The organism is Thermus kawarayensis JCM 12314, assembly GCF_055393575.1.
Window position 1 is genome coordinate 1,932,698 of sequence record NZ_AP043756.1, and the last position, 54,166, is coordinate 1,986,863.

53 protein-coding genes and 2 pseudogenes (2 of these 55 cut by a window edge) are annotated in these 54,166 nt (G+C 68.6%); 24 read left to right on the plus strand and 31 right to left on the minus strand.

Going from position 1 to position 54,166, the window contains the following annotated elements; translation table 11 throughout:
- From ACZ5RK_RS10565 to panB, 3 genes are all read right to left on the minus strand, one after another.
- Positions 1-432 carry the 5' portion of a metal ABC transporter permease gene (locus ACZ5RK_RS10565; protein WP_464909133.1) on the minus strand. 375 nt of this gene lie to the left of the window's left edge, so the window shows 432 of its 807 coding nt (coding positions 1-432); its start codon is at positions 430-432; the stop codon falls past the left edge of the window.
- A complete protein-coding gene (locus ACZ5RK_RS10570) occupies positions 425-1,165 on the minus strand; it encodes a metal ABC transporter ATP-binding protein (RefSeq protein WP_054647543.1) in 741 nt (246 codons plus the stop codon). Before ACZ5RK_RS10570 ends, ACZ5RK_RS10565 begins: the two co-directional genes overlap by 8 nt.
- Before the next feature lie 87 nt (positions 1,166-1,252).
- The gene (gene panB / locus ACZ5RK_RS10575; protein ID WP_464909134.1) at positions 1,253-2,038 is read right to left on the minus strand and encodes a 3-methyl-2-oxobutanoate hydroxymethyltransferase; all 786 of its coding nucleotides are present in this window, start codon (positions 2,036-2,038) and stop codon (positions 1,253-1,255) included.
- 30 nt (positions 2,039-2,068) lie between these two features.
- On the opposite strand from panB, the gene ruvB reads away from it, so the two are divergent.
- Both ruvB and ACZ5RK_RS10585 read left to right on the plus strand, forming a co-directional pair.
- Entirely contained in the window at positions 2,069-3,040 is a 972-nt protein-coding gene (gene ruvB, locus ACZ5RK_RS10580; protein ID WP_464910087.1) for a Holliday junction branch migration DNA helicase RuvB, read from the plus strand.
- The gene (locus ACZ5RK_RS10585; RefSeq protein WP_464909135.1) at positions 3,037-4,074 is read left to right on the plus strand and encodes a DUF4388 domain-containing protein; all 1,038 of its coding nucleotides are present in this window, start codon (positions 3,037-3,039) and stop codon (positions 4,072-4,074) included. Before ruvB ends, ACZ5RK_RS10585 begins: the two co-directional genes overlap by 4 nt.
- Here ACZ5RK_RS10585 and ACZ5RK_RS10590 read toward each other — a convergent pair.
- Positions 4,067-5,419, minus strand: a complete 1,353-nt coding sequence (locus tag ACZ5RK_RS10590; protein WP_464909136.1) for a tetratricopeptide repeat protein — start codon at positions 5,417-5,419, stop codon at positions 4,067-4,069. The genes ACZ5RK_RS10585 and ACZ5RK_RS10590 overlap by 8 nt on opposite strands.
- A 73-nt stretch (positions 5,420-5,492) precedes the next feature.
- Here ACZ5RK_RS10590 and ftsH point away from each other — a divergent pair, with 73 nt between their 5' ends.
- On the plus strand, positions 5,493-7,340 hold the full coding sequence (gene ftsH / locus ACZ5RK_RS10595; RefSeq protein ID WP_464910088.1) for an ATP-dependent zinc metalloprotease FtsH: 1,848 nt from the start codon (positions 5,493-5,495) through the stop codon (positions 7,338-7,340).
- A gap of 3 nt (positions 7,341-7,343) precedes the next feature.
- Here the strand turns inward: ftsH and ACZ5RK_RS10600 are convergent.
- The 16 genes and pseudogenes from ACZ5RK_RS10600 to ACZ5RK_RS10675 form a co-directional block, all read right to left on the minus strand.
- Positions 7,344-8,875 (minus strand): annotated as a pseudogene (locus ACZ5RK_RS10600) (FAD-dependent oxidoreductase).
- A complete protein-coding gene (glpK, locus tag ACZ5RK_RS10605) occupies positions 8,875-10,362 on the minus strand; it encodes a glycerol kinase GlpK (RefSeq protein ID WP_464909137.1) in 1,488 nt (495 codons plus the stop codon). The pseudogene ACZ5RK_RS10600 and the gene glpK overlap by 1 nt, the downstream one beginning before the upstream one ends.
- Positions 10,359-11,405, minus strand: a complete 1,047-nt coding sequence (galT, locus tag ACZ5RK_RS10610) for a galactose-1-phosphate uridylyltransferase (protein ID WP_464909138.1) — start codon at positions 11,403-11,405, stop codon at positions 10,359-10,361. Before galT ends, glpK begins: the two co-directional genes overlap by 4 nt.
- Positions 11,389-12,741, minus strand: coding sequence for a glycoside hydrolase family 36 protein (locus tag ACZ5RK_RS10615; protein WP_464909139.1), 1,353 nt, complete (start codon positions 12,739-12,741; stop codon positions 11,389-11,391). Before ACZ5RK_RS10615 ends, galT begins: the two co-directional genes overlap by 17 nt.
- A gap of 149 nt (positions 12,742-12,890) precedes the next feature.
- Positions 12,891-14,153 carry an MFS transporter gene (locus ACZ5RK_RS10620; protein WP_464910089.1) on the minus strand — a complete coding sequence of 421 codons (1,263 nt, stop codon included), beginning with the start codon at positions 14,151-14,153 and terminating at the stop codon, positions 12,891-12,893.
- The gene (locus tag ACZ5RK_RS10625) at positions 14,153-16,201 is read right to left on the minus strand and encodes a glycoside hydrolase family 2 TIM barrel-domain containing protein (RefSeq protein ID WP_464909140.1); all 2,049 of its coding nucleotides are present in this window, start codon (positions 16,199-16,201) and stop codon (positions 14,153-14,155) included. The genes ACZ5RK_RS10620 and ACZ5RK_RS10625 overlap by 1 nt, the downstream gene beginning before the upstream one ends.
- Positions 16,198-18,645 (minus strand): glycoside hydrolase family 31 protein, encoded by a 2,448-nt coding sequence (locus ACZ5RK_RS10630; protein WP_464909141.1) that lies wholly within the window; start codon positions 18,643-18,645, stop codon positions 16,198-16,200. The genes ACZ5RK_RS10625 and ACZ5RK_RS10630 overlap by 4 nt, the downstream gene beginning before the upstream one ends.
- 24 nt (positions 18,646-18,669) lie before the next feature.
- Positions 18,670-20,397, minus strand: a complete 1,728-nt coding sequence (locus ACZ5RK_RS10635) for a glycoside hydrolase family 2 protein (RefSeq protein WP_464909142.1) — start codon at positions 20,395-20,397, stop codon at positions 18,670-18,672.
- A 6-nt stretch (positions 20,398-20,403) separates the two neighbouring features.
- The gene (locus ACZ5RK_RS10640) at positions 20,404-21,657 is read right to left on the minus strand and encodes an MFS transporter (RefSeq protein ID WP_464909143.1); all 1,254 of its coding nucleotides are present in this window, start codon (positions 21,655-21,657) and stop codon (positions 20,404-20,406) included.
- Positions 21,654-22,457, minus strand: a complete 804-nt coding sequence (locus ACZ5RK_RS10645) for a carbohydrate deacetylase (protein ID WP_464909144.1) — start codon at positions 22,455-22,457, stop codon at positions 21,654-21,656. The genes ACZ5RK_RS10640 and ACZ5RK_RS10645 overlap by 4 nt, the downstream gene beginning before the upstream one ends.
- 42 nt (positions 22,458-22,499) lie before the next feature.
- Positions 22,500-23,468, minus strand: coding sequence for a D-alanine--D-alanine ligase (gene ddl, locus ACZ5RK_RS10650; RefSeq protein WP_464909145.1), 969 nt, complete (start codon positions 23,466-23,468; stop codon positions 22,500-22,502).
- 9 nt (positions 23,469-23,477) lie between these two features.
- A complete protein-coding gene (pth, locus tag ACZ5RK_RS10655; protein WP_464909146.1) occupies positions 23,478-24,044 on the minus strand; it encodes an aminoacyl-tRNA hydrolase in 567 nt (188 codons plus the stop codon).
- Positions 24,045-24,101: 57 nt separating this feature from the next.
- The gene (locus ACZ5RK_RS10660) at positions 24,102-24,719 is read right to left on the minus strand and encodes a 50S ribosomal protein L25 (protein WP_464909147.1); all 618 of its coding nucleotides are present in this window, start codon (positions 24,717-24,719) and stop codon (positions 24,102-24,104) included.
- Between the two features lie 65 nt (positions 24,720-24,784).
- Positions 24,785-25,708 (minus strand): ribose-phosphate diphosphokinase, encoded by a 924-nt coding sequence (locus ACZ5RK_RS10665; protein ID WP_054647150.1) that lies wholly within the window; start codon positions 25,706-25,708, stop codon positions 24,785-24,787.
- Positions 25,709-25,726: 18 nt separating this feature from the next.
- A complete protein-coding gene (gene mtnN, locus ACZ5RK_RS10670) occupies positions 25,727-26,389 on the minus strand; it encodes a 5'-methylthioadenosine/S-adenosylhomocysteine nucleosidase (RefSeq protein WP_464909148.1) in 663 nt (220 codons plus the stop codon).
- Positions 26,386-26,853 carry an S-ribosylhomocysteine lyase gene (locus tag ACZ5RK_RS10675; RefSeq protein ID WP_054647897.1) on the minus strand — a complete coding sequence of 156 codons (468 nt, stop codon included), beginning with the start codon at positions 26,851-26,853 and terminating at the stop codon, positions 26,386-26,388. Before ACZ5RK_RS10675 ends, mtnN begins: the two co-directional genes overlap by 4 nt.
- A gap of 34 nt (positions 26,854-26,887) precedes the next feature.
- Between ACZ5RK_RS10675 and guaA the strand changes: the two genes are divergently transcribed.
- Genes guaA through ACZ5RK_RS10695 form a run of 4 tightly spaced genes read left to right on the plus strand, consistent with a single transcriptional unit; the run spans position 26,888 to position 29,648 of the window.
- On the plus strand, positions 26,888-28,399 hold the full coding sequence (gene guaA, locus ACZ5RK_RS10680) for a glutamine-hydrolyzing GMP synthase (protein WP_464909149.1): 1,512 nt from the start codon (positions 26,888-26,890) through the stop codon (positions 28,397-28,399).
- Positions 28,399-28,965, plus strand: coding sequence for a Uma2 family endonuclease (locus ACZ5RK_RS10685; protein WP_054647362.1), 567 nt, complete (start codon positions 28,399-28,401; stop codon positions 28,963-28,965). The genes guaA and ACZ5RK_RS10685 overlap by 1 nt, the downstream gene beginning before the upstream one ends.
- A 21-nt stretch (positions 28,966-28,986) precedes the next feature.
- Positions 28,987-29,274, plus strand: coding sequence for a glutamine synthetase/cystathionine beta-lyase binding protein (locus ACZ5RK_RS10690; RefSeq protein WP_054647361.1), 288 nt, complete (start codon positions 28,987-28,989; stop codon positions 29,272-29,274).
- A complete protein-coding gene (locus ACZ5RK_RS10695) occupies positions 29,274-29,648 on the plus strand; it encodes a VOC family protein (RefSeq protein ID WP_054647360.1) in 375 nt (124 codons plus the stop codon). Before ACZ5RK_RS10690 ends, ACZ5RK_RS10695 begins: the two co-directional genes overlap by 1 nt.
- Before the next feature lie 133 nt (positions 29,649-29,781).
- Here ACZ5RK_RS10695 and ACZ5RK_RS10700 read toward each other — a convergent pair whose 3' ends face one another.
- Positions 29,782-30,501, minus strand: coding sequence for a hypothetical protein (locus tag ACZ5RK_RS10700; RefSeq protein ID WP_464909150.1), 720 nt, complete (start codon positions 30,499-30,501; stop codon positions 29,782-29,784).
- Between the two features lie 9 nt (positions 30,502-30,510).
- Complete coding sequence (locus ACZ5RK_RS10705; protein ID WP_464909151.1) at positions 30,511-32,589, minus strand: ATP-dependent helicase; 2,079 nt, start codon at positions 32,587-32,589, stop codon at positions 30,511-30,513.
- A 34-nt stretch (positions 32,590-32,623) separates the two neighbouring features.
- On the opposite strand from ACZ5RK_RS10705, the gene ACZ5RK_RS10710 reads away from it, so the two are divergent.
- The 5 genes from ACZ5RK_RS10710 (at position 32,624) to ACZ5RK_RS10730 (ending at position 36,960) form a co-directional block, all read left to right on the plus strand.
- Complete coding sequence (locus ACZ5RK_RS10710; protein WP_464909152.1) at positions 32,624-33,520, plus strand: phosphohexomutase domain-containing protein; 897 nt, start codon at positions 32,624-32,626, stop codon at positions 33,518-33,520.
- Entirely contained in the window at positions 33,517-34,470 is a 954-nt protein-coding gene (locus ACZ5RK_RS10715) for an MBL fold metallo-hydrolase (protein ID WP_464909153.1), read from the plus strand. Before ACZ5RK_RS10710 ends, ACZ5RK_RS10715 begins: the two co-directional genes overlap by 4 nt.
- Before the next feature lie 65 nt (positions 34,471-34,535).
- Entirely contained in the window at positions 34,536-36,182 is a 1,647-nt protein-coding gene (locus tag ACZ5RK_RS10720) for a long-chain-fatty-acid--CoA ligase (protein WP_464909154.1), read from the plus strand.
- A gap of 9 nt (positions 36,183-36,191) precedes the next feature.
- The gene (locus ACZ5RK_RS10725; RefSeq protein WP_054647066.1) at positions 36,192-36,398 is read left to right on the plus strand and encodes a dodecin; all 207 of its coding nucleotides are present in this window, start codon (positions 36,192-36,194) and stop codon (positions 36,396-36,398) included.
- A gap of 112 nt (positions 36,399-36,510) precedes the next feature.
- Positions 36,511-36,960, plus strand: a complete 450-nt coding sequence (locus tag ACZ5RK_RS10730) for a DUF2267 domain-containing protein (RefSeq protein ID WP_464909155.1) — start codon at positions 36,511-36,513, stop codon at positions 36,958-36,960.
- An 84-nt stretch (positions 36,961-37,044) separates the two neighbouring features.
- Here ACZ5RK_RS10730 and ACZ5RK_RS10735 read toward each other — a convergent pair whose 3' ends face one another.
- The 4 genes from ACZ5RK_RS10735 to ACZ5RK_RS10750 form a co-directional block, all read right to left on the minus strand.
- Entirely contained in the window at positions 37,045-37,920 is an 876-nt protein-coding gene (locus tag ACZ5RK_RS10735; RefSeq protein WP_054647067.1) for an HD domain-containing protein, read from the minus strand.
- 77 nt (positions 37,921-37,997) lie between these two features.
- Positions 37,998-38,813 (minus strand): enoyl-CoA hydratase/isomerase family protein, encoded by an 816-nt coding sequence (locus ACZ5RK_RS10740; RefSeq protein ID WP_464909156.1) that lies wholly within the window; start codon positions 38,811-38,813, stop codon positions 37,998-38,000.
- Between the two features lies 1 nt (position 38,814).
- Positions 38,815-39,522, minus strand: coding sequence for a phosphorylase family protein (locus ACZ5RK_RS10745; protein ID WP_464909157.1), 708 nt, complete (start codon positions 39,520-39,522; stop codon positions 38,815-38,817).
- Between the two features lie 5 nt (positions 39,523-39,527).
- Positions 39,528-40,166: an ABC transporter ATP-binding protein gene (locus ACZ5RK_RS10750; protein WP_464909158.1), complete on the minus strand. Its 639-nt coding sequence runs from the start codon at positions 40,164-40,166 to the stop codon at positions 39,528-39,530.
- A gap of 48 nt (positions 40,167-40,214) precedes the next feature.
- Here ACZ5RK_RS10750 and ACZ5RK_RS10755 point away from each other — a divergent pair, with 48 nt between their 5' ends.
- Both ACZ5RK_RS10755 and ACZ5RK_RS10760 read left to right on the plus strand, forming a co-directional pair.
- Positions 40,215-40,865, plus strand: a complete 651-nt coding sequence (locus ACZ5RK_RS10755; protein WP_464909159.1) for a Crp/Fnr family transcriptional regulator — start codon at positions 40,215-40,217, stop codon at positions 40,863-40,865.
- Between the two features lie 9 nt (positions 40,866-40,874).
- On the plus strand, positions 40,875-41,603 hold the full coding sequence (locus ACZ5RK_RS10760; RefSeq protein ID WP_464909160.1) for a 2-phosphosulfolactate phosphatase: 729 nt from the start codon (positions 40,875-40,877) through the stop codon (positions 41,601-41,603).
- On the opposite strand, the gene ACZ5RK_RS10765 is transcribed toward ACZ5RK_RS10760, so the two are convergent.
- Genes ACZ5RK_RS10765 through ACZ5RK_RS10775 form a run of 3 tightly spaced genes read right to left on the minus strand, consistent with a single transcriptional unit; the run spans position 41,600 to position 44,411 of the window.
- Positions 41,600-42,916 (minus strand): dipeptidase, encoded by a 1,317-nt coding sequence (locus tag ACZ5RK_RS10765; RefSeq protein WP_464909161.1) that lies wholly within the window; start codon positions 42,914-42,916, stop codon positions 41,600-41,602. The two genes, ACZ5RK_RS10760 and ACZ5RK_RS10765, sit on opposite strands and share 4 nt — an antisense overlap.
- Positions 42,913-43,611 carry a heat shock protein transcriptional repressor HspR, fused homodimer type gene (gene hspR / locus ACZ5RK_RS10770; RefSeq protein WP_054647068.1) on the minus strand — a complete coding sequence of 233 codons (699 nt, stop codon included), beginning with the start codon at positions 43,609-43,611 and terminating at the stop codon, positions 42,913-42,915. Before hspR ends, ACZ5RK_RS10765 begins: the two co-directional genes overlap by 4 nt.
- 38 nt (positions 43,612-43,649) lie before the next feature.
- Complete coding sequence (locus ACZ5RK_RS10775; RefSeq protein ID WP_464909162.1) at positions 43,650-44,411, minus strand: IclR family transcriptional regulator; 762 nt, start codon at positions 44,409-44,411, stop codon at positions 43,650-43,652.
- Between the two features lie 97 nt (positions 44,412-44,508).
- Between ACZ5RK_RS10775 and aceB the strand changes: the two are divergent.
- The 10 genes and pseudogenes from aceB (at position 44,509) to hemW (ending at position 53,473) form a co-directional block, all read left to right on the plus strand.
- Positions 44,509-46,072 (plus strand): annotated as a pseudogene (aceB, locus tag ACZ5RK_RS10780) (malate synthase A).
- 109 nt (positions 46,073-46,181) lie between these two features.
- Entirely contained in the window at positions 46,182-47,561 is a 1,380-nt protein-coding gene (locus tag ACZ5RK_RS10785; protein WP_464909163.1) for an FAD-linked oxidase C-terminal domain-containing protein, read from the plus strand.
- A complete protein-coding gene (locus ACZ5RK_RS10790) occupies positions 47,551-48,591 on the plus strand; it encodes an FAD-binding protein (protein ID WP_464909164.1) in 1,041 nt (346 codons plus the stop codon). Before ACZ5RK_RS10785 ends, ACZ5RK_RS10790 begins: the two co-directional genes overlap by 11 nt.
- Before the next feature lie 4 nt (positions 48,592-48,595).
- The gene (locus tag ACZ5RK_RS10795) at positions 48,596-49,852 is read left to right on the plus strand and encodes a (Fe-S)-binding protein (protein WP_464909165.1); all 1,257 of its coding nucleotides are present in this window, start codon (positions 48,596-48,598) and stop codon (positions 49,850-49,852) included.
- Between the two features lie 32 nt (positions 49,853-49,884).
- Entirely contained in the window at positions 49,885-50,136 is a 252-nt protein-coding gene (locus ACZ5RK_RS10800; protein WP_054647795.1) for a type II toxin-antitoxin system VapB family antitoxin, read from the plus strand.
- Positions 50,136-50,462: a PIN domain-containing protein gene (locus tag ACZ5RK_RS10805; RefSeq protein ID WP_464909166.1), complete on the plus strand. Its 327-nt coding sequence runs from the start codon at positions 50,136-50,138 to the stop codon at positions 50,460-50,462. Before ACZ5RK_RS10800 ends, ACZ5RK_RS10805 begins: the two co-directional genes overlap by 1 nt.
- Entirely contained in the window at positions 50,447-51,667 is a 1,221-nt protein-coding gene (locus tag ACZ5RK_RS10810) for a glycerate kinase type-2 family protein (protein WP_464909167.1), read from the plus strand. The genes ACZ5RK_RS10805 and ACZ5RK_RS10810 overlap by 16 nt, the downstream gene beginning before the upstream one ends.
- A 4-nt stretch (positions 51,668-51,671) precedes the next feature.
- Positions 51,672-51,989, plus strand: coding sequence for a nucleotidyltransferase domain-containing protein (locus tag ACZ5RK_RS10815; protein WP_054647532.1), 318 nt, complete (start codon positions 51,672-51,674; stop codon positions 51,987-51,989).
- A complete protein-coding gene (locus ACZ5RK_RS10820) occupies positions 51,979-52,377 on the plus strand; it encodes a HEPN domain-containing protein (RefSeq protein WP_464909168.1) in 399 nt (132 codons plus the stop codon). The genes ACZ5RK_RS10815 and ACZ5RK_RS10820 overlap by 11 nt, the downstream gene beginning before the upstream one ends.
- Positions 52,370-53,473 (plus strand): radical SAM family heme chaperone HemW, encoded by a 1,104-nt coding sequence (gene hemW, locus ACZ5RK_RS10825; RefSeq protein WP_464909169.1) that lies wholly within the window; start codon positions 52,370-52,372, stop codon positions 53,471-53,473. The genes ACZ5RK_RS10820 and hemW overlap by 8 nt, the downstream gene beginning before the upstream one ends.
- Here hemW and ACZ5RK_RS10830 read toward each other — a convergent pair.
- Positions 53,470-53,859 (minus strand): NADH-quinone oxidoreductase subunit 15, encoded by a 390-nt coding sequence (locus ACZ5RK_RS10830; protein WP_054647533.1) that lies wholly within the window; start codon positions 53,857-53,859, stop codon positions 53,470-53,472. The two genes, hemW and ACZ5RK_RS10830, sit on opposite strands and share 4 nt — an antisense overlap.
- Before the next feature lie 32 nt (positions 53,860-53,891).
- Positions 53,892-54,166 carry the final stretch of a radical SAM protein gene (locus ACZ5RK_RS10835; RefSeq protein WP_464909170.1) on the minus strand. Its footprint extends 799 nt past the window's final position, so the window shows 275 of its 1,074 coding nt (coding positions 800-1,074); its start codon lies beyond the right edge, outside the window; it ends in the stop codon at positions 53,892-53,894.

Genomic DNA, 54,166 nt, shown 5'->3' on the forward strand with positions numbered 1-54,166 from the left:
GAAAAGGGCCAGGAGGACCATGAAGCCCACCGCCAGGAGGTCGGCGGGCCCCACGGCCAGAAGGGAGCCGAAGAGGTAGCCCATGGCGTCCCCCACGTACCCCTTGGCCTTGGCCAGGAAGATCGCCCCCAGGGCCACGGAGAGGGCGAAGAGGACCCCGATGGCCGTGTCCTCGGAAAGCTCGGTGCGCTCCTTGACCCAGGTGATGGCCAGGGCCACCAGGAAGGTGAAGGGAAGGGCGAACCCCAGGGGCTCCCCGCGGAGGAAGAGCCCCAGGGCCACCCCGGCGAAGGCGGCGTGGGCCAGGCCGTCCCCCAGGAAGGAGAGGCGCCTTTGCACCACGAAGGGGGAGGCAAAGCCCGAGAGGAGGGCCACCAAGAGGCCCGCCAGGAGGGCCCGCTGGAAGAAGGGATAGCTTAGGGCCTCAAGCACGGCCACCCTCCACGAACAGGCCGTGGGCGTGGCCCACGTGGCCGAAGGCCTGGCGCAGGCACTCCTCGGAAAGGGCCCTCTCGGGGGGGCCAAAGCCCACCACCCGGCGGTTCAGGACCAGGACGTGGCTGGCGTGGTGGGCCGCCTCCCAGTCGTGGGTGATCATGAGGACCGTGGCCCCCGACTCCTTCTGGTAGGCCTCGAGGTAGCGGTACAGGTCCTCCTCCCCCACCCGGTCCACCCCGGTGGCGGGCTCGTCCAGGAGGAGAAGCCGGGGCCTGCGGATCAGGGCCCGGGCCAGGTAGACCCGCTGGAGCTGCCCCCCGGAAAGCCGCCCCAGGGGGCGGTGGGCGAGCCCCGAAGCCCCCACCCGCTCCAGGGCCGCCAGGACCCTTTCCTTCTCCCCGGGGCCCAGGCGGAAGGGCCAACGCCGCCTAAGCCCCGTGGCCACCAGCTCCCAGGCCAAGGCGGGAAAGGAGCGGTCAAAGGTCTTGATCTGGGGCACGTAGCCGAACCAAAAGGGGTCGGCCTGGGCCGCGGGAAGACCGTAGACCAGGACCTCCCCCCGGTGGGGCACGAGACCCAGCACCGCCTTCAAGAGGGTGCTCTTCCCCGCCCCGTTGGGCCCCACGATGGCCACGAAGGCCCCTTCAGGCACGGAGATCTGGACCCCCTCCAAGGCCCAGAACTCCCCGAAACGCACGGAAAGGTGGCGGATCTCCAGGGCGGTCATGTCAAAAATGATGACGCATTCTCACTAAACTGTCAAGGCGGCCGGCCCGGAAAAGCCTGCCTAGGGGCCCTCACCGCGGTGGGGTACTCAGAAACTGTGCTCCTCCCCCGGGAAAGCCCCCTGCCGCACCTCCTCGGCGTAGCGGGCCAGGGCCTCCTGGATGAGCCTTCCCCCCTCCAGGTAGCGCTTCACGAAGCGGGGCTTGAACTCCCCGTAAAGCCCCACCACGTCGTGGAAGACCAGGACCTGAGCGTCGGTGTGGGGGCCCGCCCCGATCCCCACGGTGTGGACGGAAAGCCTTTCCGTGATCTCCCTGGCCAAGGCGGCGGGGACCATCTCCAAGACCACCCCGTAGGCCCCGGCGGCCTCCAGGGCCAGGGCCCCCTTGAGGATCCGCTCCGCCTCCTCGGGGCGCTTCCCCTGGAGCCGGTAGCCCCCGAGCTGGCTTGCCGTCTGGGGGGTGAGGCCCACGTGCCCCAGGACCGGCACCCCCGCCCGCACCAGGCCCCGGACGATTTCCGCCACCTCCTCGCCCCCTTCCAGCTTCACCGCGTCCGCTCCCCCTTCTTTAAGGAGCCGCTCGCAAGCCGCAAGCGCCCGGTCCAGGGTGGCGTAGGAGAGGTAGGGGAGGTCGGCCACCAAGAAGGTGTCGGGGGCCCCCCGCCGCGCCGCCTTGGTGTGGTGGAGCATCTCCTCCAGGGTCACGGGCACCGTGGAGGGGTAGCCCAGAACCACCATCCCCAGGGAGTCCCCCACCAAAATGGCGTCCACCCCGGCGGCCTCGGCCAGGCGGGCCGTGGGGTAGTCGTAGGCGGTGAGGTAGACGAGCCGCTTTCCCTTGGCCTCCCGGAAGTCCTTGACCGTCTTCCGCACGGGAAAAGGCTATCATGAAAAGGCGTGGACGTGCCCTCGGACCTCGCCTTAAGGCCTAGGAGCCTGGACGAGTACATCGGCCAGGAGCGCCTGAAGAACAAGCTCAGGGTCTACCTCGAGGCCGCCAAAGCCCGGGGTGAGCCCCTGGAGCACCTCCTCCTCTTCGGCCCCCCCGGCCTCGGCAAGACCACCCTGGCCCACGTCATCGCCCATGAGCTGGGGGTGAACCTCCGGGTCACCTCCGGGCCCGCCTTGGAGAAGCCCGGGGACCTGGCGGCCATCCTGGCCAACTCCCTGGAGGAGGGGGACATCCTCTTCATTGACGAGATCCACCGCCTGAGCCGCCAGGCGGAGGAGCACCTCTACCCGGCCATGGAGGACTTCGTCATGGACATCGTCATCGGCCAGGGGCCGGCGGCGAGGACCATCCGGCTTGAGCTTCCCCGCTTCACCCTCATCGGGGCCACCACCCGGCCCGGCCTCATCACCGCACCCCTTAGGAGCCGCTTCGGCATCGTGGAGCATCTGGACTACTACTCCTTGGAGGAGCTGGCCGAGGGCATAAGGCGGGACGCCGGGCTCCTGGGGGTGGGCATCACCGAGGAGGCCGCCCGGGAGATCGCCGGAAGAAGCCGGGGCACCATGCGCATCGCCAAGCGGCTTTTCCGCCGGGTGCGGGACTTCGCCCAGGTGGCGGGGGAAGGGGTGATTACCCGGGAGAGGGCGCTGGAGGCCCTTTCGGCCCTGGGCCTGGACGAGCTGGGCCTGGAGCGCCGGGACCGGGAGATCCTGGAGGTCCTCATCCTCCGCTTCGGCGGGGGGCCGGTGGGCCTCCAGACCCTGGCCACCGCCCTCTCCGAGGACCCGGGGACCCTGGAGGAGGTCCACGAACCCTACCTCATCCGGCAAGGGCTTCTGAAGCGCACCCCCAGGGGCCGGGTGGCCACGGAGCTGGCCTACCGCCACCTGGGCCTTCCCCTTCCCTTGGAACCTCTCCTATGATCCGGGCCAGCCTGGAGGAGCTGGACCTGGCCGAACTCCTGAAGGCCCTGGCCCTGGGCCGCAAAAGCGCGGTGGTGAGCTTCCAGGGCCGGGTCTACGGCCGGGTGCACCTCCTTTCGGGGCGCATCCTCTACGCCCGCACCGAGCCCGGCCCCCACCTGGGGGAGTACCTGGTGCGTCTGGGCCACCTGACCCTGGAGGAGGTGCAGGAGCTGGTGGAGCGCCAGGGACGGGAGAACCCCGGCACCCCTTTGGGGGCCTTGGCCCTGGAGCTCGGCCTCATCGGGGAAGAGGAGCTTAGAGAGGCCCTCCAAGCCCAGGTCCTCGAGGCCCTCGCCACCCTCCTGGGGGAAAAGGAGGGGGAGATCCTGGCCGAGCCCCTGGTAGAGGGAAGCCAGGTGGCCCTCCCCCAGACCCTGGACACGGGGTGGGCCCTCATGGAAGCCGCCCGCCGCCTGGACGAGTGGCGGCGGGGCCAGGTGGACCCGGACGAGGTCCTGCACCTGGCGGAGGACCCCACCCGCCACCCCCTCCCCCCGGAGGCCTGGGCGGTTTTGGAGCTCCTGGACGGGGTGCGCAGGGCGCGGAGCGTGGCCCTCATGTCGGGCCTTCCCGAGGAGGAGGTCTACCACCTCCTCCACGAGATGAAAAGCCGGGGCCTCCTCCGCCCCTCCACCCTCCTCCTGGAGGACCCCCTGGTGGTGGTCCTGGCGGAAAGCGGGGTGGTGCGCAGGCTTCTCCTCTACCTCCTGGAGGCCCACCGCTTCCGGGTGCTTTTGGCCAAGGATCTGGAGGGGCTTTTGCGCCTCCTCAAGGAGAGGCCCAAGGGCGTGGTCCTCCAGGGGGAAAGGGCCCTGGAAGCCGCCCGAAGGGTGCGGGCCCACCCCGAGGGGAGGCTCGCCTCCTTGTACGTGGTGAGCGAAACCCCCCCGGGCCTCCTCTTCCGCCCCTTGCGGGTGCTCCACCTCCCCAAACCCCTGAGGTCCCAGGAGGTGCTGAAGGCCCTCGCCTCCTTGCGCAAGGGGGCTAGTTAGGCCGCCGGCCTTCCCGGAGGAGGGCCTGGGCCCGCTCCCGGTAGGCCAGGAGGGCCTGGTGCCACTCGTCGGCAGGGTGGACGTGGGGCAGGACCGCCTCGGCCCGGGCCAGGATCTCCTCGGGGGAGCGGTAGCCCAGCTGGGCCAGGGTATCCACCACCATCTCCTGAGCCCCCACCCACTCCCGGCTCCCCTCCTCGGCCCGCTCCGCCGCCCTCCGGTAGTGGGCCAAGGCCTCCTCCAGGTGCATGAGGTCGTAGGCGATATGGCCCAGGATGAGCTCCCCCGAGGCCTCCGCCCCCAGGCCCATGGCTTCCCGGGCCGCCTCCTCCGCCTCGGCGTAGCGCCCCTGGCGGTACAGGGCCTCGGCCAGGTCGGCCAGGGCCTGGGCCCGGTAGGGGTAGCCCTCCTCCCGCAAAAGCTCCCTCAAGTAGCCCTCGGCCTCGAGGTAGGCCCCGTGGTCCAGGGCAGCCACGCCCATCTCGTGGAGGACATAGGGGCGCTCGGCGGCCTCCGCCCGGGCCAGGGCCTCCCGGTAGGCGGCCATGGCCTCCTCGTAGCGGCCCAGCTGCAAAAGGGCCTGCCCCACCACCATGGGGGTGCCGTAGGCCCTGTGGCCGCTCTCCTCCTCCTTCTCCAGGGCCTTTCTGGCCTCCTCCAGGGCCCGGTTGGGGTTCCCCAAGAGGAGGTGGGCCCGGGCCAGGAGGTAGCGGCGGGTGGCCTCGTCCTCGGGACCCTCCTCCCCCACCGTGGCCTCGGCCTCCTCCAGGGCCAGAAGGGCCCGATCCCCCTCCCCCGCCTCCAGCCACATGGCGGCGGCGTCCAGGAGGAGCCAGTACCGCTCCAGGCCCAGGGCCAGCTCCGCCCCCCGCTCGTAGGCCCTGGCCGCCTCCAGGTGGCGGCCCAGGCGCTCCAAAACCCGCCCCTTAAGCCCCTCCGCCCGCCAGGCCAAGAAGGCGGGGAGGCCCTCCTTCAAGGTCGCCAGGGCCTCCTCCAGGCGGTCCAGGTAGAAGAGGGCCTGGGCCTGGTGGTAGCGGGCCCTGGGGTCTTCCGTGGGCAGGAAGAGGGGAAGGACCTCCCGCTCGGGCCGCCCCTCCAGGGCGAGCAGCTCCCCCAGAAGGGCCCGGTACAGGGGGTTGTACTCCAGCCCCCCCAGCTCGTAGGCCTCCTCCAGGGCCCGGTGGGCCTTTTCCAGGCCCTCCATCCCGTAGAGGCTGTGCACCTCGGCCAGGAGCAAAAGGGCCTCCTTGGCCTCCTCCTTCCGCCCGAAGAGGGCTTTGCGGGTGAGGCGTTCAATGGCGGTGTCGTAATCCCCCTGGTGCAGGGCCTCGAGGACCCCCCTCATCGCCGCTAGAGGATACCACACCCCTCAGTCCTCTCACCCGCCAGGCGCTACCATAGGGCAAGGGAGGTAGATGTTGCCGCAGCGAATCAACCCCTTTACCCTCATCTTTTTGCTCCTTCTGGGCTACCTGGCCTACACCGCCTTCACCGGGCCCCCGGCCCCCACCCTTTCCTACACCGGGTTCCGGGAGCTGGTGCGCCAGGGCAAGGTGGCGGAGGTCACCCTGGAGGAAACCCGCATCCTGGGCCTCCTCAAGGAACCCGAGCGCTTCCCCACCCCCCAGGGGGGAAGCCAGGTGGCGAGGCGCTTCCAGGTGCCCTTGCCCCCGGCCCAGGTCCAGGACCCCGAGCTGCTGCGCTTCCTGGAAGAAAACGGGGTCAAGGTGGTCACCAAACCCCCCTCCTTCTGGCCCCAGCTCCTCCTCTACGTGGGGCCCACCCTGCTCCTCATCCTCTTCTTCTGGTTCTTTTTCATGCGGGCCCAAGGAGGCGCGGGCCAGGTGATGCAGTTCGGCCAGAGCCGGGCCCGCCTCTACGGTAAGGAGAAGCGGGTCGCCACCACCTTCAAGGACGTGGCCGGCCACGAGGAGGCCAAGCGGGAGCTCATGGAGGTGGTGGACTTCCTCAAAAACCCCAAGAAGTACCTGGAGCTGGGGGCCGAGATCCCCAAGGGGGTTCTCCTGGTGGGCCCCCCCGGCACCGGGAAGACCCTCCTGGCCCGGGCGGTGGCCGGGGAGGCCGGGGTGCCCTTCTTCTCCGTCTCCGCCAGCGAGTTCATGGAGATGTTCGTGGGGGTGGGGGCGAGCCGGGTGCGGAGCCTCTTTGAGGACGCCCGCAAGAACGCCCCCAGCATCATCTTCATAGACGAGCTGGACTCCATCGGCCGTAAACGGGGGGCGGGCATCGGGGGCGGCCACGACGAGAGGGAGCAGACCCTGAACCAGATCCTTTCGGAGATGGACGGGTTTGAGAAGGACACCTCCGTCATCGTCCTCGCCGCCACCAACCGCCCCGACATCCTGGACCCGGCCCTCCTGCGCCCGGGCCGCTTTGACCGCCAGGTGGTGGTGGGCCTCCCTTCCTTGGAGGAGCGCAAGGAGATCCTCCTCGTGCACATGCGGGGCAAACCCATGGCCGAGGACGTGGATGCCCTGGAACTCGCCCACCTCACCCCGGGGTTCTCGGGAGCGGACCTCAAGAACCTGGTGAACGAGGCCGCCCTGCTGGCCGCCAGGGACGGGGAAAAGAGAATCCGTAAGGAACACTTCCTGAAGGCCCTGGACAAGATCGTCCTGGGCCTGGAGCGCCCCGCCCTGAAGCTCTCCGAGGAGGAACGCCGGGCCGTGGCCTACCACGAGGCGGGGCACGCCGTGGTGGGCGAGGTCCTGCCCCACGCCGACAAAACCGAGAAGGTCTCCATCGTTCCCCGGGGAATGGCCCTGGGGGCGCGTTGGAGCAAGCCCGAGGAAAGGGTCCTGGTCTCCAAGGAGCACCTCATGGACGAGCTTTCCGTCCTCATGGCGGGCCGGGTGGCGGAGGAGCTCTTCACCGGCACCGTGACCACCGGGGCCCAGGACGACTTTAAGCGGGCCACGGGAATCGCCAAGCGCATGGTCCTGGACTGGGGCATGGGGGAGCACTTCAGGAACATCGCCTGGGGATCGGACTCGGGGCCCATCTTCCTGGGGGAGGAGATCGCCAAGAAGAAGGACCACTCCGAGGAAACTGCCCGCCTCATTGACGAGGACATCCGGAAGATCCTGGACGAGGCCTACGCCCGGGCCCGCCAGGTCCTCTTGGAGCACGCCGAGGCCATGCACCGGATCGCCGAGGAGCTCCTCAGGGAAGAGACCATCCCTGGGGAAAGGGTGCGGGCCATCCTGCGGGAAAAGGAGGCGGTGGAGCGGAGCCAGGAAGGCTAGGGCTTAGCAAAGCCCCTGGAGGGCCTTCTGGGCCTCCTCCAGCTCCGCCCGCTGCCTCTCCTCCCCCCACCCCAATAGGGGCGCCATGAGCCCCACCACCCTCGGCAGGGCCTCCTGGGCCTTCTCTTGGTCCAGGAAGGCCAGGCCCATCCGCCGCGCCAGGACGTCCAGGGGCTTCCGCGCAAGCTCCCGCCGCACCGCCCACACCACCTCCCCCTCCAGGTAGGGAAGCCCGGGAAGAAGGGGCCTCTCCCCCAAAGCCAGGACCTCCCCCGCCAGGGTCCCGTAGGTCTCGTAGAGGTGCCGGGCCTGGGCCTCAGGAAGGGGGAGCTGGGGCATGGGCCCCGCCCCCAGGAGGGGCGTGGCGTGGCTCGCGGAGGGAGGAAGGGAGAGGCCTATGTCCTTGGCGAGCCGCTCCACCAGGTCCTGGGCCATGAGGCGGAAGGTGGTCCACTTCCCCCCGGTGAGGGTGTAAAGCCCCCGCTCCTCCACGATGAGGTGGTCCCGCACCAGAAGCCTCGTCTCCCCTCTCCCCACCAGGGGCCTCAGGCCCGACCAGGCCGCCCGCACCCGGCCCGAGAGGTCCCCCAGGTAGGGCCTTATCTCCTCCAGGAGGTAGGCCACCTCCTCCTCCCGGGGGAGGGGGCAGGGCTCGGGCTCGGCGGGGAGGTCGGTGGTACCCAAAAGGGCCTTGCCCCGGTAGGGCAGGAGGAAGAGGACCCGCCCGTCCCTGGTCCGGGGGAGGAGGAGGCCCGCCTCCAGGGGGTAGTCCAGCACCAGGTGGGCCCCGCTGGAGGGGGTGAGGAGGGGGGGAGCTCGGGGTCCAGGAGGCGGCGCACCCGGTCGGCCAGGGGCCCCGTGGCGTTCACCACCGCCCTTGCCCAAACCTCCACCTCCTTCCCCGTGAGCCGGTCCCGCACCACCGCCCCCCGCACCCGCCCGTCCCTCACCAGGAGGGCGGTGGCCTCGGCGTGGTTCAGGGCCACTGCTCCACGTTCTAAGGCGGAGAGCACGAGGGCGAGGTTCAGGCGGAAGTCGGCGAACTGCCCGTCCTGGTAGGCCACGCCCCCCAGGGTCTCGGGAAGGTCGGGGAAGAGCCTCCTCACCTCCTTGGAGGAGAGGTAGCGGCTGGGGGCGAGGCGCCTTCCCCCGGCGAGGAGGTCGTAGGCCTTGAGCCCCAGGGAGTAGTAGGGGATCTCCAGGGGCCGGAACAGGGGAGTGACCACGGTGAGGGGCCGGGCCAGGTGGGGGGCAAGGTCCATCACCACCCTCCGCTCCCTAAGGGCGTCCACCACCAGCTTGAACTGGCGCCGGTCCAGGCGTTTGACGGCCAGCTCCAGGTAGCGCACCCCCCCGTGGAGAAGTTTGGTGGAGCGGCTGCTCGTCCCCGCGCCGAAGTCCCGGGCCTCCACCAAGCCGGCCTTGAGGCCCCTAAGCGTGGCCTCCCACAAGACCCCGGCCCCCGTGGCCCCGCCCCCCAAAATGAGGAGGTCAAAGGGCTCCCTCAGCCTTTCAAGGAGGGCTTCCCGGTCCACTACCCCTCCCTCGCCCAGCCCCGGGCCCGTTCCACCGCCTCCCGCCACCCCCGGTAGAGGGCCTCCCGCCTCTCAGGGGGCATCTCGGGGAGAAACCTTTCCGCCTCGGAGAAGCGCCCCGCCGCCTCCTCCGGGGAAAGGGCCCCCGCCCCCACCCCCGCCATCAGGCCCGCCCCCAAGGCGGTGGTCTCCGTCACCCCAGGCACCGCCACCGGCACCCCCAGGAGGTCCGCCTGGATCTTGAGGAAGAGGCGGTTCTGCGCCATCCCCCCGTCCGCCCTCAGGACCTTGAGCCGGACCCCAGCCTCCTCCTCCATGGCCCGGACCACGTCCCGCACGGAGAAGGCCACCCCCTCCAGGGCCGCCCGGGCCAGGTGGGCCCGGGTCGTCCCCCGGGTGAGGCCCAGGATAGCCCCCCGGGCGTAGGGGTCCCAGTAGGGGGCTCCAAGCCCCGCGAAGGCGGGCACCAGGTAAACGCCCCCAGCCTCCTCCACGCTCCCCGCCAGGGCCTCCACCTCCCGGCTTTCCAAGAGGAGGCCCACCCCCTTGAGCCACCCCACCGCCGCCCCCGCCGCAAAAACGCTCCCCTCCAGGGCGTAGGTGGCCCTTCCCCTAAGGCTCCAGGCCACCGTGGTGAGGAGGCCCCTTTGTGAGGGCACCGGCCTTTCCCCCGTGTTCAGGAGCAGGAAGGCCCCGGTCCCGTAGGTGCACTTCCCCTCCCCCTCTCCCAGGGCCCCCTGCCCGAAGAGGGCCGCCTGTTGGTCCCCCAGCACCCCCCGGATGGGAATGGAAGCCCCCAGGAACTCGAGCAGGGTCTTTCCAAAGTCCCCGTCCGAGGGGCGGACCTCCGGGAGGAGGGCGGCGGGGATCCCCAGGGCCTGCAAAAGCTCCGGGTCCCAAGCCAAGGTGTGGAGGTTGAAAAGCAGGGTGCGGCTCGCGTTGGTGGGGTCGGTGGCGTGGACCTTACCCCCCGTGAGGTTCCAGAGGAGCCAGGTGTCCACGGTGCCGAAGAGGACCTCCCCCCGCTCCGCCCGCGCCCTCAGGCCAGGCACGTTCTCTAAGAGCCAGGCAAGCTTCGTCCCCGAGAAATAGGGGTCCAGAAGGAGCCCGGTCCTCTCCCGGAAGAGGGGCTCCAGGCCCCGCGCCTTCAGGGCCTCGCACAGGGGGGCCGTCCGCCGGTCCTGCCAGACGATGGCGTTGTAGAGCGGCTTCCCCGTCTCCCGGTCCCAGAGGAGGGTGGTCTCCCGCTGGTTGGTGATCCCCAGGGCCAACACCTCCCCCGCCTCCACCCCAGCCCCCCTGAGGGCCTCCCGCGCCGCAAAGAGGGTGGTCTCCCAGAGCTCCACAGGGTCGTGCTCCACCCAGCCCGGCCTCGGGTAAAGCTGCCGGAACTCCCGCTGCGCCACCGCGATGGGCTTCCCCTCCAGGGTGAAGAGGAGGGCCCGGCTGGAAGTGGTGCCTTGGTCCAGGGCAAGCAGGTATTTCATAGAACCTCCCTAAGCCTCTGCGCGGTGTCTTCGGGCAAGGCGTCCACCACGAAGGTGCCGGCGCCAAGCTCAGTCCCCGCCAGGAACTTGAGCCGGTCCCGGGCGCGCCTCGGGGGGTAGAACTCCACGTGGAAGTGGAAGGTGCGCTCCTCCCCCAGGGGGGCGGCGTGGAAGACCATGACGTAGGGGAAAGGCTCCCCGTAAAGGGCATCGTAGCGGGCCACCACCCGGCCCAGAAGCCTGGCGAAGGCGGCCATCTCCCCCTCGGAGAAGCTCCAAAGCCCGGGGTGGTGCTCCAAGGGGACCACCCAGACCTCAAAGGGGTAGCGGGCGAAGGGGGGAACGAAGGCCCAAAACCCTTCCTCCTCGTCCACCACGTAAGGTTTTAGGCTGGGGAAAAGCTCCTGGAGCACAGGCCTTTCCCGAAAGGCCTGGCTTTCCCTCTCCAGCACGGGAGGAATGAAGGGGTAGGCGTAGATCTGCCCGTGGGGGTGGTGCAGGGTCACCCCCACCGCCTCCCCCCGGTTCTCAAAGGGCATGACGAAGCGCACCCCGGGGAGGGCGTAGAGGGCCTGGTACCGGTCCCGCCAGGCCCAAGCGAGGAGCAACCTTTCCTCTTCCCCCAAGGTGGCCAGGCTTCCCGTGTGGGAAGGCGTGTAGACCACCACCTCACACCGGCCCAAAGCCTCCCCCGCGGGCACGGGGAGGCCCTCTGGGGGCGGGGGGGCCTCCTCCACGAAGGAGGGGAAGCGGTTCTCAAAGACGGCCACCTGGAAAGAGGGGAAGGGGATCTCCGTGGGAAAGCCCCCTTCCCGGCTCGGGCACAAGGGGCAGTGCTCCTTGGGAGGAAGGAAGGTGCGCTCCTGGCGGTGGGCGGCGTAGACCACCCACTCCTGCCGCAGGGGATGGTAGCGGAGGTGGGGGGCGGGGCGGAAGGGCTCGGCGGGCTCCGGGAGAGGGGGGTCCTCGAGGGGATGAAGCCCGTAAAGGATGAGCTCCCGGCCATCCCCTTTCCGGTGCACCCGCCTATAGAAGGGGAGCATAGTCCAAGACCTCCTCCCCCACCTGGAAGCGGTAAGGGCCAAGCTGCTTCACCGCCCGGTCCCGGCTTAGGAAGGCCAGAAGCCTTTCCCCTTCCTCCGGGGTAAGCCAGGAGGGAGGGTCAGAGGTGGCCTTGAAGCCGGCGATCTCCCCCATGGCCTCCTGCAAGCGCATCTCCTCAGGAGATAACAGCGAGAAACGACTCCGGAAGAAGGCCACGTCCGGGTCCACCTGGACGTTTTCCCGAAGCCAAAGCCGGTGCAAGGTGGCGCGCAAGGCGTTCCTTAGCCCCGGGCCCGTGGGGTCCTGTAGCCAGAAGGAGCGGTCCTCGTTGTCCCAGTAGGGGGCGGCATCCGGGCCCACCCTGAGGCCGTCGGCAAGCCCCAAGGAGGCCAGGATGGGGGCGCCGCAGAAGAGGAGGTAGGACTCCCCTGCCGCCTCCCGGATCCGCTCCATGGCCTTACGGTACCGCACCTCCCCCTCCGCCCCGGGAAGGGCGGCAGCGTAGAGGAAGTCCAGCTTCAGGTACTCGTACCCCCATTCCCGCACCTTGCGCACCAGACCGGCCACGTAGTCCAGAACCTCCTCGTTCCCGGAGTCCAGGGCGTAAAGGGGCTTCCCCCAGTTGAAGCCAGCGGGGATAGGCCTCCCTTCCCCATCCCTCAGGATCCACTCGGGATGGGCGTGCCACAGGGGGCCATCCGCCGTCACCAAAAAGGGAGCCAGCCATAGCCCGGCCCTGAGGCCTTTTTCCCGGATCCTTTCCGCCAAAAAGGCCATCCCCCGGGGAAAGGCTTCCCCTGCCTCCCAGTCCCCCAGGGCCCGCTGCCAGCCGTCGTCCACCTGGAAAACCTCAAAGGGAAGCCCAGCCACCTCCTCCAGGGTGGAAAGGAGCAGGGCCTCATGGATCCGGTTATAGAAGCTATACCAGGAGCACCAGACCCTGGGGGGCCTACCGGCAAGGCGGCGGGGAAGGTGCCGGGCGTAAGCGGCAAACACCTCCTCTTCCGGCCCGTAGGCCAAAAACCAGCGCCCCTCCCCCGAGGCGTACCGCCCCAAAAGCAACCCCTCCCGCCCCAGGACCCGCGCCCCCAAATCCAGGGCCCCAAGAAGGAGGACCTGCCCTTCGGGAAAACGCAAGGCCCCAAGGCCGCTACCCCACCAGGCCTTCCCCCAGTCCGCGACCTCCAGAAGGAAGGGGTCATCCGCCTGAGGGCGGCGCTCCTTGGGGAAAAGGGGCTTGGGGGGCTCCCTTAGGTCCACCCAAGCGGCCAGGCTCCAGCTCTGCCACCCGTGGCGGAAAAACCGGGCCTCCCCCAGAGGGGGAAAAACCCGCACCTCCCTTCCCCTTAGGAGGTGCCCTCCTGAAACCGGTTCCGAGGAAGTTGCCATGACCGCCACCTCGAGGGAACTTCCCCGAGAAGGATCCAAAAACGCTACCCGCATGGCCCAGCCCTCCTTGGGAGCTGCTTGCCGCCCCCGGCATTCTACCCCTTGGCCCCGTAGGGAAACCGCAAGGCCAGCCCCAAGGCCAAAAGGGTCGCCACGAAGGGAGGCACCGCCATAAGGAAGCGGAAGGCAGCCCCCGGGTTTGGCCCCGGGGCCTCCCCGCTCACGTACCCGAAAAGAGGGGTGAGGAGGGCAAAGGAAAGGGCCTGAAGGGGCCCAGAAAGCCGGTTGATGAACCCGTAGACGCTATAGTAAACCCCTTCCCGCCTTCTTCCCGTAAGCTGGGCGTCCCGATCGATCACCTCCGCTAGAAGGACATCCCCCAGCACCAACACCCCGCCAAACCCCACCCCGATGAGCACCCCCACGGGCAGAGCCTGCAGGAGGCCTCGAGGCCAGAGGAGGAGAAAGGCCCCCAGGGCTAAGAGGAGGATGGCGAGAAGCCAAGCCCCCTTGGGGCCCAAAACCCCTGCCAGCCGGGCCCAGAGGAAGACCGAGGGCAGGGCCGCCAGGAGCACCGAGGCGAAGAGCAGGGAGGTGGCCTCGGGCCCAAGGCCCAGGGCGTACTTGGCGTAAAAGGGCATGGCCGCCCCAAAAAGCCCCACCGCGAAGAGGAGGAGCAAGGCGGCCAGGGAGTAGAGCCAAAAGGCCCGGTCCCCCAGGGTGTAGCGGAAGGCGGGGATGAAGGAAAGGGGCTTGGCCAGTTGCGCCTTAGGGTCTTCCCGGATGGCCAGGAGGAAGAGGAGGACCAACACCCCTCCGATGGCCCCATAGAGGAGGGCCATGCCGGAAAAGCCGATGGCGGTGTAGACCAAGGGGGTCAGGGCGATGCTTACCGCCAGGCCCAGGAAGTAAAACCCCTGGCGCCAGGCGTTGGCCCGGGCCCGCTCCCCCTGGCCCTTAAAAAGCTCGGGGAAGAGGGCAGCGTGGTTGACCCAGGTGAGAGCGGCAAAGGTTTCAAAGAAGAGGATGGCTCCCAGGCAATACCAGAAGAGGGCGGGCCCCTGAAGGAAGGGCCCAGGGACGTTGAAGGTGAGGTAGAAGGCCAAGAGCAACAAGGGAAGCCCCAGGAAAAGCCAAGGCCGCCTCCGGCCCCAGGGGGTCTTGGTGCGGTCGGAGAGGTAGCCGAAAAGGGGATCGTTCACCGCATCCCACACGGAAAAGACCAGGCGGGCTAGGGCGAAGGCGCTGGCGGCCAGGCCCTGATGGTCCAGGTAGTAGAAGGCCAAGTAGGTGCCAAAGGTCTGGCCCGGCAAGGTTAGGCCCAGAGCACCCAGGGCATAGGCGATGCGGGCCGGGATCACCAGGCCACCCCCAGGGGCAGGATGGGCTCCAGGTACTCCACCTCGAGGACATGGCGGGACCAGAGCCTCTCCCCCTCGTAAGCCTCCCCCACCAGACGGTAGGCACCAGGGGGAAGCCGCCTCAAGGCCTCCTGGAGGGGAAGGTAGCGGGCCTGGACCTCGAGGGGGCTTTCCCAAAGCTCCCCCAGGCTGAAGAACCGCCGGGCCTCCCCGGGGGCCAGGGCCACCTCCTCCTCGTAAAGGGGAAGGCTGGTAGGACCCTCCAAGAAAAGGCGCACCTTAAGCCTCAGGGGCCGGTCCAGGTCGCTGATGAGCCAGGCCTCCATGAGGGGAGGGCCTCCCACCTCCACCCGCTCCCGGTAGGGGACCAGGGAGAGGAGGACGGGGCTACTGGCCTCCTTGAGGGCGAAGTAGCCCCTTTTGGGCACCCTTTCCACGTCCACCACCGCCCAGGTGATCCCCTCCCAGGGCTCCACAAACATGAACTGGAAGTAGCCCACCACCTTCCCCTTGGCCCTCCGGTAGGCGTGGATGGCGAACTCCAGAAGCCTTGCCTGGTAGGTCTGGGAGCGTTCCACAAACTCCTCCAGACTCTCCCCCACCTCCACCCCGGCCACCCGGAAGGTCTCGTGGGGCTGGAAGCTGTGGTAGGCCCAGACCTCCCACCGGGGGGGCCAGGCGGCCTCCCCCAGGACCCGCCTTAGAAGCTCCGCCCGGGGCAGGGCCTGGGCCCCGAACTCCGAGGGAAGGGGGGTCCCGGGGAGGGCGAGGAAGTCCCGATAATGCCCCCAGTACCAGCCGGGGTAGGGGTGCTCGCGGAAGTCCGAGGCCTCCTTAGCGGGCCGGGTGGGGTCGGCCGCCCTTAGCTTTGCCGCCAGGAGGGGACCCAGGGCGTGGCGGTTGTGGGTGGGCTCGTTCTGGGCGCACCAGAGGTAGATGGAGGGATGGGTCCCAAGAAGCTCCACCATGGCCTTCGCCTGGCGCAGGGCCTCCCCGGCGAAGGCCTCGTCCGGGGCGTACCCCCACTGCAGGGGGAAGTCCTGCCAGACCAAGATCCCCTCCTCGTCGCAGGCCCGGTAGAAGGCCGGGTGGGTCACGTGGGCGTGGACCCGTACGGCGTTGAGGCCCGCCTCCTTGAGGAGGGCCACGTCCTTCTGCGCCAGGGTCTCGGTATAGCCCGCAAGCCACTGGGTGGGGATGACGTTGGTGCCCCGGAGGAAAAGCCTCTTGCCGTTTAGAAGAAGCCAGCCTTCCCCGTCCAGCTCCACGGTGCGGAAGCCCAGGGGAACCGCAAACCTCGCCCCCAAAAGCCCCGCCTCCAGGCGGAAAAGGTGGGGGAACCCCCGCTCCCACACCTCCCACAGGGGCATCTCCGGCAGGTCCCAGACCCCTTCTTGCCAGGCGCGCCCCGCCCCACCCCCCAGGACCAGCCTTTTCTCCAGGGCCTCCCCAGGAAAGTTCTCGGGGAGGATCCTGAGGACCACCTCCTCCCGAAAGGGCCTTAGGGCATCCAGGAGGAGGCGCACCCATAGCCGCCAACCCCCGGGCCGGGGAAGGAGGCGGTAGGTAAGGCCCAAAAGGGCCACCTCCTCCCGCGTCCACACCTCCACTCCCCCCCACAGGCCCCCCGTTCCCCGCTCCTGGCCCCGTTCCGTGGTCCCCCCTGGGCGGCAGTCGTGCTGCCCAAAGACCCCCTTGATCTGCCGCTTGAACCGGGGCCAGACCCCAAAGGGCTCCTTAGGGGCGGAAACCCGGAGGAGAAGCTCCCTGCCAACAGGCAACTCCACAAGCCAGGGGAAGAAGTACCCCTCGTGCCGGCCCAGGTGGACCCCGTCCACCCAGGCCTCCTGGTAGTAGTCGCCCCAGGAGCGGAGGAAGCGCCTAGGGCCTCCCTCGGGCAGGGCAAGGCGGTACCAGCCCACCTCCGCCTCCAGGCCCTCGAGGCTCCACTGGTGGGGAAGGGCCACCTCCCGCCAGCCCTCCTGGGGAAGTTCCGCCGGGGCATTCGCCTCATGGGCCAAGAACCAAGCTCTTTCCAGCCTCATCCCTCCACCTCCAAAAGGGCCTCCCGGAAAGGGGGCAGGAGAACCTGCCCTCCCTGGGACGGGAACACCTTCCTCTCCACCCGGGCCCTAAGAAGCTTCCTGCCGAAAAGCCTCAGGCCCACTCCCTCCCAGGGCCAGGGGTACTCCCCTTCCCCTTCCCAAAGGAGGCGGTAGCCTCCCTCCGCAGGAAACAGGCGGAACCGGTCCAGCCTATAAGGCCCCTCCCCATCCCCCTCGTCCCAGTACAGGCTGCCTTCCGCCCCCCCCTCCTCCGGGTAAAGGTGCAGGGCAAGCCCCCCTTCCTCCAAGACGGGCAGGATGGACCCGGCGCGCACCAAGAGGGGAATCCGCTCCAGGGGGGCGGGAAGCCGCACCCATTCCGGCCCCCTTAGGATCCGGTCCTCCGCAAAGGGGTACCACCCGCCCCCAGGCAAGGGCACCTCCTTGGCCCTAGCCCCCTCCTCCAGGACCGGGGCCACCAGGAGGTCCCTTCCCAACAGAAAGGCCTCCCCAAGGTCAGCCCCAGGGGGCTGACCCCCTTGCAGGAAAAGGGGCCTGAGGAGGGGAAGCCCCTCCTGGCTTGCCCGGTAGGCCAGGGTGTACAGGTAGGGCAGAAGCCTCTCCCGCTGCGCCATGGCCCAGCGCACCCCCTCCAAAACCTCCTCCCCGAAGCGCCAGGGCTCCCGGCGCCTGGTCCAGCGGGCGGAGTGGAGGCGGAAAAAGGGGGTGAAGGCCGCCATCTGGAACCAGCGCAGGTAAAGCTCGGGGGAAGGGTTCCCGCTAAACCCCCCGATGTCCGAGCCCACGAAGTACACCCCGGAAAGGGAAAGCCCCAAGAGGGCCCACAGGGTGGTCTTCAAGCCTTCCCAGGTGCTTTCCACATCCGCAGTCCAGGCCCAGGCGTAGCGCTGGACCCCGGCAAACCCTGCCCGAGTGAGGAGGAAGGGCCGGCGATGAGGGGCGTGCTTTTGGAATCCCTCAAGGCTGGCCCGGGCCATGAGGAGGCCATAGAGGTTGTGGGCCAGGAGGTGGTCCCCCCCTTGGCCCTCGAGGCCATGGCGTACGGATTTAGGGAAGGTGGGCTCCCCCCAGGCGGCAAAGAGGGCGGGCTCGTTCATGTCCAGCCAGAAACCCCCAACCCCCATATCCAAAAACCCCTTGAGCTTCTCTCCCCACCAGGCCCGGCCCCTAGGATCGGTGAAGTCCGGGAAGGCAGCAAGCCCCGGCCAGACAGGCCCCAGGAAAACCTCCCCCGAGGGTAAAGCACAAAACACGTTTTCCCTTAGGCCTTCCTCGTAAAGGGGGAACCCCTTTTCCGCCTTCACCCCAGGGTCCAGGATGAGCACCGTTTGCACCCCCCTCTCCCCGAAGGCCCGCACCATGCCGGAAAGGTCGGGAAAGCGCTTTTCGTCCACGGTGAAAACCCGGTATCCCCGCATGTAATCGATGTCCAGGTGCACCGCCCTCAGGGGAAGGCCCCGCGTGAGGAACCCTTCCACCACCTCCTCCACCTCCCTCCGGGTCCTGAGCCCCCAGCGGGCATAGTGGAAGCCCAGGGCCCAACGGGGAGGCAGAGGAGGGAGGCCGGTGAGGCGCACATAACGGGCCAGGGCCCCCTCCAGGGGCCCGGGTATCACGTAGTAGCGGAAGGTTCCCCCAAGAAAGCCCACCAGGGCCTCCTCCCCCCACGGTTCACTGGGGGCAGGGGCCCCCACGAGGTCGGCGAAGCCCTCCGCAGGGTTCTCGTAAAAAACCAAATACTCCCCCTCAGGCCTCAGGGAAAGCCAGAGGGGTACCGAAAGGTAAAGGGGATCCTCCCCTGGGCCGTAGCTTCCCCCAGGGTCTCGGTTCCAGAAGCGGAAGACCCCGCCCCGGCGGTCCAAGGGGTAGGCCCTTTCCCCTAAGCCCAGGATCCTTTCCCCCGGCAAAAGGCGCACCCGGTGCCGCCAGGCCCTTCCCGAGCGCTCGGGGTAGGCCTCCTGCCTGAGAAGCTTCCCCGACCCATCCCAAAGGGTTAGCCCCTCCTCCCCCACTCTAAGGGCCAGGCGGGGGGTCTTGAGGAGACGGCCCCCCTCGAGGCGCTCCGGCTCAACGGGGGAGGCCTCCCCTTTCCCCTCCGCCAGGGCGTAAGGGGGAAGAGGCTCAGGGGGAAACCAGGTGAGGCAGAGGAGGTCTTCCTCCAGAAAGACCGCCTCAAGATACGGGCTTCGCCCGTGACCAAGATACGGGCTCCGCCCGCGAGCGTCCTCCGCCTCCGGGAAGCGCACCCTTACCCCGCCGGGGATGGCCTCGAGGCCCTGGGGTTTCCCCACCCCTTGCCATGGGAGGTAGGGGGCCTTGGGCTCCCACCGGTCCCGCTTCCTGGCGTACTGGATGGCCAGAAGGAGAACTCCTGGGCCCAGAAGGGCCACCATCTCCACCGCATTCCAAAGCTTCTTCAGCAAGCCCCCTCGCGGCGCACCCATAGCCTACTCCCAAAGCACCCGCCTGGCCTCACAGCCCTCCAGAAAAGCCCGCACCCTCTCTGGGGACACCTTGGGCCTGCGCCAGAAATCCAAGAGCCCGTTTTCCTCCTGGAAGGTGTCGTAGAGCTGGGTGTAGCAAAACCCGCTCAGGAAGCTTTCGCAAGCGGCTCCCAGATAGCGGAGCACCTCCTGCAGGAAGGCCTCCTCTCCCTCCACCTCCCGGTACCCCCAGCCCGGGGTGGAGCCCCTGAGCCTTAAGCCCCCAAACTCGGAGAGGAAGGGGCGCACCCCCTCGGGAAGACCCTCCCAGGAAAGGGGCCGGCCCATGGGGGCCAGGGGAAAGGGCTTCTGGCGGTAGCGGCGGGAGAGGACCTCGGGGGGAGCGTAGTCGTGCACGGTGTAGAGGTCCCAGAAGGGGCCGTGCTCAAAGCCGTCGTTATCCACCAGAAGGCGCGTGGGGTCCAAGGAGCGGGCCAGGAAAAACACCCCCTGGAGGAAGGAGCGGGCCTCAGGCCCCCAAGGCCAAAGCCCCCAGCTCTCGTTGAAAAGAACCCAGGCCACCACGCTGGGGTGGTTGTGGTCCCGCTCCCAGGCCGCCAGGAGCTCCGCCAGGTAGCGCCGGGCAGCCTGGGGAGAGAAGCGGAAGAAGCTGGGCATCTCGGCAAAGACCAAGAGCCCGAGCCGGTCCGCCAGGTGGAGGTAGCGGGGGTCCTCCAGCTTCTGGTGCTTGCGCACCCCGTTGAAGCCCAGGGCCTTGGCTAAGAGGATGTCCTGCCTGAGGGCCTCGAGGCCCGGTGGAGCCAGGTGCCCCTCCGGCCAAAGCCCCTGGTCCAGGGCCAGCTTGGGGAAGTAGGGCTCCCTGTTGAGGAGGAAGACCCCTTGGTGGGCGGAAACCTCCCTTAAGCCCCCATAGGAGTAGACCTCGTCCAGGACCCTCCTCCCCCCGAGGAGGCGGAGGCGCAAGGGGAAAAGCACCGGATTCTCAGGGCGCCAAAGGAAGGCGCTGGCCTCTCCCCTCAGGGGGAGCCCCAAAAACCCCCGGGCAAGCCCGTCTGAAAGGGGGAAACGGGCTTCCAGCCAGGGCTTTCCCCCAGGGGAAGCCTCCCCCCGCACCCCCGGGAAGAGGGCCACCTCCACCGCATCCCCCTCCCCCAGGGCCCGGACCTCGAGGCGGAAGCCCAAGGCCTGGAGGTCCGGGGTCAGGCGGAGGGAGGCCACGTGGCTTTCCGGCACCCACTCCAGCCAGACCGTCTGCCAGATCCCCGTGGTCCGGGGATAAAAGATGCCCTCGGGCTCCCCCAGGGCCTGCTTGCCCCGGGGTTTTTCCGGATCGGAGGGATCGTCCTCCGCCCGCACCAGGACCTCTAGGGGCTTCCCCAGGAAGGAGGTGAGCTCCAGGCCGAAGGGGGTGTGCCCCCCCTCGTGCTCCAAAACCCTAATCCCGTTTAAAAAGACCTCCGCCCGGTAGTCCACGGCCCCAAAGCGCAGGAAAAGCCGAAAGCCGGGCCTGGGCTTCACCCTCAGGACCTTCCGGTACCAGGCCACCTCTACCCAGGGCTCACCCACCCCGCTCCCCGGGGCCTCGGGGGGAAAGGGCACCCGGATGGTGCGGTCAAACCGCACCCCCTCAGGCCCCTCGGCCTGGCTTAGGGCGAAGTCCCAGGGGCCCTCGAGGCCCTGCCAGCCTGGGCGCTGGAGGGTGGGCCTAGGATGGCTGGGATCCAGCCTCATGGCCTTTCACTCCCTTATCTCGTGGGGGAAGAGGGCCGTGAGGAAGTAGGCCATGAGGATGGCCACCCCCGGGATCACCGCCACCAGGAAGCGGAAGGCCAAGCCCGGGTTCGGCCCGGGGTTTTCCCCGCTCACGTAGCCGAACAAGGGACCCAGAAGGGCAAAGGCCAGGCCCACCAAGGCCCCCGAAGCCCGGCCCAAGAGCCCCACCAGGCTGTAGTAGGCCCCCTCCCGCCGGGTGCCCGTTCTTTCAGCATCCAGGTCAATGACCTTGGCCATCACCACCTCCCCCGTGACCCGCACCCCGGCAAACCCCACCCCCACCAAAGCCCCCGCCAGGATGGCGGGCAGAAGGCTTTGGGGAAGGAAAAGGAACAGGGCCGCCAGGCCCATGAGGAGGTGCGCCAGCCGCCAGGCCCTTTTGCCTCCCAAGGTCCTCGCCAGCCAGCCCCAGAGGAAGACGGAGGGCAAGGCCACCAGGAAGACGGCAGCGAAGAGGAAGGTGGTGGCCGCCTCAGGCAGGCCCAGGCTGTGCTTGGCGTAGAAGGCCATGCCCGTCTGGATCACCATGCGGCCGAACTCAAAGAGGAGCCCTACCAGGGCCGCCACCCAGAAGGCCCGGTTAGCCAGGACCAGCCGGAAGGACTCCCTTAGCCCCAGGCCACTTTCCGCCTTGGGGTCTTCCTGGATACCCGGGAAGAACCACGAGAAGGCCATGAGGGCCAGGAAGGCGAAGAGGAGGGCCATGCCCAAGAACCCCACCTGGGCGTAGACCAAGGGGGCCACGGCAATCCCCAGGATCAGGCCGAAAAGCTCCGTGCCCCGCTTCAAGGCCGCAGCCCCCGCCCTCTCGGCAAGGCCCCGGAACATTTCCGGGAAGAGGGCCCCGTGGTTGGTCCAGACCACGGTGGCCGCCGTCTCGTAAAGGACGATGGCCAAGGCGAAGTAGTAGGGAAGTACCCTGGGGTCACGGGCCCAGTCCGGCACAAAGAAGACCAGGAGGTAGAAGAGGAGGAACAGGGGAATACCCACAAGAAGCCAGGGCCGCCTGCGGCCCAGCCGGGTCTTGGTGCGATCGGAAAGGTGGCCGAATAGGGGGTCATTGATGGCGTCCCAAAAAGCATATACCGTGCGGGCCAGGGCATAGAAGGCGGCGGAAAGGCCGAGCTTCTCCAGATAAAAGAAGGCCAGATAGGTGCCGAAGCTTTCGGAAACCAGGGTAAGCCCCAGCTGCCCCGAGGCATAGCGCCACTTTCTCATGACTCCCCCCAGAGCGCCTCCCGCACCGCCCGCCAGGTCAGGGGCTGGAACTCGGAAAGGACCCGGCGCACCTCGGGGTGGGAAAGGGCGAAGTAATCCGCCTCCCGCGTCCTCCAGTCGGGAAGGGCCCGGCCCTCGGGGGTGGGGAGGGCGCTGTGATGGACCAGGTAGTAGAGCCCAGGTCCCAGACGGCTCAGGTCCAGGTAAAAGCCGAGCCGCTCCTCTGGGGGAAGGCCGTAGGGGTCCAGGAAGCGAACCCTCGGAAAAGGCACCTGGGCCATAAGCCGTTCCAGCTCCGGCAAAAACGCGGGTGGGACCCCCAGGCCCTCGAGGCTCTCCGGGACCAAGGGAACCAGGTGGTATTCCTGGGCCAGGCGCACGTAGACCTCCGCCAGGTCGGGGCGGAGGACCGCCCCCTGGTGGGTGTCCAGGTGCGTGGGGGAGAAAAGCCTTTTCGCCCCCTCAATCTGGGCCCTGAGCTCCCGCTCCACCTCCTCCAGGCGGGCGCTTTGCCAAAGAACCTCCAGGGAGGCTGGGAAATACCCCGCCTCATCCCGAAGGCTTTCCCCCGGCGTGAGGGGCCGCATCCTGGGGGCAGGCCACTCGCTGGTGAGGACCAGGTGCACCCCCAGGTCTTCCCCCCTGACCCCGCTCGCCCAGGCCCCCGGCACCATCACGCTCCCCGTGGGAAGGCCTAGGGCCTGGTAGGCGCCGTTTTGGGCGTGGGTCAGGCCCAGGTCATCGTGGTGGAGAAGGAGAACCCGCCTGCCCGAAAGGCCAAGCCGCTCTAAGAGGTCCATAGAGCCCCCTTTCCCTTCCCCTCCATTCTACGGGAAAGCAGGCTATTCCAAGGCCAGTTCCACCAAGCGCCTTAGGAGCTCGGGGTAGCCCAGGCCCTTGGCGGCGAAGAGCCTGGGGAACATACTGGTGGGGGTGAAGCCCGGGATGGTGTTGATCTCGTTGAGGTACACCTCCCCCTCGGAGAGGAAGAAGTCCACCCGGGCCATGCCCCGGAGGCCCAGAAGGCGGTAGGCCCTCAAGGCGGTTTCCTGGATGGTTTCCTCGGTGCCGGGGTCCAAGGGCGCGGGAATGAGGAGCTCGGCCCGGCCAGGGGTGTACTTGGTCTCGTAGTCGTAGAAGGGAGCCCGGTAGCGCACCTCCCCCACCGGGCTCGCCTCGCCCAGGAGGTTCCCCAGCACCCCCACCTCCAGCTCCCGCACCCCCGGAAGCGCCTTCTCCACCACCACCTTGACATCGTGGCGGAAGGCCTCCTCCAAAGCCCCCTCCAGGTCGGCGTGGCGCTCCACCCGTCGGATGCCGATGCTGGAGCCCGTGTTGGCGGGCTTCACGAAAAAGGGCGATTCAAAGGGGATGAGAGGGGTTTCCCCCCGGTAGAGGGCCACCCAGGGCACCACGGGGATCCCCGCTTGGGCCAGGACCCTCTTGGAGAGGTCCTTATCCAGGCAGAGGGCGCTCGCCGCCACCCCCGCCCCCACGTAGGGCTTGCCCAGGAGCTCCAAAAACCCCTGGAGGGTGCCGTCCTCCCCAAAGCGGCCGTGAAGCAGGGGAAAAACCACATCGTAGGCGTCCCAGTCCAAAGGCGGGGGGAAGGGATGCTCCCCGGAAGGGGCCGACTTGGCCGCGAGGGCCTCCCCGGCCTTTTCCCCAAGGAGCCAGCGCCCATCTTTGGCGATGACGGCAAGCTCCGTGGGAAAGGGCATGTAGCGCAAAACCCCTTCGGCGGAGGAAAGGGAAACCTCGTGCTCGGCGCTTTTTCCCCCGGCGATGAGGAGAACCTTGGGCGGCGCCATACCCCAAGCTTACCCCGTCTGGCGGAGGTCCAGACCGTTGTAGCGGCGGGCGCAGGGGGGAAGCCCCTCCCTCACCCAGCACCACACCGCCTCCTGGGCCACCGCCAACACCCTCTCGGCCAGGGGCCACTCCTCCGGGGTAAAGGGGGAAAGGACGTACCGGGCGCCAAGCTCCTTGGCGGGGGGTTTGCCGATGCCCACCCTCAAGCGGTGGAAGGCCAGGGTGCCCAAGGCCTCGGCGATGGAGGCCACCCCCCGGTTGCCGGCGGGGCTCCCCCCGGCCTTGAGGCGCAGGCGGCCCAAGGGCAGGTCCATCTCGTCGTGGATCACCAGGATGCGCTCCGGGGGGATCTTGTAGAAGCGGGCCAGGGGGGCCACCGCCTGCCCCGTGAGGTTGTAGTAGGTGAGGGGCTTGAGGAAAAGGCCCCTTCTGCCCTCCACCTCGGCCTCGGCCAGGAGGGCCTCCCCCTTCCTCCGGAACTCCAGCCCCAGCCGGTCCAGAACCATAAAGCCCACGTTGTGCCGGGTGCGGGCGTAGGCCTCGCCCGGATTTCCCTGGCCCACCACCAAGAACACGGCCCCTCCTGGAAAAAGGCGGGGGTGGTTACCCCCGCCACAAGGTGCCCGGTGGGATCAAGCCTCCTCTTCCTTCTTGCCCTTCTTGATGACCTCGGGCTCGGCGGGCGCCTCGGCGGCCTCGGCCTCGAGGCGCTCCACATCCTCGGGCGGCACCACCGCGGCGATGGTCTCCTCCGGGGGAAGGGCGAGCTTCACCCCTTCGGGAAGCCTGAGCTCCGAGGCGTGGAGGCTATCCCCGATGCCGAGGCCGGAGACGTCCACCTCAATGTACTCGGGGATGTTCCGGGGAGAGACCCGCACCAGGATGTCCCGGTGCACCTCCTGGAGCACCCCGCCTTCCCGCACGCCCACGGGGGTGCCCACGAAGCGCAAGGGAACGTACATCTCCACAGGTTCGTCGGAAAGCACGTAGAAGTCCACGTGCTCGGGGCGGCGGCGGCGCTTGTCCAGGTTCACCTGGCGCACCAGGGTGGGGAACTCCCCGTCGGGAAGCTCCAGGACGATGACGTGGTGGATGGAGGCCTGGCGGAAGACCTTGTCAAACTCCCCCAGCTCCACGTAGACCTTGCGGTTCAGGCTCTTGTTGTACATCACCCCGGGGAGCCTGCCCGCCCGCCTAAGGGCGCTGGGCTTCTCCCCTTCCCGGTAGTAGGCCTTCAGGCGATACTCCATGGCTCCTCCCAAGACGCAAACCCTGGCCCCTCAGGGGCACACAAAGAAAAGCTTACCACATCCCCCTAGATGAGGGCGCTCACCGACTGGTTGGTGTGGACGTGGCGGATGGCCTGGGCCAGAAGCTCCGCCGTGGAGAGCACCGTGTAGCCCCCGTCCTTTAGGGGGATGGTGTCGGTGAAGACCACCTCGCGGATGGCGGGGTGGGAGAGGTTCTCCCGGGCCTCCCCCACCAAGACGGCGTGGGTGGCCATGACCACCACCTCGGGCAAAGCCCCCGCCTGGAGAAGGGCCTCCACCCCCCGCCTTATGGTTCCCCCGGTGGAGACGATGTCGTCTATGAGGAGGGGCCTTCTGCCCTCCACGTCCCCGATGACGTAGGTCACGGAGGTCTCCCTAGGCCCGTGGCGGCGCTTGGCCAGCATGGCGAAGGGAAGCCCCAGGCGCTCGGCGAGCCTTCGCGCCTCCTCGGCCCGGCCGGCGTCCGGGGAGACCACCACGGCGTTTTCCACGTACCCCCGCTCCTCGAGGTAGCGGGCGAAGAGGCGCACCGCCGAGAGGTGGTCCACGGGGATGTCAAAGAAGCCCTGGATCTGGGGGGCGTGGAGGTCTATGGCCATGACCCGGTGGATGCCCACCCGCTCCAGAAGGCCCGCCACCAGCCTGGCGCTGATGGGCTCCCGGCCCTCGGTCTGCTTGTCCTGGCGGGCGTAGCCGAAGTAGGGGATGACGGCGTTGATGCGGGAGGCGGAGCTCCGCCTTGCGGCGTCGGCCAGAAGCAGAAGCTCCATGAGGTGGTCGTTGACCGGGGGGCAGGTGGGTTGGATGAGGTAGACATCCTCTCCCCGCACGCTCTCCAGAAGCCTTACCCGCACCTCCCCGTCGGGGAAGCGGCCCACCAAGGCCTTGCCCAAGGGAACCCCCAGGGCCTCCGCCACCCTTTGGGCGAGTTCCGGGTGGGCCGTCCCGGTAAAGATCTTCACCTCCATGACCGATGGACCCCACCTTCATTCTACGAGGGCTTTGGCCAGGAGGCCCAGGCGCCTCGAGGCCTCCCGCAAGAAGGCCAGGAAGTCCCCTGGGGCCCCCTCCCCCGCCCCGTCGGTGACGGCGCGCACCAGGGCCATGGGGTGGCGGAAGCGGAAGGCCACCATGAGGGCGGCGGCCCCTTCCATCTCCACGGCGTCCGCCCCGTGGAGGGTGCGAAGCCTCCCCGCCTCCGCCCTATCCGCCAGGAAGCGGTCCCCCGTGGCCACCACCCCCCGCCTCGCGGGAAGGCCCAAGGCCCTGGCCGCCTCCTCCGCCCGCCGGAGGAGCCCCGGGTCCGAGGGGAAAAACCGCACCCCCATGGCGGTCTCCCCCGGCTCCCGCCCAAAGGGGGTGAGGTCCACGTCCCACTGCACCGCCCTTTCCGCCAGGAGGAGGTCCAAGGCCCTCAAGGAAGGGTCCAGGGCCCCCGCCACCCCCAGGAAAAAGCCCGCCTCGGGGGCGAAGCGGGTGAGGACGTGGGCCACGGCCATGGCCGCCGCCACCTTACCCACCCCGGTTTCCGCCACCAAGACCCCTTTTCCCCGGTGGAGGGGGAAGGGGGCCTCCAGGGCCTCCCCCGCCCCCAAGGCCTCCCGGAGGGCGGAGGCCTCCTCAGGCTCGGCGGCGAAGAAGGCGGTCACCTCGCCTCCAGGGGAACGGTGGCCTGGACCCTAAGCCCCGCCTGCAACACCTTCTCCGCCCAGGCCTTGGCGCCAGGAAGGTCATGGTCCCGGTAGTTGCCGCACTCCTTGAAGCTCGCCCCGGGGACCTCCCCCTCGTGGGCGAGGACGTCCTTCAAGGCCTGGGCGAAGGCCTCGAGGACCTTTTCCTCCCCCACGGGGCCCTCCACCACCAGGTAAAACCCCGTGCGGCACCCCATGGGGGAGAGGTCAACGACCCCCTCCAGGTGGTCCCGGAGGTAGCCCGCCAGGAGGTGCTCCAGGGTGTGCAAAGCCCCCGTGGGCAGGGCCTCCCGGTTGGGCTGGGCGAGCCTCAGGTCGTACTTCTCCACCACGCCCCCCGCAAGGGGCTTCCTCCCCGCCAGGCGCACATAGGGGGCCCTTACCTTGGTGTGGTCCAGGCTGAAGCTCTCCACCTCGGCCATGGGACCATGGTACCAGGGAGTGTAAACTGCCCCCATGGTGCTCGTGCTGGACTTCGGTTCCCAGTACACCAGGCTCATCGCCAGAAGGCTTAGGGAGCTAAGGGCCTTCTCCCTCATCCTCCCCGGGGACGCCCCCCTGGAGGAGGTGCTTAAGCACAACCCCCAGGCCCTCATCCTCTCGGGGGGGCCGAAAAGCGTCTTTGACCCCGGGGCCCCCCGCCCCGACCCCCGCCTCCTCTCCCTGGGCCTCCCCGTCCTCGGGATCTGCTACGGGATGCAGCTTTTGGCCCAGGAGCTGGGCGGCAAGGTGGAGCGCGCCGGAAGGGCCGAGTACGGCAAGGCCCTCCTCACCCGCTACCGGGGCCCCCTCTTCCGGGGCCTGGAAGGCGAGGTCCAGGTCTGGATGAGCCACGCCGACGCCGTCACCGAGCTTCCCCCTGGGTGGCGGGTCTCGGCGGAGACGGAGGAAAACCCGGTGGCCGCCATGGAGTCCCCGGAGGGCCGGGCCTTTGGGGTCCAGTTCCACCCCGAGGTGGCCCACACCCCCAAGGGGATGCAGATCCTGGAGAACTTCCTGGAGATCGCCGGGGTCAGGCGGGACTGGACCCCGGAGCACGTCCTCGAGGAAGCCCTTAAGGAGGTGCAGGAACGGGCGGGGAAGGACCGGGTGCTCCTCGCCGTCTCCGGCGGGGTGGACTCCTCCACCCTGGCCCTTCTCCTGGCCCGGGCGGGGGTGAACCATCTGGCGGTCTTCGTGGACCACGGGCTTCTGCGCCTGGGGGAGCGGGAGGAGGTGGAGGGGGCTTTAAAGGCCCTTGGGGTGAACCTCCAGGTGGTGGAGGCCAAGGAGCGCTTCCTGAAGGCCCTAAAGGGCGTGGAGGACCCCGAGGAAAAGCGCAGGGTCATCGGGCGGGAGTTCGTGTCGGTCTTCTCCCAGGTGGCCCGGGAAAGGGGGCCCTTCCGGTTTCTCGCCCAGGGCACCCTCTACCCGGACGTGATCGAGTCCGCCGGGGGACACGGGGCGGCCAAGATCAAGAGCCACCACAACGTGGGGGGCCTCCCCGAGGACCTGGAGTTTGAACTCCTAGAGCCCTTCCGCCTCCTCTTCAAGGACGAGGTGCGGGAGCTCGCCCTCCTCCTCGGGCTTCCCGACCCCATACGCCTGCGCCACCCCTTTCCCGGACCGGGCCTCGCCGTGCGCGTCCTGGGGGAGGTCACGGAGGAAAGGCTCGGCGTCCTCAGGCGGGCGGACGACATCTTCGTAAGCCTCCTTAAGGAGTGGGGCCTCTACGAGAAGGTGGCCCAGGCCCTGGCCGTCCTCACCCCCCTGAGGAGCGTGGGGGTGGCGGGGGACGAACGGCGCTACGGCTACGTCCTCGCCCTTAGGGCCGTCACCACCGAGGACTTCATGACCGCCGACTGGGCGAGGCTTCCCCTGGAGTTTCTGGACGAGGCGGCCCGGCGCATCACCCGGCGGGTGCCGGAGATCGGCCGGGTGGTCTACGACCTCACCTCCAAGCCCCCGGCCACGATAGAGTGGGAGTGATGGGCGAGCCTGCGAGGCTTAGGCGGCTTTCCCCGGAGGAGTACCTGAAGGAGGAGGCCACCTCCCCCGTCAAGCGGGAGCTCGTGGAGGGGATTCCCTACGCCATGGCCGGGGCGGGCCGGGCCCACAACCTCATCGTGGGCAACCTCCACTACCTCCTCTACCCCCTGGCCCGCAGGAAGGGGTGCCGCCTTTACGTGGCGGACATGAAGCTCAAGGTGGGAGAGGCCACCTTCTACTACCCGGACCTCATGGCGGTCTGCGCCCCACCCCCGGAAAACTCCTTCTACGAGGAGGCCCCTTGCCTGGTGGTGGAGGTCCTCTCCCGGACCACGGAGGGGGTGGACCGCAGGGAGAAGCTCTGGCGTTACCTCTCCCTCCCCTCCCTCCAGGCCTACCTACTGGTGAGCGCTCGGGAAAGGCAGGTGGAGCTCTACCGGAAGGGAGAAGGCGACCTGCTCCACCAAGTGGCGACAGAAGGTGAGGTACCCCTTCCCTGCCTGGAAGGGAGCCTGCCCGTGGAGGAGGTTTACGCCGGGGTGGTCCTCGAGGGCGAGGAGGGGTAGACTAGGGGAAAGGAGGTAAGGATGCCCACCTTTATCGTCCTCAGCACCCTCACGGACGACGGCGCCGAGACCCTGGTGAAAAACCCTGAGCGCATCAAGGAGGTGAACCAGGAGCTGGAGCGGGACTTCGGGGTGAAGGTGGTGGCCCAGTACGCCGTGCTCGGCCCCTACGACTTCGTGAACATCGTGGAGGCGGAAGACGCCGCCAGCGTGGCCCGGGCCATGCTCCACCTGGCCTCCCGGGGAAGCGTGAAGACCATGACCCTGGAGGCCATCCCCGTGGCCGACCTCATCGCCCGGCTCAAGTAGTGGAGGTCCTGGAAACTTCCGTCTACGCCGAGGACCTGGAGAAGGCCCGGGCCTTCTACGAGGGGGTTTTGGGGCTTCCCTGCTTCCAGTTCAAGCCGCCCCGGCACGCCTTCTTCCGCGCCGGGCGGGGGGTCTTTCTGGTCTTCAACCCGGACCTCACGGAAAAGGAGGCGGCCCTCCCGCCCCACGGGGCGCGGGGAAGCGTCCACGTGGCCTTTCGGGTGAGGGAGGAGGAGCTTCCCTTGTGGGAAAAGAAGCTCAAGGAGGCGGGCTACCCCGCCTGGTGGGCGGAGTGGCCCCGGGGGAAAAGCCTCTACACCCAAGACCCCGCCGGGAACCTGGTAGAGCTCGCCCCGGCGGAGATCTGGGGGTGACACCACCCCATGCTGGCCCAAGCCAGCATGGGGGCCCCTAGGCAGGCTTCCCCGGGCCGGTAGGGGGAAGGAAACAGGGAGAGGCCGGGATTCCGCCGGGCCCCCATCCCGGTGTAGCCAGGGTGGGGGCGTATCAAAACCCCAGGGCCTCGAGCAGAACCCGCACCCGGAAGTCCAAAACCTCCTCGGGACCATAGACCTGGTGCGCCCGCTCGGCCACGCCCCGCTCCAGGGAGGCGAGGGCGAGCACGGCGTGGAAGGGCTGAAGCCAGTCCAGGGGAAACCCGCCCCCGGCGTAGAGGAGAAGGTCGGCTTTGAGGGCCAAGGCGGCCCCCTCCTCCCGCCGCAAGGCCACGTGCCCCCGGGCCCTTTGCGGCAGGCGGGCCAGGAAACCGTCCCCTTCGGCAAAGCTCGGCGCCACCACCGAGACCTGGCCCAAGGCCCGCAAAAAGGGGGCCAGGGAAGGGCGCAAGGGGCCAAGCCAAAGGGCCCTGGCCCCGGGAAAGCGGACAGAAAGGAGGCGCTCCAGGGCCAGCCCCTGGGTGTAGTGGCCGTAAAGCCCCGAGAGGGCGGGCACCACCAGGTCCACCAGGCCTGCCGCCTCCGCCTCGGCCTCGAGGCGCACCTCCTTGGGCGGGGGCAGGGCCTCCTCCAGGGCCATCCCGGCGAAGTCCAAGGGGACCAGGCAGGACAGCGCCCCCAAGGGATCCTCCCCGGAAGGTACCTCCACGGGATAGGGGAAGAGGGGAAGGCGCAGGGCGGCCACCTCGGCCACCAGGCGGTGGAAGAGAGGGGAGGACCCCCCATGCACCACCGCCAGGGGCCGGGCCTTGGAGTAGAGGGGCCAGACCACGGCTTCCTCCTAGGCCGGGCGGAGGTCGGCGTACTTGAGGGAGAGGCGCTTCAGGCCCACCCCCTCAAAGTGCACCGTGACCTCATCCCCCGCCGCCGCCACCACCGTCCCCGGACCGAAGCGGGGGTGGACCACCCTCTCCCCACCCTTGAAGGCCCCCGGGGAGACCCGGTGGGGGGGCGGGGTGGGCTTGGAACGGTAGGGGTCGTAGACCTCGTAAAGGTTCTCCTCCACCTCCTCCAGGAAACGGCTCGGCCGGGTGGCCTCGAGGCGGCCATAGACCTCCCGCTCCTCGGCGTAGGAGAGGTAAAGCCGCTCCTGGGCCCGGGTCACCCCCACGTAGAAGAGGCGGCGCTCCTCCTCCAGCCCCTCCAGGGTGCTCACGGAGGAGCGGTGGGGCAGAAGCCCCTCCTCCACCCCCACCAGGAAGACCACGGGAAACTCCAGCCCCTTGGCGTTGTGCAGGGTCATGAGGGAAACCTTTCCCTGGGCCTCCCCCGGCTCCTCGGCCCGGGCGGTGAGGGCCACCTTGTCCAGGAAGTCGGGAAGGCTCTCCGCTTCCCTGGCGGCCCTAAGAAGCTCCTCCACGTTCTCCAGGCGGTCCTCGGCGTCCTCGGGGTAGGCCTCCTTGAGGTAGGCCGGGTACTCGGTGGCGGAAAGGAGGTGGCGGAAAAAGGCCTCCGCCGAGTCCAGGGCCAGGTCCTGAAGCTCTTCCAAGAGGGCCAGGAAGTGCCGGACGGGCTCGGGCCGGGGAAGGAGGGCGGCCCCCTCCCGCAAGGCCTCCCAGAAGGGCAGGCCCTTCTCCCGGGCCAAGGCCTCCACCTTGGCCACCGTGGCGGGGCCGATGCCCCGGGGAGGCGTGTTCAGTACCCGCTTGAGGCTCACGGCGTCCAAGGGGTTTAAGCTCACGCGGGCGTAGGCCAGGAGGTCCTTCACCTCGGCCCGTTCAAAAAACCCTACCCCCCCCACCACCCGGACCGGGAGGCCCCGGGAGGCCAGGGCCTGCTCCAGCAGGCGGCTTTGGGCGTTGGTGCGGTAGAGCACCGCCACCCGGTCAAAAGGAGGCCCCAGGCGGGCGATCTCCTCGGCCACAAACCGCGCCTCCTCCCGGGCGTCTCCTGCCCGGTAAAGCCGCACGGGTTCGCCCCCCCGCCTCACCGGGCGCAGGGTCTTCTCCAGGCGAAGGGCGTTCTTGGCGATGACGGCGTTGGCGAAGCGCAGGATGGCCTCGGTGGAGCGGTAGTTGTCCTCCAGGCGGTAAACCTTGGCCGAGGGATAGTCCCGGGTGAAGTCCAGGATGTTCTTGATGTCCGCCGCCCGGAAGGAGTAGATGCCCTGGTCCGGGTCCCCCACGGCCATGAGGTTGGCCTCCTCTCCGGCCAAAAGCCGGGTGAAGCGGTACTGCACGGGGCTCGTGTCCTGGTACTCGTCCACGTGGATGAAGCGGGCCCGCTTCCTGACCCGCTTCAGGACCTCGGGGTCCTCCTCCAGAAGCCTCAGGGCGCGGAGGAGGATGTCCCCGAAGTCCAAGGCCCCTTGCGCCTCGAGGGCCTCTTGATAGCGAAAGAGGACGTCCTGAAGCCTTCCCCGGGAAAGGCCGGCGTAAAACTCGGGAAGCTCCGCGAGGAGGCTCTCCGGGGCCACCCCCTGGTTCTTGGCCCGGTCCAGGAGGCTCTTGATGGGCCCGGGCTTGGCGGCGAGGCCCAGCTCCTTCAACACCTCCTTCAGGAGGGCGCTCTGGTCGTCTTCGTCGTAGACCACGAAGCCCGGCCTCAGGCCCACCCGCTCCCCGTAGACCCGAAGGATCCTCAAAGCGGCGGCGTGGAAGGTGGAAACCCACACCTCCCCCGCCCCCCTCACCATGGCCTTGAGCCGCTCCCGCATCTCCTCGGCGGCCTTGTTGGTGAAGGTCACCGCCAGGATCTCCGAGGGAAAGACCCCTCGCCGGGCCACGAGGTAGGCCACCCGGTGGACCACGGTGCGGGTCTTGCCGCTCCCCGCCCCCGCCACCACCAAAGCGGGCCCCTCAAAGTGGAGGACCGCCTGGCGCTGGGCCTCGTTCAGGGAGGAAAGGAGGGCCTCGTCCACGGGGGTGAGTGTACCACGGGGTAGACTCTAAGGCATGGAGCTCTACCCCACCCGAGAAGGCTTTCTGGGCGAGGTGGCCAAGGGCTTCACCTTCCCGGGGGTGGCCCGCATTGCGGCGGGCTTTGGCCAAAGGCTCCTCCAAGAGGGCGAGGACCAGGTGGTCGTGGGCCACGACGCCCGCTTCCTCGCCCGGGAGATGGCCGAGGAGGCCGCAGGGGTGCTCTCGGGGATGGGCCTAAAGACCCACCTCCTCCAGGGGCCTGCGCCCTTTCCCCTTTTCGGCTACGCCCTCCACGCCCAGGAGGCCGCCGGCCTCTACCTCACGGCAAGCCGCAGACCCCCCCGCTTCCAAGGGGTCAAGCTCCGCCTTAAGGCGGGGAAGCCCCTTCCCGGCGAGGTCCTGGCCCTGCCCGAGGCGCCTCCCGAGGCCAGGGGAGGCTACGCCCTCCTGGACCTCAGGAAGGCGTACTTGGATCTTCTCCTGCAAAGCGCCGGGGAGATACCCAAGGAACGCCCCGGGGTGGTTTACCTGGACGCCATGGGGGGGGCTGGCGGGGGGCTTTTGGGGCAGGCCTTTAAGGCCCTGGGGCTGAGGGCCGAGCTCCGGGAGCTCCACCCCCTCCCCCACCCCCTCTTCTACGGGGCGGACCCCGACCCTAGGCCGGAGAACCTGAAGACCCTCCTCGCCCTCCTCAAGGCCCAAGAGCCCCCGGCCCTGGGCTTCGCCCTGGACGGGGACGCCGACCGGCTGGCCGTCTACCGGGTGGGAGGGGAGGCCGTGGGCGAGGAGGAGATCCTAAGGGCCCTCCGGGAGGCCCTGGGGGGCCTCGAGGTCCAAGGGGACGGGGAAGGGGGCTTCCTCTTCCCCTGGCACCTCCCGGAGAAGGACCCCTACCTGGCCGCCCTGCTTCTCCTCAAGGTCCTCCTATGAAAGAGCTCCTCCCCGGCCTGTACCTCCTGCCCATCCCCATCCCCTACCCCCTGAAGACGGTGAACCTCTACCTCCTGAGGGGTAAGGAAGAGGTGGCCCTGGTGGACAGCGCCTTGGCCACCCGCACCGCCCGGGGAACCTTAGAGCTCTACCTGGCCGAGCTGGGGCTTTGCTTCGCCGACGTGAGGGCCCTTCTCCTCACCCACCACCACCCCGACCACTACGGCCTGGGGGGCCTTTTTGAGGGCCTGGGGGCTGGGGTGTACCTCCACGAGGAGGAACTCCCCCGGGGGCACCGCTTCTGGCGGGAGCCCGAGGCCTTTGAGGCGGCCTCCTGGCGGCTCTTCCTGGACCATGGCACCCCGGAGGAGGCCCTTTTGGGGATCCGGGAGACCCTGGCCAGAACCCGGGAGCGGGTTCACCCGCCGCAAAACCCCATTCCCCTAAAGGACGGAGAGGTGCTGGAGCTTGCGGGAAGGCGCCTTCGGGTCCTCTGGACCCCGGGGCACGCCGACGGGCACGCGGCCTTTTTCCTGGAGGAGGAGGGGATTCTCCTGGCGGGAGACGCCCTCCTGGAGCGGGTTTCCCCCAACGTGGGCCTGTGGGCCTATACCCGGGCCAACCCCCTAAAGGACTTCCTCCGCTCCCTAAAGCGCCTGGCGGAGCTTCCGGTCCGGGTGGCCCACACCGGCCACTTCGGCCCCATCCTCCAGGTAAAAAGGCGGGCGGAGGAGCTTCAAGCCCATCACGAGGCGCGCCTTCAGGCCCTTCTTGACCTCCTGGACCATCCCCAGGACGCCTGGGCCCTTTCCCTCAAGCTCTTTCCCCAGGAGCTGGACCCGGCGGGACGCCGCTTCGCCTTCGCCGAGACCCTGGCCCACCTGGAATATCTGCGCCAAGAAGGCCTCCTCCTGCGGGAAGGTCCCCCCTTCCGCTACTTCCGGGCCTAGGGGAGGATGCCCCTTGCGGACCTCCCCACAGGGGAATAAACTTTGACGCGGTTCAAGGAGGTGGCATGAAGCCCTGGTACGCCCACTACGATCCCGGGGTCCCCAAGGAGGCCCCCAGGCCCAAGCCCTTGCCCCAGGCCCTAGAGGAGACCGCCACCCGCTTCCCCAACCGGGTGGCCTTGGAGTTCTTAGGCCGAAGTCTCACCTACCAGGAGCTTTGGCGCGAGGTGCAAGCCTTCGCCAAGGGGTTGCAGGCCGCAGGGGTGCAACCCGGGGAGCGGGTGGCCATCATGCTCCCCAACTCCCCCCAGTTCGTCATCGCCTTCTACGGCACCCTCCTGGCCGGAGGGGTGGGGGTGAACGTCAACCCCATGTACACCCCCAGGGAGCTCAGGCACCAGCTCCAAGACGCCGGCGCCAAGGCCCTGGTCATCCTGGACCAGCTCCTTCCCCGTTACCAGGAGGTGAAAGGGGAAGCCCCGGTGGCCCTGGTGGTGCGCACGGGCATCCAGGACTACCTGCCCTTTCCCAAGAACCTCCTTTACCCCCTGATGCTCAAGCGCAAGGGACAGTGGCCCCGGGAGGTGGAAGGCCTCCCCTGGCGGTCCTTCCTCCAAAGGGGCAGGCCAAAGCCCGTGCCCTTGGATCTGGACGACCTAGCCCTGCTGCAGTACACCGGGGGCACCACGGGGATCTCCAAGGGGGCCATGCTCACCCACAGGAACCTCGCCAGCAATGCTCTCCAGGTCAAGGCTTGGACCCCCGACTTCCGGGAAGGCCAGGAAGTGGTCCTGGGCGCCATCCCCTTCTTCCACGTTTACGGCATGACCGTGGCCATGAACCTGGCCCTGCTGGGGGGGGCTAAGCTGGTCCTTCTGCCTAGGCCCGAGATCCACGCCATCGTGGAGGCCATCGAGAAGCACGGGGTCACCCACTTCCCGGGGGTGCCCACCCTCTACGTGGCCTTCAACCACTTCCCGGGGATCGAAAAGCGCAACCTAAAAAGCATCCGGGCCTGCATCTCCGGCTCAGCCCCCCTTCCCCTGGAGGTGGCGGAGCGCTTTGAGAAGCTCACCGGGGCCAGGCTCATTGAGGGCTATGGCCTTTCCGAGGCCAGCCCCGTGACCCACTCCAACCCGGTGCTGGGGGAGGTGCGCAAGGGCTCCATCGGCATGCCCCTTCCCGGCGTGGAGGCCAAGGTGGTGGACGAGGAAGGAAAGGAACTCCCCCCGGGCGAGGTGGGCGAGCTCGTGGTCAAAGGCCCCAACGTCATGAAAGGCTACTGGAACCGCCCCGAGGAAACCGCAAAGGCCCTCAAAGAAAACTGGCTCTTCACCGGCGACCTGGCCCGCATGGACCAGGACGGCTACTTCTACATCGTGGACCGCAAAAAAGACATGATCATCGCCGGCGGCTACAACATCTACCCCAGGGAGGTAGAAGAAGTCCTCTACCAGCACGAAGCCGTCCAGGAAGCCGCCGTGGTGGGCGTCCCAGACCCCTACCGCGGGGAAACCGTGGCCGCCTTCCTCGTCCTCAAACCCGAGTACCGGGAAAAGGTCAGCGAAAAGGACATAGAGCGCTTCTGCCGGGAAAACCTCGCCGCCTACAAGGTCCCCCGCATCATAGAGTTCCGCGAAAGCCTCCCCAAGTCCGGGGTGGGCAAGATCCTGAAGCGGGAACTGGCCAAGGAAGTGGGACCCAGGCGGTAAGCTGGAGCCATGGAAAAGGTGTACAAGAAGGTGACCCTGGTAGGGAGCAGCGAGGGGAGCCTCGAGGCCGCCATCCAAGCGGCCGTGACCCGGGCCCAGAAGACCCTGCGCCACGTGGAGTGGTTTGAGGTCAAGGAGATCCGGGGAAGCGTAGGCCCAAGTGGGGTGCAGAGCTTCCAAGTGGTCCTGGAGGTGGGGTTCAGGCTGGAGGAGTAACCCCCCGATAAAACCCGGTACGGGCGAGCCCTCTAAGGACTTTAAGGGGCTCGGGTTTGCACTTTACACAATGAGACTCAAGTGATATGCTTAAACCAAAGGAGGTGAGGGTATGAGCGCCACCGGTCTGGAGGTGTTTGACCGGACCCTCCACAAGACCCACACCTGGCTCAAGGGCATCATGGAGGCCTTGGGCATGGAGGACCGTCACCGGGCCTACATGGCCCTGCGAGCGGTGCTCCACGCCCTACGGGACCGGCTCACGGTGGAAGAGGTAGCCCAGCTTGGGGCCCAGCTCCCCATGCTGGTACGGGGCATCTACTACGAGGGTTGGGATCCCACGGGCAAGCCTCTGAAGGAGCGGCATAAGGAAGAGTTCCTGGCCCACGTGGCCCGGGAGCTGAAGACCCCCTCGGGGCCCGCCCTGGATCCTGAAGCCGCCACACGGGCGGTGTTCCAGGTGCTGGCCCGGGAGATCTCCCAAGGGGAGCTTGAGGACATCCAGAGCCTGTTGCCTAAGGAGGTCCGGGAACTCTGGCCCGCCCAGCCCATCAAGGAATAGTACCTGGGATCTTTCCTAGAATACCCCGCTGCGTCCTTGGCCACAGCGGGGGGTCCTCAATAAGGTGCCTAAATCGGACCGGCCCTAGTCCAAAACAAAGCGGTCCTCGGTCTCATGCAGGCGCACGCGGTGGACGATGCGCTGGTCCTGGCCGCTTTGGCCATCGGTCATGGCCACCACGGTCACGTAGGGGCGTAGGGGGCTTCTCAGGACCTTCTTGGTGAGGGTTTCCTCCACCTGAAAGATCCCGGCGGAGTTGTTCATGAGGACCTGGATCTCCACCGGGTACTTATCCCCCTTGAGGATACGCACCTCGTCCACGGCCAAGGCGCTTATGGAGTGGATGTCAATGCTCCCCAGGGCGAAGGCCTTCCGCCCCCGGCCCTTGGTGATGTCGGTGCCGTCGGCCACGGCGGTGATGCCGGCCTCCAGGGTGAGGGGCTCGGGGGCGAGGTCGTGGCTGTAGATGCTGTGGAGCATGAGGGCGCGAAGGGCGGTGCGCTGCTCGGGATCCGGGTAGATCTTCTCCAGGATGCGGTTCAGGATAGGCAGGGCCAGGGTCACGCCAAAGGCCTCGTGGTGGTGGCGGTGCACCTGGTTGCCCAGGTCGTGGAGCATGGTGGAGAGGAGAACCACCACGTAGGCATCCTCCAGCTCCCCCGCCCCGGATTCCACGGTGTCCAGCCGCACCCCGGCCTCGGCGAGGAGGCCCAGGATGGCCACGCCGGCCGCCCCCGTGAGGAGGGCGTGGACCCGGCCGTGGTCGTTGTAGCCCAGCTTGCGCATGGTGATGTAGTTGGCCATGTTCCACCCGGAGCGGGCCTCGGGGTCTTGGATCAGGAGCTCATAGGCCTTAAGGGCCTTGGGGAAAGGCTTTAACCGCTCGCGGATGGCCTGGTCGGCCTCGGCGTAGAGCTTGGCCTTGGGGCTGGCGACATGGACCACGCGTTCTTCCGTCATGGGCAACCCCTACCTTACCACCATCCCCCCCGGGAAAAAGGGCGGGCCGGAAGGGGGGTGCGAAAGGCCCCGGGGGGTCACTCCCCCTTGAAGTTGGGCGGGCGCTTCTCCAGGAAGGCCCGCACCCCCTCCTTCATGTCCTGGGTGGCGGCGGCGTAGCCGAAGAGGTCGGCCTCTATCTCCAAGGCCTCCGCCAGGTCCAGCCCCTCACCCCGCACCACGCTTTCCTTGGCCAAGGCCAGGGCGACGGGGGCGTTTTTCAGGATGGTTTGGGCGAGCCTCTTGGCCTCCTCCAGGGCATCCTCCCCCACCCGGTTCACCAAGCCCAGGGAGAGGGCCTCCTCGGCGCTCACGTGCCGCCCGGTGAAGATCAGGTCCAAGGCCCGGCCCCGCCCGATGAGCCGGGGCAGGCGCTGGGTGCCGCCGAAGCCCGGGATGAGGCCCAGGCCCACCTCGGGAAGGCCCAGCTTGGCGTTCTTGGCGGCCACCCGGAGGTCGCAGGCCAAGGCCAGCTCCAGACCGCCCCCCAGGGCGTAGCCGTTGATGGCGGCGATGGTGGGGACGGGTAAGGCGGCGATCTCGGCGAAGACCTGCTGGCCTAAAAGGGCGTACTCCCGGGCCATGAAGGGGTCCTCCAGGGCGGCGATCTCCTTGAGGTCTGCCCCGGCGGCAAAGGCCTTCCCCTCCCCGGTGAAGATGACCGCCCGGGCCTCAGGGTCCTGGGCGATGACCTCCGCCACCTCGGCCAGCTCCCGCAGGAGGTCCTGGGAAAGGGCGTTCAAGGCCTCGGGCCGCCTTAGGGTGACCAGGGCCACGCCCTCCTCCACCTCGTAGGAAAGGTGCTGGAACTCGGGGATCTCCAGGATGAACTCGTGCTCGTGTTCGTGCGCCATCTTAAACCTCCAGAAGGGCCTCGAGGGCCACCTCCACCATGCGCCGCACCCCCTCTTGCAAGACCTCGGGAGGGGCGAGCTCGGGGTCGCCGATGCGGTTGGACACGGTGAGGATGACCCCCGCTCGCACCCCCCGCATCCTCCCCAGGAGGAAGAGGGCGCTGGCCTCCATCTCAAAGGCCAGGACCCCGTACCGGGCCCAGGCCCGGGCGGCCTCGGGAGTGGTGGCGTAGAAGGCGTCCTCCGTGGCCACGAGGCCCACGTGGTGGGGATAGCCCGAGGCCTCGGCCTTAGCCCAAAGGGCGCGGAAGAGGGAGGGATCGGGCACGGGGGCGTAGGGGCGGCCCTCCAGGTACTGGCGGGTGGCCCCGTCCAAGGGCACCGCCCCCTGGGCCACCACCAGATCCCCGGGGGCCAGGGCCTCGTCCACCGCCCCGCAGGTGCCCACCCGAAGAAGCACCCTGGCCCCGAGGGCTATGAGCTCCTCGGCCACGATGCTGGCGGAAGGGGCCCCCATCCCCGTGGTCTGCACGGAAACGGGCCTCCCCTTGTAGCGCCCGGTGAAGCCCAAAAGTCCCCGATAGGAGGTGTAGAGAACGGGGTCTTCCAGAAAGGTCTTGGCGATCCACTCCGCCCGGCCCGGGTCCCCCGGGAGAAGAACCCGCTCGGCCACCTGTCCCTTCTGCCCCCGCACGTGGATGGGGCTCATACCGCCTAAGGATACACCAGGCGCAGGGCCGGGAAGCCCTCCACCAGGGCCTCGTCGTGGGTGGCCAGGACCAGGGCCGCCCCCACCTCCAAGGCGAGTTCCCGCATGAGCCTGAGGACCTCCCGGGCCTGGCGGCGGTCCAGGCTCGCCGTGGGCTCGTCGGCCAGGAGGAGCCGGGGCCTCAAATAAAGGGCCCGGGCCACGGCCACCCGCTGCCTTTCCCCCCCGGAAAGCCTCTGGGGCAGGAAGTGGGCCCGGTCCTCAAGCCCTAGCCTCGCCAAAAGGCCCAGGGCCCAGGCCCTGTCCACCCGGCCCGCCAGGTAGCCCGGGGCCAGGACGTTTTCCAGGGCCGTGAGCTCGGGAAAGAGGAAGTGGTGCTGAAAAACCAGGCCCAGAAAGCGAAGCCGCCTGGGGGCCAGGTGGGCCTCGGGGAGGTTCCGGATGGCCTCCCCTTCCCAGAAGACCTCCCCTTCCTTTAGGGGAAGAAGCCCGGCCAGGAGGTGAAGCAGGGTGGTCTTACCGCTCCCCGAGGGCCCGAGCACGGCCAGGACCTCCCCCGGAGCCAGGGCAAAGGACACCCCTCGGAAAAGGACCCCGTTCCCATAAGCAAAGCCCAGCTCCCGCACCTCCAGCACCGGGCGCACCCTCTCATCCTCTAGGCAAAGGATGAAGCTTCGGTTAGAGTGGGGCCGATGACCTCGAGCCCCCTTTTCCAGGACCTCGGCCCGGAGGAGGTGGACCTGGCCCTGAGCTACTTCGTCCGCCTGACCTACCCCAGGGGGAAGGTCCTCTTCCACCAGGGGGACCTGGGCCAGAGCCTGTACCTGGTGGAAAGGGGGCGGGTGCGGCTTTACCGCACCCACCTGGGGGGGCAGGAAAAGACCCTGGGCGTGGTGGGGCCCGGGGGAGTTTTCGGGGAGATGAGCCTCTTAGACGGGGGAGAGCGGAGCGCCAGCGCCTTGGTGGAGGAGGACGCCTCCCTCCTCGTCCTCTACAAGGAGGCCTACCTCGGCCTCCTCCGCCGCCTTCCCCTCTTCGCCCACAACCTGGCCCGCCTCCTGGCCCACCGCCTGCGGGAAGCGGATCTGGAGCTGGACCTTTTGGCCTTTGAGGAGGCGGAAAGCCGCGTGGCCTACGCCCTTTTGAAGCTCCTGCGCCAGGGGTACGGCCCGGAGCTCCGCCTGCGCCACCAGGACCTGGCCCACCTGGCGGGGGCCAGCCGGGAGACGGTCACCCGGGTCCTGCACGCCCTCCGGGACCAAGGGATCCTGCGCCTGGCCCCCGGGGTGGTGGAGGTGGTGAGCCCTGGGCTTCTGGAAGAACTGGCCTTCAGCCTGGTGTAGGGAGGAAGCATGCGCCTACGGGTGGACCCTTTGCCCACGGAAGCGCTGGTGTACCCCGATGTGGTCCTGGTGGTGGACGTGATCCGCTCCACCACCACAGCGGTGGCCCTCTTGGAGGCTGGGGCCGAGGCCCTTTACTGGGTGGCGGGCCTCGAGGCCGCCAGGGCCTTCAAGGACGCCGACGTCCTCCTGGCGGGCGAGGTGGGTGGGGTTAAGCCCCCCGGCTTTGACCTGGGGAACTCCCCCAGGGAGGCCCTGGAGGCCCCGGTGGGGGGCAGGATCGTGGTCATGAGCACCACCAACGGCACCAAGGCCGCCCACACCGCCGCAAAAACCGCCAAGCACGTCCTCTTGGCCTCCCTCTTCAACGCCCACGCCGCCGCCCGCAAGGCCTTAGAGCTCGCCACGGAGGAGGTGGCCATCCTCTGCGCCGGGAAGGAGGGCCGGGTGGGGCTGGACGACCTCTACACCGCCGGGGTCCTGGCGGAGTACCTGGGGCTTCTGGGGGAGATGGAGCCCGAGGACGGGGCCCGCATCGCCCTCGCCCTCAAGCGGGCCTACCAGGACCCTCTGGAGGCCCTAAGCCTCTCCGCCGCCGCCCAGGCCCTGAAGGGGGTGGGCCTCGAGGCCGACGTCCCCTTCTCGGCCCAGGTGGCCAAAAGCCCCCTGGTCCCCCTTCTCTCGGGGCGGGTGGGGGAGGCCCTCATCTTCAAGGGGAGCCTGCCGGGCCAGGGCTAAAGCCTTTCCTCCGCCAGCAGCTCGTGGAAGCGCCGGATGACGGCCACGCCCTTTTCCAGGTTGACCAGGTCCAGCTTCTCGTTGGGGGCGTGGAGGTTGTCGTCGGGAAGGCCCAGGCCCAGGAGGACGATGGGCGCCCCCAGGGCCTCCTGGAGCTCGGCCACCACCGGGATGGTCCCCCCTTCCCGGGCGTAGACCGGGGGCCTCCCCCAGACCTCTTCCAAAGCCCGGGCCATGAGGCGCATGGGGGGGCTGAAGGGGTCGGTGAGGACGGGCCTGCCCCCGTGGAGCCGCCTGACCTCCAGGCGGTACCCCGGGGGGCAGAGGGCCCGCAGGTGGGCCTCGGCCAGGTCCGCCACCTCCTCCGGGTCCTGGTCCGGCACCAAGCGCATGGAGAGCTTCACCCCGGCTTCGGCGGGGATCACCGTCTTGGAGCCCTCCCCCTGGTAGCCGCCCCACACGCCGTTGGGGTCCAGGGTGGGGCGGGCCCAGAGGCGCTCCAGGGGGGAATACCCCTCCTCCCCCGGCAGGACCTCCACCCCGAGCTCCCCCTTCAAGGCCTCCTCGTCCAGGGAGGGCCAGAGGGCTTTTTCCTCCGGGGAAACGGGGCGCACCTTCGCGTAGAAGCCCGGGATCAGGACCCTCCCCGTCTTCTCGTCCTTAAGCCGGGCCAGGAGCCACCCCAGGGCCTGGATGGGGTTCGGGGCCACGCCCCCGAAGGCCCCCGAGTGGAGGTCCCGCCTGGCCCCCCTAAGGCGCACCTCCAGGTAGGTGAGCCCCCTGAGGCCATAGGTGAGGGTGGGGGTGAAGGGGGCGAACATGGCCCCGTCGGAGATGAGGACCACGTCCGCCTTTAGCCTCTCCCGGTTCGCCCGCACGAAGGGGAGGAGGTGGGGGCTTCCGATCTCCTCCTCCCCCTCCACCAAGAACTTCACGTTCACCCGCGCCGAGAGGCCCTCCAGGGCGGCCACGTGGGCGAAGAGCTGGCCCTTGTCGTCCGAGGCCCCGCGGGCGTAGATCCGGCCCTCCTTCACCACCGGGGCGAAGGGGGGGGTTTCCCAGAGCTCCAGGGGGTCCGGGGGCTGGACGTCGTAGTGGCCGTACACCAGCACCGTGGGGGCCCTTTCCTCCAGGAGGCGCTCGGCGTAGAGGATGGGGTGGAGGGGGGTTTCGTGAAGCTCGGCGCGGAACCCCAGGGCCTTAAGCCGCTCCAGAAGCCAAAGAGCCGCCCGGCGGACGTCCTCTTTGCGGGCGGGGTCGGTGGAGACCGAAGGGATGGAGAGGAACTCCAGAAGGGGGGCTAGGGCGTTCACGCGCCCATACTACTCCCTTGGGCCAGGCCCCTGCCCTCCTCCAGGAGAAGAAGCCTTAGGCGGGCCACCTCGGCCTCAAAGCGGGCCTGGAGGGCCTCGAGCTCGGCCCGGAGGCGCATGATCTCCTCCACCCCCGCCAGGTTCACCCCCAGCTCCTGCGTCAGACGCCGGATCTCCCGCAGCCTCTCGATGTCCCGCTCAGAATAAAGCCTTGTCTTCCCAGAAGACCGCTTCGGCTTGATGAGCCCCTTCCGCTCGTAAAGCCTCAGGGTCTGCGGGTGCATCTCCACAAGCTCCGCCGCCACCGAGATCACGTAAACGGGACGGTCCTTGGGGGAAGGCCTCTCCGTCTCCCCAGGGGCGGGGAGGGCCTTGCGCTCCAGCTCCTGGAAGCGGTGGCCGATCTCTTGCTTGAGGCGCTCCACTTCCCGCTCAAAGCGGGCCTGGAGGGCCTCGAGCTCGGCCCGGAGGCGCATGATCTCCTCCACCCCCGCCAGGTTCACCCCCAGCTCCTGCGTCAAGCGGCGGATCTCCCGCAGCCTCTCAATGTCCCGCTCAGAATAAAGCCTTGTCTTCCCAGAAGACCGCTTCGGCTTGATGAGCCCCTTCCGCTCGTAAAGCCTCAGGGTCTGCGGGTGCATCTCCACAAGCTCCGCCGCCACCGAGATCACGTACACCGGACGGTCCTTGTCCATGGCCCTTAGCCCCTCCTGCTAAAGCCTCCTAACCCCTCCTATTGTACAGGCCCTGTGAAGCCCAGGCGCAAGGAAGCTCTCCTTGCCGCCTCCACCACCCGGGGGGCCAGGCGGTGGGCTCCTTCCAGGGAGAGGCGGCTTGCGGGGGCGGAGAGGGAGAGGGCGGCCACCGCCTCCCCCGTGGGCCCGAAGACGGGAGCGGCCACGCACCGCACCCCGAGCTCCTTCTCCTCGTTGTCCAGGGCGTAGCCCCGCTCCCGCACCGCCTGGAGCTCGGCGAGGAGGTCGGGAAGGCGGGTGAGGGTGTGGGGGGTGTAGGGCTCCAGGGAAAGCCCCTCGGGCACCCCCCGGTAGGCCAGAAGCACCTTCCCCACCCCGGTGGCGTGAAGGGGGGCAGGGCTTCCGGGAGCGGTGAAGAGGCGCACCAGCCGCGTCCCCTCCACCTGGTCCAGGTAGAGGGCCTCCCGGCCCGCCGGCACCGCCAGGTTCACGCTCTCCCCCAGCTCCGCCGCCAGGGCCTCCATCTCCGGCCGCACCGCCTGCAGGAGGCTCTTTTGCGGGTAGACCTGGCCCACCCGGTAGGCCATGGGCCCCACCCGGTAGACCCCTCCCGCCTCCTCCACGAACCCCCGGCGGGCCAGGGCCTGCAGGAAGCGGTACAGGGTGCTCTTGGAAAGCCCGGTGCGCCCCGCAAGCTCCCCAAGCCCCCCGGCCCCCAGCTCCGCCAGGGCCTCGAGGACCGAAAGGCCCCGCTCCAAGGTCCTGACCTCCCGGGCCCCCTTTTCCCTCGGCCTCGGCATGTCCCCGAGGATACCAGAACGGGGGCCTTTTTTCAATAAGTGAAAAATCTTTTCCCTTCTTGACAAATCCTCCCCCCTCCCTTAGGCTCAAGCCACCATGAAGGGCGTGGAGATCACTAAGGACCATCCCCTCCTGAAGGAGGTGCTCACGGAAGAGGCCCTGCGGTTCGTGGCGGCCCTCCAGCGGGAGTTCAACCCCGTGCGCAAGGCCCTCCTGGAGCGGAGGAAAACCCTCTGGGAACGGTACAAGGCCGGGGAGAGGCCGGACTTCCTGGAGGAGACCGCCTTCGTGCGGGGCGGGGCGTGGCGGGTGGCCGAGGCCCCAGAAGGACCTCTTGGACCGCCGGGTGGAGATCACGGGCCCCGTGGAGCGGAAGATGATCGTGAACGCGCTGAACTCCGGGGCCAAGGTCTTCATGGCCGACTTTGAGGACGCCCTCTCCCCCACCTGGGACAACGTCATAAGGGGCCAGAAGAACCTCATGGACGCCGTCCGCCGCCAGATAGACTTCGTCTCCCCGGAGGGCAAGGCGTACCGGCTCAAGGAGAAGACCGCCACCCTGGTGGTGCGCCCAAGGGGCTGGCACCTGGTGGAAAAGCACGTCTACGTGGACGGGGAGCCCATCTCGGCGAGCCTCTTTGACTTCGGCCTCTACTTCTTCCACAACGCCCACGAGCTTCTAAAGCAGGGGAGCGGGCCCTACTTCTACCTGCCCAAGCTGGAAAGCCACCTCGAGGCCCGCCTCTGGAACGAAGTCTTCAACTTCGCCCAGGACTACCTGGGGGTCCCCCGGGGGACCATCCGGGCCACGGTGCTCATAGAAACCATCCTGGCGGCCTTTGAGATGGAGGAGATCCTCTACGAGCTCAAGGAGCACGCCGCCGGGCTCAACGCTGGCCGCTGGGACTACATCTTCAGCTGCATCAAGAAGTTCGCCACCACCGCCCCCATCTTCCCTGACCGGGCCCAGGTGACCATGACCGTGCCCTTCATGAAGGCCTACACCGAGCTGTTGGTGAAGTCCTGCCACACCCACGAGGCCCACGCCATCGGGGGCATGGCCGCCTTCATCCCGAGCCGCAAGGACCCCGAGGTGAACGAAAGGGCCTTCCAGCAGGTCCGGGCCGACAAGGAGAGGGAGGCCTCCCAGGGCTTTGACGGCACCTGGGTGGCCCACCCCGACCTGGTGCCCGTGGCCATGGAGGTCTTTGACCGCCACCTGGGGAACAACCCCCACCAGAAGCACGTGAAGCGGGAGGACGTCCGGGTGACGGCGGAGGACCTCCTGAACTTTGAGGTTCCCGGCGGCAAGGTGACGGAGGCGGGGCTTCGCAACAACGTCTCCGTGGCCCTGCAGTACCTGAACCAGTGGCTCCTCGGGAACGGGGCCGCCGCCATCTTCAACCTCATGGAGGACGCCGCCACCGCCGAGATCAGCCGGGCCCAGCTCTGGCAGTGGGTGCACCGGGGGGCCACGCTGGAAGACGGCTGCACCGTCACCCAAGACCTCTACCAAAAGGTCAAGGAGGAGGAGCTCGCCAAGCTGGGGGGGCGGGACAAGGAGCGCTACCGGGAGGCCGAAGAGATCCTGGACAAGCTCGTCCTCTCGGAGGAGTTCGTGGAGTTCCTGACCCTGGTGGCCTACGACTACCTTGACTGACCCCTGGCGGCCCCACTGGGGTAGAGGCCTTCATGAGAAAGGGCGGGCACCTAGGCGGGGGGCTTCCCCCGCCCCTTTGCCCTAAAGTGGAGAAAGAGGGAGGCGAAGCGTGGGGTTTTTGGAGGAACTCAAGGCCCTCTTCCCGGGACGGGTCCTCACCAAGGAGGCGGAGCTTGCCCCCTACGAGTCCGACGCTCTCACCGCCTACCGCAAAAGGCCCCTGGCCGTGGTCCTGCCGGAAAGGAAGGAGGAGGTGGTGGAGGCGGTCCGGCTCTGCCACCGGCACGGCGTCCCCTTCGTGGCCCGGGGAAGCGGGACGAGCCTCTCGGGAGGCTCCCTTCCCGTGGAGGGGGGGGTGGTGATCGCCCTGAACCGGATGAACCGGGTGCTGAAACTAGATCCCAAGGCCCGGATCGCCGTGGTGGAGCCTGGGGTGGTGAACCTGGAGGTCACCCGCCAGGCAAGCCCCTTTGGCCTCTACTACGCCCCGGACCCCTCCAGCCAGCCCGTCTCCACCATCGGGGGGAACGTGGCCTTCAACTCCGGGGGGGCCCACTGCCTGAAGTACGGGATGACAGCGAACCACGTGCTGGGCCTGGAGCTCGTCACCCCCACGGGGGAGGTGGTGCACCTCGGGGGGGAGAGCCTGGAGGCCGTGGGCCCGGACCTCCACGGCTTCTTCGTGGGCACCGAGGGGCTTTTGGGGGTGGCGGTGGAGATCACCCTAAGGCTTCTCCCCAAGCCCGAGGCCTACCACACCGTCCTCGCCGCCTACCCCACCCTGGAGGCCGCGGGGGAGGCGGTGAGCCAGGTCATCCGGGCGGGGCTTTTGCCGGGGGCCATGGAGATCATGGACCGCCTGAGCATCGAGGCCGCCGAGAAGGCGGTGGGGGCGGGCTACCCCCCGGTGGAAGGGCTCCTCATCGTGGAGCTGGAGGGCCCCAAGGAGGAGGTGGCCGCCGAGGCAGAGGTGCTCCACCAGGTCCTGGGGGAGAGCGGGGCCCTGGAGGTGCGGGTGGCGCGGGGCGAGGCCGAGCGCCAGGCCATCTGGAAGGGAAGGAAGGCGGCCTTCAGCGCCGTGGGGAGGCTTTCCCCCGATTACCTGGTCCAGGACGGGGTGGTGCCCCGCTCCCGGCTCGGGGAGGCCCTGAGGGAGATCGGAAGGCTCTCCCGGGAGTACGGCCTTAGGGTGGCCAACGTCTTCCACGCCGGGGACGGAAACCTGCACCCCCTGGTCCTTTACGACGGCAAAAAGCCTGGGGAGCTGGAAAGGGCCGAGGCCCTGGCCGGGGAGATCCTCAGGCTCTGCGTGCGGCTTGGGGGCTCCCTCACGGGGGAGCACGGCATCGGGGTGGAGAAGAAGGGCTACATGCCCGAGATGTTCTCCCGGGAAGACCTCGAGGCCATGGAGGGGGTGAAGCGGGCCCTGGACCCCAAAGGCCTCGCCAACCGGGGCAAGGTCCTGCCGGAGGTGGCCCGTGCGGGTTGAGGCCAGGACCCTGGAGGAGGTGCGGGAGGCGGTCCTCGCCCACCCCCGCCTGAGGGCGCAAGGCGGGGGGACCAAGCCCGCCCTCTCCGCGCCCAAGGAGGGGGAAGTCCTCTTGGACCTTTCCGGGCTTCGGGGCCTTCTGGAGTACGAGCCCGAGGAGTTCGTCTTCACCGCCTTCGCCGGGACGCCCATCGCCGAAGTGGAGGAGGCCCTAAGGGCCCACGGCCAGTACCTGCCCTTTGACCCGCCCCTGGCGGGGAAAGGGGCCACCCTGGGGGGGACGGTGGCGGCGGGGCTTTCCGGCCCCTTGCGCCACCGCTATGGGGGCCTAAGGGACTTCCTCCTCGGGGTGCGCTTCGTGGACGGGGAGGGGAGGGTGGTGAGGGGTGGGGGCAAGGTGGTGAAGAACGCCGCGGGCTTCCCCTTCCACCGCCTGATGGTGGGCTCCCTGGGGGCCTTCGGGGTCATGGTGGAGCTCTCCTTCAAGGTCTTCCCCAGGCCCCGGGCCACCCGCACCCTCAGGGTGCGGCGGGAAACCTTAAGAGAAGCCCTCGCCCACCTGGAAAGGCTAAGGCTCCTCCCCTTGGACCTCCTCGCCTTAGATCTCGTCCCCCCCGCCACCCTGGAGCTCCGCCTCGGGGGGTTTGAGAAGAGCGTGGAGGCCCGCCTAGGGCGCCTCTTGGACCTCCTGGGGGAGGGGGAGGTCCTGGAGGAGGACGCCTCCCACTGGGAGGCGGTGCGGGACCTGGCCTTTTTGGAGGGAAGCCCCGTCTGGGTCAAGCTCCCCGCCAAGCCCCACCTGATCCCCGGGCTGGAGGGGCTTCCCCTGGACCCGAGGCGCTACCTGGAGGGGGGAGAGGTGCTCTACGCCGGGGCCACGGAGGAGGGCCTAAAGGCGCTAAGGGAGGCGGGCCTTCCCCACCTGGTGCTCAAGGGGGCGGAAGCGCCCCCCTTCCCCGGGCCCCAAAACCCCTTCTTCGCCGGCGTCAAGAAGGCCCTGGACCCCAGGGGCCGCTTTCCTTTAGGGTGAGAGCATGCAGCACCGGATCCCCGTGGAAACCCTGGGCAAGGAAGGGGAGGTCATGGCCCACGCCATCGAAGCCTGCGTCCACTGCGGCTTCTGCCTCCCCACCTGCCCCACCTACGTGGTCCTCCAGGAGGAGATGGACTCCCCCAGGGGCCGGATCTTCCTCATGAAGGAGGTCCTGGAGGGAAGCCTCCCCCTGGAGGAGGCCCTGCCCTACCTGGACCGCTGCCTGGCCTGCCAGGCCTGCGTCACCGCCTGCCCAAGCGGGGTGCCCTACGGCGAGCTCATCGCCACCTTCCGCCTCTGGAGCGAAGGGAGGCGGCACCGCTCTCCCCTGGAAGCCACCTACCGCCTGGGCCTCCTCCGCACCCTTCCCTACCCCGGGCGCTTCCGGCCCCTGGCGGGGCTCGGCGTCCGCCTGAAGCCCCTCCTTAAGCCCCTGCCCCTCCCCAAGCCCCTGAAGACCCCCCTCACCCTCCTCCCGGACCGCCTCCCCGAGGAGGCCCCCTACCGGGAGGTCTACCCCGCCAAGGGGGAGAGGCGGGCGCAGGTGGGGCTCCTTCTGGGGTGCGCCCAGCGGGTCTTGCGCCCCTCCATCAACCAGGCCACCATAAAAGTTCTGCAGGAAAACGGCGCGGAGGTCCTGGTCCTGAAGGAGCAGGCCTGCTGCGGGGCCCTAAACCTCCACGCCGGGGACAAGGAGGGGGCGAGGGCCCTCGCCCGGAAGAACCTGAAGGCCTTCCGGGAGGTGGACCACGTGGTCACCAACGCCGCCGGGTGCGGCTCGGGGATGAAGGAGTACCCCCTCCTCTTCCTGGGGGAGCCCGAGGAGGAGGAGGCCCAGGCCTTCGCCGCCAAGGTGAAGGACGTGGCGGTGCTCCTGGACGAGCTGGGCTTCGCCCCGCCCAAGGCCCCTTCCCGGCCCCTCAAGGTGGCCTACCACGACGCCTGCCACCTGGCCCACGCCCAAGGGGTGAGGGAGGCCCCGAGGAGGCTTCTAAAGGCGGCGGGCCTCGAGGTCTTAGAGCCCAGGGAGTGGGAGCTCTGCTGCGGTTCGGCCGGCACCTACAACCTCTTCCAGCCGGAGATCGCCGAGGCCTTAGGAAGGAGGAAGGCGGAAAACCTAAAGGCCACGGGGGCGGACCTGGTGGCCACGGGCAACATCGGCTGCCTCACCCAGATCCAGGCCTACCTGGACCTCCCCGTGCTGCACACGGTAGAACTCCTCGCCCTCCTCTACGAGGGGAAGGACCCCTTGGCTTGACATGCATACGCTTATGCAGCCTTGCTTAAAGCATGGCCCTCACCATCCGCAACCGGGAGGTGGAGCGTCTGGCCGAGGAGGTGGCCCGCCTCGCCGGGGAAACCAAGACCGAGGCCGTAAGGAAGGCCCTGGAGATGCGCCTTAGGGAACTCCAGCGGAAGCGAAACTTTGACCGGGTGATCCGCTTCCTGGAGGAGGAGGTCTGGCCCCAGATCCCGCCGGAGCTTTTGGGGAAGGGAATCGCCAAGGAAGAGATCCTGGGGTACGGCAAGGAGGGGTACTGATGGTACTGGACACCTCCGTCCTCCTCGCCCTACTCTTCCGGGAAGAGGGGTACGAGGAGCTTTTGGAGCAACTCCGGCGCACCCGCCCCCACAGGGTAGCCGCCCCCACCTTGGCCGAAGCGGGAATCGTCCTGGGCGCCCGGCTGGGCTTTGAGCGGGTGCATCCTCTCTTTGAGCTCCTAACCGAGCTCCAGGCCGAGATCGTGCCCTTCACCGAAGGGCATGCCCGGGAAGCCATTTCCGCTTACCGGCGCTACGGGCGGGGCAGGCACCCCGCCGGGCTCAACTTCTTTGACCGGACGGACCTGGCGTGGAAGCCCTCCTGAAGGAAGCCTTCCTGGAGGCCCTAAAGGCCACGGACCCCTACCGCCTCACGGCAAGGCACCTTCCCCCCTGGCGGCCGGACCTCGTCCTAGCGGTGGGGAAGGCGGCGGCCCCCATGCTCCAGGCCGCCCTGGACCGCTACGGGGAGGTCCCCTACCACCTCACCCTGCCCAAGGGGCAGGACGCCCGGGGGCTCAGGGCGGTCTTCGCTCGCCATCCCGTCCCTGACGAGGAGAGCCTCCGGGCGGCGGAGGAGGTCCTGGCCCTCCTCCAGGGGCTTTCCCCGAGGGCGCGGGTTTTGGCCCTGGCCTCGGGCGGGGGAAGCGCCCTCTGGTGCGCCCCCCTGGGGATCTCCCTGGAGGAAAAGCAGGCCCTCACCGAGGCCCTCTTGCGGAGTGGGGCCAGCATCCACGAGGTGAACGCCGTGCGCAAGCACCTCTCCCGCATCAAGGGAGGCAGGGCCCTCCTGGCCACGAGGGCTAAGGTCCACGTCCTCCTCCTCTCCGACGTGCCGGGGGACGACCCCGCGGTCATCGCCTCCGGCCCCTTCCACCCCGACCCCACCACCCACGCCGAGGCCCTCGCCGTGCTGGACCGCTTCGGCCTCGCCTTCCCTGGGGCCCGGGCCGTCCTCCAGCAGGGGGTGGAAGGGCGCCTCCCCGAGACCCTAAAGCCCCAAGACCCCGCCCTAAGGCGCCTCACCTGGCGCCTCGTGGGCACGAACCTCCACCTCCTCCGGGCGGCGCAAAGGTTCTTGCGGGCCCAGGGCTTCCGGGCGGCGGTCCTCTCCCACCGCCTCGGGGGGGAGGCCAGGGCCCTCGCCCGCTTCCACGCCGAGCTCATAGGGGCCATCCGGGCCCACGGGGTGCCCTTCAGAAAGCCCCTCTTCCTCCTCTCCGGAGGGGAGGCCCAGGTGCGGGTCCTGGGCAAGGGAAAGGGGGGGCGGAACCTGGAGTTTTTGCTCGCCCTCTACGCCCACCTCGAGGCCCCCCTTTACGCCCTCGCCGCCGACTCCGACGGCCTGGACGGCCCTAGCGGCGCCGCCGGGGCCCTCCTCACCCCGGCGGTGTGGGAAAAGGGCCTGGACCCCAGGCCCTTCCTGGAGGAAAACGACAGCCTCGGCTTCTTCCAGGAGGCGGGAACCCTTCTTAGGACCGGCCCCACGGGGACCAACCTCAACGATTTCCGGCTCATCTTTGTAGACTGAGGAAGTGGAGTACCCGGAGCTTGCCCCGGTCCTCGAGGCCATCCTCAAGACCGTCCCGGCGCAAAAGGTCATCCTCTTCGGCAGCCGGGCGCGGGGGGAAGCTCGCCCAGAAAGCGACTACGACCTCCTCGTGGTGGTGCCTCCCGAGTACAAGACCATGCGGGTGTGGAAGGACCTCTACCTGGCGGCGAGCAAGGCCAAACGGGGCTTCAGCCTGGACCTCCTTTTGGCCACCGCGGAGGATCTGGAAAAGTACCGGGAAGCCTGGACCACCCTTTACCCCAAGGTCCTGAGGGAAGGCCGGGTGCTCTATGCCGCGTGAAGCCACAGATCCCCTGGCTTGGCTCGTCCGGGCCAAGAGCAACCTGGCCCGGGCCCGCCTTGGGCAGGTAAGCCCCGAGGTCGTTTGGGAGGAACCTTGTTTTGATGCCCAGCAAGCCGCAGAAAAGGCCCTCAAAGCCCTCCTGGTCGCCTTAGACATACCTTTTCCCAAGACCCACGACCTGGAAAGGCTTTTGGAGCTGATCCGCCCCCACCTCCCCGTGCCTCTGGAGCTGGAAGCCCTTGCCCGGCTTAACCCCTTTGCCGTCGCCAGCCGCTACCCCGGGGACCTCCCGGAAGCCACGGAGGAGGACTGGAGGGAAGCCCTCGCGCTTGCGGAGCGGACCGTGGCCTGGGCGGAGGAGGTCTTAAAAAGCGGCCGTGGCTAGCCTCTACGTCCACGTTCCCTTCTGCCCCACCCTCTGCCCCTACTGCGACTTCCACGTGGTCCGGCGGGGGCCGGGGTGGGTGGAGGCTTACCTAAGGCGCCTGGAGGAAGAGGCCAAGGCCCTTTACCAGGGCTTCCCCGAGCCTCTGGAAACCCTCTACCTGGGCGGGGGTACCCCGAGTTACCTAAAGGACCGGGAACTGGTGGCCCTCTTCCAGAGCCTCCCCTGGAGGCTCGCCGAGGGGGCCGAGGTGACCCTCGAGGCCAACCCCGGGACCCTCTCCCCTGGCCGCCTAAAGCTCCTCAAGGACCTGGGGGTGAACCGCCTCTCCCTGGGGGTGCAGAGCTTCCAGGAGCCCGTCCTCAAGTTCCTGGGGCGGGCCCACGGGAGGAAGGGGGCGCTGAGGGCGGTGGAGATGGCCCTGGAGGCGGGCTTTCGCCTCTCCCTTGACCTCATCCTGGGCCTCCCCATGCAGGAGGTGGAAGAGGACCTGAAGGAGGCGGCCCGCCTCGGGGTGGGGCACGTCTCCGCCTACACCCTCCAGGTGGAGAAGGGCACCCCCTTCGCCCTCCTGGGCCTAAAGGAAGACTCCGAGCGGGAGGCCTGGGCCATGGAGCGGGCGGAGGAGGTGCTGGGGGAAGCCGGGCTATTCCGCTACGAGGTCTCCAACTTCGCCAGGGAAGGGGAGGAGGCCCGGCACAACCTGGTCTACTGGCGGGCGGGCTTCTGGCTCGCCCTGGGTCCCGCGGCCACCGGGCAGTACCCGGGGGAAGGAACTTTTTACGCCCTAAGGCGCACGGGCCCGCCCCTCCCCCGCTGGCTCCTCGGGGAGGCCCCGAAGGAGGAGGCCATTTCCCCGCTGGAACACGCCAAGGAAAGCCTCATGCTGGGGCTAAGGCTTAGGGAAGGGGTGGACGTGGCCGAGGTGGAGGGAAGAACGGGGCTTCCCCTCTGGCCCCTCCTTCAGGGAAAGGCCCGGGAGCTCGCGGCGGAGGGCCTCCTTGCGGTGGAGGCAAAGCGCCTAAGGCCCACCCCCAGGGCCTTTCCCCTCCTCCACCGGGTGGTCCTGGCCCTCTGGGAGGCGCTTTGGGGTTAGGCGAAGGCCAGGGCCTCCCGGGCCCGGTCGGCCAGGGCGAAGAAGCGCTCCTTGGTGAGGGGGATTTTCCCGGTCACCAGGCCCTTCCCCGGCTCGTGGTGGGCGTGGAGGTGGATGTGGGCCCGGGGCAGGCGGAGGCCGATGCGCTTGAGCTTGGCGTGCCTCGGGGAAACGTCCGCCAGGAGGAAGGGCTCCCCGAGCCCGTCGGACAAGGAGGCGGTCATGATGGTGGTGGGGAGGTGGTAAGGGCGCTCCATGCGGTAGATGAAGTCGGGGAAGTCCGCCTCCTTCTCAAAGCGCACGCCCTTCTCCTCGGCGTACTCCCGCATCCAGGAGAGGAGCTCCACCCAGGCCTCGTAGAGTTCGCGCTCGGAAGACGCGCTCATGGCCTGAGTATACCCAAAGGCCGCGAGGGGGCTCAGTAAAGAAACTCCCGGATGTCGTACCGGCCGGCCCTCAGGCCCAAGGCCCTGAGGGCCCGCATCCAGGTTTTTAACTCCCCCTCGAGGTCCTGCAGGGGCGCAAGGCCCAGGCGGGCGTAAGGGGTGTGGGGGTCCTCCTGGAAGGGGGAAAGGTAGACCAGGTCCTCCGGGCCCAAGGGAAGCTGGGAGAGAAGGGCGAGGCTTTCCCGGAAGTGGGCCTCCTGAAAGGCTTTTCCCCCTGCCCCCACCATGAGGATCACCCCCAGGGAAA

What these genes read in the sequence shown, in the direction of transcription:
- ACZ5RK_RS10570 (WP_054647543.1), bottom strand. Translation starts at nt 1,165, where the DNA reads ATGACCGCCCTGGAGATCCGCCACCTTTCCGTGCGTTTCGGGGAGTTC.
- guaA (WP_464909149.1), top strand. Translation starts at nt 26,888, where the DNA reads ATGGTGCTCGTGCTGGACTTCGGTTCCCAGTACACCAGGCTCATCGCC.
- ACZ5RK_RS10625 (WP_464909140.1), bottom strand. Translation starts at nt 16,201, where the DNA reads ATGAGGCTGGAAAGAGCTTGGTTCTTGGCCCATGAGGCGAATGCCCCG.
- ACZ5RK_RS10685 (WP_054647362.1), top strand. Translation starts at nt 28,399, where the DNA reads ATGGGCGAGCCTGCGAGGCTTAGGCGGCTTTCCCCGGAGGAGTACCTG.
- ACZ5RK_RS10585 (WP_464909135.1), top strand. Translation starts at nt 3,037, where the DNA reads ATGATCCGGGCCAGCCTGGAGGAGCTGGACCTGGCCGAACTCCTGAAG.
- ACZ5RK_RS10665 (WP_054647150.1), bottom strand. Translation starts at nt 25,708, where the DNA reads ATGGAGGTGAAGATCTTTACCGGGACGGCCCACCCGGAACTCGCCCAA.
- ACZ5RK_RS10800 (WP_054647795.1), top strand. Translation starts at nt 49,885, where the DNA reads ATGGCCCTCACCATCCGCAACCGGGAGGTGGAGCGTCTGGCCGAGGAG.
- ACZ5RK_RS10760 (WP_464909160.1), top strand. Translation starts at nt 40,875, where the DNA reads ATGCGCCTACGGGTGGACCCTTTGCCCACGGAAGCGCTGGTGTACCCC.
- ACZ5RK_RS10590 (WP_464909136.1), bottom strand. Translation starts at nt 5,419, where the DNA reads ATGAGGGGGGTCCTCGAGGCCCTGCACCAGGGGGATTACGACACCGCC.
- glpK (WP_464909137.1), bottom strand. Translation starts at nt 10,362, where the DNA reads ATGAAATACCTGCTTGCCCTGGACCAAGGCACCACTTCCAGCCGGGCC.
- hspR (WP_054647068.1), bottom strand. Translation starts at nt 43,611, where the DNA reads ATGGACAAGGACCGTCCGGTGTACGTGATCTCGGTGGCGGCGGAGCTT.
- ACZ5RK_RS10775 (WP_464909162.1), bottom strand. Translation starts at nt 44,411, where the DNA reads ATGCCGAGGCCGAGGGAAAAGGGGGCCCGGGAGGTCAGGACCTTGGAG.
- ACZ5RK_RS10660 (WP_464909147.1), bottom strand. Translation starts at nt 24,719, where the DNA reads ATGGAGTATCGCCTGAAGGCCTACTACCGGGAAGGGGAGAAGCCCAGC.
- ACZ5RK_RS10675 (WP_054647897.1), bottom strand. Translation starts at nt 26,853, where the DNA reads ATGGCCGAGGTGGAGAGCTTCAGCCTGGACCACACCAAGGTAAGGGCC.
- ACZ5RK_RS10740 (WP_464909156.1), bottom strand. Translation starts at nt 38,813, where the DNA reads ATGGCGCACGAACACGAGCACGAGTTCATCCTGGAGATCCCCGAGTTC.
- ddl (WP_464909145.1), bottom strand. Translation starts at nt 23,468, where the DNA reads ATGGCGCCGCCCAAGGTTCTCCTCATCGCCGGGGGAAAAAGCGCCGAG.
- ACZ5RK_RS10745 (WP_464909157.1), bottom strand. Translation starts at nt 39,522, where the DNA reads ATGAGCCCCATCCACGTGCGGGGGCAGAAGGGACAGGTGGCCGAGCGG.
- ACZ5RK_RS10820 (WP_464909168.1), top strand. Translation starts at nt 51,979, where the DNA reads ATGCCGCGTGAAGCCACAGATCCCCTGGCTTGGCTCGTCCGGGCCAAG.
- ACZ5RK_RS10725 (WP_054647066.1), top strand. Translation starts at nt 36,192, where the DNA reads ATGGAAAAGGTGTACAAGAAGGTGACCCTGGTAGGGAGCAGCGAGGGG.
- ACZ5RK_RS10755 (WP_464909159.1), top strand. Translation starts at nt 40,215, where the DNA reads ATGACCTCGAGCCCCCTTTTCCAGGACCTCGGCCCGGAGGAGGTGGAC.
- ACZ5RK_RS10645 (WP_464909144.1), bottom strand. Translation starts at nt 22,457, where the DNA reads ATGGACCTCTTAGAGCGGCTTGGCCTTTCGGGCAGGCGGGTTCTCCTT.
- ACZ5RK_RS10735 (WP_054647067.1), bottom strand. Translation starts at nt 37,920, where the DNA reads ATGACGGAAGAACGCGTGGTCCATGTCGCCAGCCCCAAGGCCAAGCTC.
- galT (WP_464909138.1), bottom strand. Translation starts at nt 11,405, where the DNA reads ATGCTCCCCTTCTATAGGCGGGTGCACCGGAAAGGGGATGGCCGGGAG.
- ACZ5RK_RS10830 (WP_054647533.1), bottom strand. Translation starts at nt 53,859, where the DNA reads ATGAGCGCGTCTTCCGAGCGCGAACTCTACGAGGCCTGGGTGGAGCTC.
- ACZ5RK_RS10720 (WP_464909154.1), top strand. Translation starts at nt 34,536, where the DNA reads ATGAAGCCCTGGTACGCCCACTACGATCCCGGGGTCCCCAAGGAGGCC.
- ACZ5RK_RS10690 (WP_054647361.1), top strand. Translation starts at nt 28,987, where the DNA reads ATGCCCACCTTTATCGTCCTCAGCACCCTCACGGACGACGGCGCCGAG.
- ACZ5RK_RS10640 (WP_464909143.1), bottom strand. Translation starts at nt 21,657, where the DNA reads ATGAGAAAGTGGCGCTATGCCTCGGGGCAGCTGGGGCTTACCCTGGTT.
- ACZ5RK_RS10730 (WP_464909155.1), top strand. Translation starts at nt 36,511, where the DNA reads ATGAGCGCCACCGGTCTGGAGGTGTTTGACCGGACCCTCCACAAGACC.
- ACZ5RK_RS10805 (WP_464909166.1), top strand. Translation starts at nt 50,136, where the DNA reads ATGGTACTGGACACCTCCGTCCTCCTCGCCCTACTCTTCCGGGAAGAG.
- ACZ5RK_RS10715 (WP_464909153.1), top strand. Translation starts at nt 33,517, where the DNA reads ATGAAAGAGCTCCTCCCCGGCCTGTACCTCCTGCCCATCCCCATCCCC.
- ACZ5RK_RS10710 (WP_464909152.1), top strand. Translation starts at nt 32,624, where the DNA reads ATGGAGCTCTACCCCACCCGAGAAGGCTTTCTGGGCGAGGTGGCCAAG.
- ACZ5RK_RS10635 (WP_464909142.1), bottom strand. Translation starts at nt 20,397, where the DNA reads ATGAGGCTGGATCCCAGCCATCCTAGGCCCACCCTCCAGCGCCCAGGC.
- ACZ5RK_RS10795 (WP_464909165.1), top strand. Translation starts at nt 48,596, where the DNA reads ATGCAGCACCGGATCCCCGTGGAAACCCTGGGCAAGGAAGGGGAGGTC.